The 54,895-nt window shown below is 62.0% G+C and carries 57 protein-coding genes and 3 pseudogenes (1 of these 60 only partly in view); 25 read left to right on the top strand and 35 right to left on the bottom strand.

Annotated features, from left to right (window positions below):
* Both NR164_RS21625 and NR164_RS21620 read left to right on the top strand, forming a co-directional pair.
* Positions 1-129, top strand: partial view of a MoxR family ATPase gene (locus NR164_RS21625; protein ID WP_017848759.1) — the final stretch only. It extends 717 nt beyond the left edge of the window; only the last 129 of its 846 coding nucleotides appear in the window; the start codon falls outside the window, past its left edge; the stop codon is at positions 127-129.
* A gap of 11 nt (positions 130-140) precedes the next feature.
* Complete coding sequence (locus NR164_RS21620; protein WP_046384330.1) at positions 141-1,319, top strand: VWA domain-containing protein; 1,179 nt, start codon at positions 141-143, stop codon at positions 1,317-1,319.
* Positions 1,320-1,344: 25 nt separating this feature from the next.
* On the opposite strand, the gene NR164_RS21615 is transcribed toward NR164_RS21620, so the two are convergent.
* The 4 genes from NR164_RS21615 to NR164_RS21600 form a co-directional block, all read right to left on the bottom strand.
* Positions 1,345-2,085, bottom strand: coding sequence for a 5-oxoprolinase subunit PxpA (locus tag NR164_RS21615; protein ID WP_079443071.1), 741 nt, complete (start codon positions 2,083-2,085; stop codon positions 1,345-1,347).
* A 216-nt stretch (positions 2,086-2,301) separates the two neighbouring features.
* A complete protein-coding gene (locus NR164_RS21610) occupies positions 2,302-2,844 on the bottom strand; it encodes a DUF2937 family protein (RefSeq protein ID WP_017848756.1) in 543 nt (180 codons plus the stop codon).
* A gap of 11 nt (positions 2,845-2,855) precedes the next feature.
* Positions 2,856-3,632 carry a class II glutamine amidotransferase gene (locus tag NR164_RS21605; protein ID WP_169865089.1) on the bottom strand — a complete coding sequence of 259 codons (777 nt, stop codon included), beginning with the start codon at positions 3,630-3,632 and terminating at the stop codon, positions 2,856-2,858.
* Positions 3,633-3,662: 30 nt separating this feature from the next.
* A complete protein-coding gene (locus NR164_RS21600) occupies positions 3,663-4,196 on the bottom strand; it encodes a hypothetical protein (protein ID WP_017848754.1) in 534 nt (177 codons plus the stop codon).
* 21 nt (positions 4,197-4,217) lie between these two features.
* On the opposite strand from NR164_RS21600, the gene NR164_RS21595 reads away from it, so the two are divergent.
* A complete protein-coding gene (locus NR164_RS21595) occupies positions 4,218-6,272 on the top strand; it encodes a S9 family peptidase (RefSeq protein ID WP_057004996.1) in 2,055 nt (684 codons plus the stop codon).
* A 34-nt stretch (positions 6,273-6,306) separates the two neighbouring features.
* On the opposite strand, the gene NR164_RS21590 is transcribed toward NR164_RS21595, so the two are convergent.
* Positions 6,307-6,585, bottom strand: a complete 279-nt coding sequence (locus NR164_RS21590) for a hypothetical protein (protein WP_017848752.1) — start codon at positions 6,583-6,585, stop codon at positions 6,307-6,309.
* 78 nt (positions 6,586-6,663) lie between these two features.
* On the opposite strand from NR164_RS21590, the gene NR164_RS21585 reads away from it, so the two are divergent.
* From NR164_RS21585 to NR164_RS21570, 4 genes are all read left to right on the top strand, one after another.
* Complete coding sequence (locus tag NR164_RS21585; RefSeq protein WP_017848751.1) at positions 6,664-7,350, top strand: spermidine synthase; 687 nt, start codon at positions 6,664-6,666, stop codon at positions 7,348-7,350.
* A gap of 60 nt (positions 7,351-7,410) precedes the next feature.
* Positions 7,411-7,785 carry a YajD family HNH nuclease gene (locus NR164_RS21580; protein WP_003210675.1) on the top strand — a complete coding sequence of 125 codons (375 nt, stop codon included), beginning with the start codon at positions 7,411-7,413 and terminating at the stop codon, positions 7,783-7,785.
* Between the two features lie 199 nt (positions 7,786-7,984).
* Positions 7,985-8,452, top strand: coding sequence for an RNA methyltransferase (locus tag NR164_RS21575; protein WP_017848750.1), 468 nt, complete (start codon positions 7,985-7,987; stop codon positions 8,450-8,452).
* A gap of 68 nt (positions 8,453-8,520) precedes the next feature.
* Positions 8,521-8,871: a DUF2892 domain-containing protein gene (locus NR164_RS21570; RefSeq protein WP_046490402.1), complete on the top strand. Its 351-nt coding sequence runs from the start codon at positions 8,521-8,523 to the stop codon at positions 8,869-8,871.
* A 65-nt stretch (positions 8,872-8,936) separates the two neighbouring features.
* Here NR164_RS21570 and NR164_RS21565 read toward each other — a convergent pair whose 3' ends face one another.
* Positions 8,937-10,157 (bottom strand): hypothetical protein, encoded by a 1,221-nt coding sequence (locus NR164_RS21565; protein WP_256823244.1) that lies wholly within the window; start codon positions 10,155-10,157, stop codon positions 8,937-8,939.
* A gap of 13 nt (positions 10,158-10,170) precedes the next feature.
* Positions 10,171-10,620, bottom strand: a complete 450-nt coding sequence (locus NR164_RS21560) for a YcgN family cysteine cluster protein (RefSeq protein ID WP_017848747.1) — start codon at positions 10,618-10,620, stop codon at positions 10,171-10,173.
* A gap of 153 nt (positions 10,621-10,773) precedes the next feature.
* On the opposite strand from NR164_RS21560, the gene NR164_RS21555 reads away from it, so the two are divergent.
* Positions 10,774-11,367, top strand: a complete 594-nt coding sequence (locus NR164_RS21555) for a nitroreductase family protein (protein ID WP_232566396.1) — start codon at positions 10,774-10,776, stop codon at positions 11,365-11,367.
* A gap of 51 nt (positions 11,368-11,418) precedes the next feature.
* On the opposite strand, the gene NR164_RS21550 is transcribed toward NR164_RS21555, so the two are convergent.
* The 5 genes from NR164_RS21550 to NR164_RS21530 form a co-directional block, all read right to left on the bottom strand.
* Entirely contained in the window at positions 11,419-12,351 is a 933-nt protein-coding gene (locus NR164_RS21550) for a D-2-hydroxyacid dehydrogenase (protein ID WP_017848745.1), read from the bottom strand.
* Between the two features lie 109 nt (positions 12,352-12,460).
* Positions 12,461-12,754, bottom strand: coding sequence for a YcgL domain-containing protein (locus tag NR164_RS21545; RefSeq protein WP_017848744.1), 294 nt, complete (start codon positions 12,752-12,754; stop codon positions 12,461-12,463).
* The gene (gene rnd, locus NR164_RS21540; RefSeq protein ID WP_046384335.1) at positions 12,751-13,884 is read right to left on the bottom strand and encodes a ribonuclease D; all 1,134 of its coding nucleotides are present in this window, start codon (positions 13,882-13,884) and stop codon (positions 12,751-12,753) included. Before rnd ends, NR164_RS21545 begins: the two co-directional genes overlap by 4 nt.
* A gap of 122 nt (positions 13,885-14,006) precedes the next feature.
* A complete protein-coding gene (locus NR164_RS21535) occupies positions 14,007-14,606 on the bottom strand; it encodes a class I SAM-dependent methyltransferase (protein ID WP_079443069.1) in 600 nt (199 codons plus the stop codon).
* Between the two features lie 101 nt (positions 14,607-14,707).
* Positions 14,708-16,078 (bottom strand): glutamine synthetase family protein, encoded by a 1,371-nt coding sequence (locus tag NR164_RS21530; RefSeq protein WP_046384337.1) that lies wholly within the window; start codon positions 16,076-16,078, stop codon positions 14,708-14,710.
* Positions 16,079-16,488: 410 nt separating this feature from the next.
* On the opposite strand from NR164_RS21530, the gene NR164_RS21525 reads away from it, so the two are divergent.
* Positions 16,489-17,262, top strand: a complete 774-nt coding sequence (locus NR164_RS21525; protein ID WP_256823243.1) for a transporter substrate-binding domain-containing protein — start codon at positions 16,489-16,491, stop codon at positions 17,260-17,262.
* A 50-nt stretch (positions 17,263-17,312) separates the two neighbouring features.
* The gene (locus NR164_RS21520) at positions 17,313-18,152 is read left to right on the top strand and encodes a cache domain-containing protein (protein WP_046384339.1); all 840 of its coding nucleotides are present in this window, start codon (positions 17,313-17,315) and stop codon (positions 18,150-18,152) included.
* 69 nt (positions 18,153-18,221) lie between these two features.
* Here NR164_RS21520 and NR164_RS21515 read toward each other — a convergent pair whose 3' ends face one another.
* Both NR164_RS21515 and pobA read right to left on the bottom strand, forming a co-directional pair.
* A complete protein-coding gene (locus NR164_RS21515; RefSeq protein WP_256823242.1) occupies positions 18,222-19,739 on the bottom strand; it encodes an MDR family MFS transporter in 1,518 nt (505 codons plus the stop codon).
* A gap of 65 nt (positions 19,740-19,804) precedes the next feature.
* Positions 19,805-20,989 (bottom strand): 4-hydroxybenzoate 3-monooxygenase, encoded by a 1,185-nt coding sequence (gene pobA, locus NR164_RS21510; protein ID WP_256823248.1) that lies wholly within the window; start codon positions 20,987-20,989, stop codon positions 19,805-19,807.
* A gap of 189 nt (positions 20,990-21,178) precedes the next feature.
* Between pobA and NR164_RS21505 the strand changes: the two genes are divergently transcribed.
* Positions 21,179-22,066 (top strand): helix-turn-helix domain-containing protein, encoded by an 888-nt coding sequence (locus NR164_RS21505; RefSeq protein WP_046384341.1) that lies wholly within the window; start codon positions 21,179-21,181, stop codon positions 22,064-22,066.
* Positions 22,067-22,091: 25 nt separating this feature from the next.
* Here the strand turns inward: NR164_RS21505 and NR164_RS21500 are convergent, their stop codons facing one another.
* Together NR164_RS21500 and NR164_RS21495 are read right to left on the bottom strand one after the other, a co-directional pair.
* Complete coding sequence (locus tag NR164_RS21500) at positions 22,092-22,268, bottom strand: hypothetical protein (RefSeq protein ID WP_164887019.1); 177 nt, start codon at positions 22,266-22,268, stop codon at positions 22,092-22,094.
* A 99-nt stretch (positions 22,269-22,367) separates the two neighbouring features.
* The gene (locus tag NR164_RS21495) at positions 22,368-23,273 is read right to left on the bottom strand and encodes a LysR family transcriptional regulator (protein ID WP_032804836.1); all 906 of its coding nucleotides are present in this window, start codon (positions 23,271-23,273) and stop codon (positions 22,368-22,370) included.
* Positions 23,274-23,378: 105 nt separating this feature from the next.
* On the opposite strand from NR164_RS21495, the gene NR164_RS21490 reads away from it, so the two are divergent.
* Both NR164_RS21490 and NR164_RS21485 read left to right on the top strand, forming a co-directional pair.
* Positions 23,379-24,245 (top strand): MBL fold metallo-hydrolase, encoded by an 867-nt coding sequence (locus tag NR164_RS21490; RefSeq protein ID WP_256823241.1) that lies wholly within the window; start codon positions 23,379-23,381, stop codon positions 24,243-24,245.
* A 34-nt stretch (positions 24,246-24,279) separates the two neighbouring features.
* The gene (locus NR164_RS21485; protein ID WP_017848732.1) at positions 24,280-24,894 is read left to right on the top strand and encodes an NAD(P)-dependent oxidoreductase; all 615 of its coding nucleotides are present in this window, start codon (positions 24,280-24,282) and stop codon (positions 24,892-24,894) included.
* A 59-nt stretch (positions 24,895-24,953) separates the two neighbouring features.
* On the opposite strand, the gene NR164_RS21480 is transcribed toward NR164_RS21485, so the two are convergent.
* Positions 24,954-25,826, bottom strand: a complete 873-nt coding sequence (locus NR164_RS21480; protein ID WP_256823240.1) for a LysR substrate-binding domain-containing protein — start codon at positions 25,824-25,826, stop codon at positions 24,954-24,956.
* Between the two features lie 111 nt (positions 25,827-25,937).
* Between NR164_RS21480 and NR164_RS21475 the strand changes: the two genes are divergently transcribed.
* From NR164_RS21475 to NR164_RS21460, 4 genes and pseudogenes are all read left to right on the top strand, one after another.
* Positions 25,938-27,563: a 5-guanidino-2-oxopentanoate decarboxylase gene (locus NR164_RS21475; RefSeq protein ID WP_017848730.1), complete on the top strand. Its 1,626-nt coding sequence runs from the start codon at positions 25,938-25,940 to the stop codon at positions 27,561-27,563.
* Positions 27,560-29,002, top strand: a pseudogene (locus NR164_RS21470) (aldehyde dehydrogenase family protein). The gene NR164_RS21475 and the pseudogene NR164_RS21470 overlap by 4 nt, the downstream one beginning before the upstream one ends.
* Before the next feature lie 141 nt (positions 29,003-29,143).
* Positions 29,144-30,331 (top strand): cyanate transporter, encoded by a 1,188-nt coding sequence (locus NR164_RS21465; RefSeq protein ID WP_046384346.1) that lies wholly within the window; start codon positions 29,144-29,146, stop codon positions 30,329-30,331.
* A 137-nt stretch (positions 30,332-30,468) separates the two neighbouring features.
* Positions 30,469-31,404: a LysR family transcriptional regulator gene (locus NR164_RS21460; RefSeq protein ID WP_032804835.1), complete on the top strand. Its 936-nt coding sequence runs from the start codon at positions 30,469-30,471 to the stop codon at positions 31,402-31,404.
* A 35-nt stretch (positions 31,405-31,439) separates the two neighbouring features.
* Here NR164_RS21460 and NR164_RS21455 read toward each other — a convergent pair whose 3' ends face one another.
* The gene (locus NR164_RS21455) at positions 31,440-31,802 is read right to left on the bottom strand and encodes a 5-carboxymethyl-2-hydroxymuconate Delta-isomerase (RefSeq protein WP_017848726.1); all 363 of its coding nucleotides are present in this window, start codon (positions 31,800-31,802) and stop codon (positions 31,440-31,442) included.
* A gap of 55 nt (positions 31,803-31,857) precedes the next feature.
* On the bottom strand, positions 31,858-32,781 hold the full coding sequence (locus NR164_RS21450) for a LysR substrate-binding domain-containing protein (protein WP_046384347.1): 924 nt from the start codon (positions 32,779-32,781) through the stop codon (positions 31,858-31,860).
* 129 nt (positions 32,782-32,910) lie between these two features.
* Between NR164_RS21450 and NR164_RS30625 the strand changes: the two genes are divergently transcribed.
* The gene (locus tag NR164_RS30625; RefSeq protein WP_017848724.1) at positions 32,911-33,090 is read left to right on the top strand and encodes a hypothetical protein; all 180 of its coding nucleotides are present in this window, start codon (positions 32,911-32,913) and stop codon (positions 33,088-33,090) included.
* Here the strand turns inward: NR164_RS30625 and NR164_RS21440 are convergent.
* The 7 genes from NR164_RS21440 to NR164_RS21410 form a co-directional block, all read right to left on the bottom strand.
* Positions 33,068-34,387: an MFS transporter gene (locus tag NR164_RS21440; RefSeq protein ID WP_017848723.1), complete on the bottom strand. Its 1,320-nt coding sequence runs from the start codon at positions 34,385-34,387 to the stop codon at positions 33,068-33,070. The genes NR164_RS30625 and NR164_RS21440 overlap by 23 nt on opposite strands.
* A 56-nt stretch (positions 34,388-34,443) precedes the next feature.
* Positions 34,444-35,766 (bottom strand): MFS transporter, encoded by a 1,323-nt coding sequence (locus NR164_RS21435; protein ID WP_256823239.1) that lies wholly within the window; start codon positions 35,764-35,766, stop codon positions 34,444-34,446.
* A 73-nt stretch (positions 35,767-35,839) separates the two neighbouring features.
* Positions 35,840-36,718, bottom strand: a complete 879-nt coding sequence (locus NR164_RS21430; protein WP_256823238.1) for an SMP-30/gluconolactonase/LRE family protein — start codon at positions 36,716-36,718, stop codon at positions 35,840-35,842.
* A 65-nt stretch (positions 36,719-36,783) separates the two neighbouring features.
* Complete coding sequence (locus tag NR164_RS21425; RefSeq protein WP_017848720.1) at positions 36,784-37,716, bottom strand: 3-keto-5-aminohexanoate cleavage protein; 933 nt, start codon at positions 37,714-37,716, stop codon at positions 36,784-36,786.
* Between the two features lie 80 nt (positions 37,717-37,796).
* The gene (locus NR164_RS21420) at positions 37,797-38,585 is read right to left on the bottom strand and encodes an SDR family oxidoreductase (RefSeq protein WP_026140238.1); all 789 of its coding nucleotides are present in this window, start codon (positions 38,583-38,585) and stop codon (positions 37,797-37,799) included.
* Positions 38,582-39,304: a GntR family transcriptional regulator gene (locus NR164_RS21415; RefSeq protein WP_046384352.1), complete on the bottom strand. Its 723-nt coding sequence runs from the start codon at positions 39,302-39,304 to the stop codon at positions 38,582-38,584. The genes NR164_RS21420 and NR164_RS21415 overlap by 4 nt, the downstream gene beginning before the upstream one ends.
* 135 nt (positions 39,305-39,439) lie before the next feature.
* A complete protein-coding gene (locus tag NR164_RS21410; protein WP_017848717.1) occupies positions 39,440-39,586 on the bottom strand; it encodes a hypothetical protein in 147 nt (48 codons plus the stop codon).
* A gap of 198 nt (positions 39,587-39,784) precedes the next feature.
* Between NR164_RS21410 and NR164_RS21405 the strand changes: the two genes are divergently transcribed.
* Both NR164_RS21405 and NR164_RS21400 read left to right on the top strand, forming a co-directional pair.
* Positions 39,785-41,092, top strand: coding sequence for an MFS transporter (locus tag NR164_RS21405; RefSeq protein ID WP_134939598.1), 1,308 nt, complete (start codon positions 39,785-39,787; stop codon positions 41,090-41,092).
* A complete protein-coding gene (locus tag NR164_RS21400; protein ID WP_193041003.1) occupies positions 41,089-41,847 on the top strand; it encodes a substrate-binding domain-containing protein in 759 nt (252 codons plus the stop codon). Before NR164_RS21405 ends, NR164_RS21400 begins: the two co-directional genes overlap by 4 nt.
* On the opposite strand, the gene NR164_RS21395 is transcribed toward NR164_RS21400, so the two are convergent.
* Complete coding sequence (locus NR164_RS21395) at positions 41,839-42,741, bottom strand: LysR family transcriptional regulator (RefSeq protein WP_017848714.1); 903 nt, start codon at positions 42,739-42,741, stop codon at positions 41,839-41,841. The genes NR164_RS21400 and NR164_RS21395 overlap by 9 nt on opposite strands.
* Positions 42,742-43,010: 269 nt before the next feature.
* On the opposite strand from NR164_RS21395, the gene NR164_RS21390 reads away from it, so the two are divergent.
* Both NR164_RS21390 and NR164_RS21385 read left to right on the top strand, forming a co-directional pair.
* Positions 43,011-43,223, top strand: coding sequence for a cold-shock protein (locus tag NR164_RS21390; protein WP_017848713.1), 213 nt, complete (start codon positions 43,011-43,013; stop codon positions 43,221-43,223).
* A gap of 70 nt (positions 43,224-43,293) precedes the next feature.
* Positions 43,294-43,503, top strand: coding sequence for a cold-shock protein (locus NR164_RS21385; protein ID WP_017848712.1), 210 nt, complete (start codon positions 43,294-43,296; stop codon positions 43,501-43,503).
* 36 nt (positions 43,504-43,539) lie between these two features.
* Here the strand turns inward: NR164_RS21385 and NR164_RS30620 are convergent, their stop codons facing one another.
* The 5 genes and pseudogenes from NR164_RS30620 to NR164_RS21365 all read right to left on the bottom strand — a co-directional run bounded on the left by NR164_RS30620 (position 43,540) and on the right by NR164_RS21365 (position 49,355).
* A complete protein-coding gene (locus NR164_RS30620; protein ID WP_370737569.1) occupies positions 43,540-44,403 on the bottom strand; it encodes a methyl-accepting chemotaxis protein in 864 nt (287 codons plus the stop codon).
* Positions 44,398-45,165, bottom strand: a pseudogene (locus tag NR164_RS30615) (MCP four helix bundle domain-containing protein); the annotation flags it as partial. The pseudogene NR164_RS30615 and the gene NR164_RS30620, both read right to left, overlap by 6 nt.
* Before the next feature lie 514 nt (positions 45,166-45,679).
* Positions 45,680-46,705, bottom strand: coding sequence for a histone deacetylase family protein (locus NR164_RS21375; protein ID WP_017848710.1), 1,026 nt, complete (start codon positions 46,703-46,705; stop codon positions 45,680-45,682).
* An 87-nt stretch (positions 46,706-46,792) separates the two neighbouring features.
* Positions 46,793-48,022 (bottom strand): Zn-dependent hydrolase, encoded by a 1,230-nt coding sequence (locus NR164_RS21370; protein ID WP_256823237.1) that lies wholly within the window; start codon positions 48,020-48,022, stop codon positions 46,793-46,795.
* A gap of 13 nt (positions 48,023-48,035) precedes the next feature.
* Positions 48,036-49,355, bottom strand: a complete 1,320-nt coding sequence (locus NR164_RS21365; RefSeq protein WP_046384359.1) for an MFS transporter — start codon at positions 49,353-49,355, stop codon at positions 48,036-48,038.
* Positions 49,356-49,513: 158 nt separating this feature from the next.
* On the opposite strand from NR164_RS21365, the gene NR164_RS21360 reads away from it, so the two are divergent.
* Positions 49,514-50,452, top strand: coding sequence for a LysR family transcriptional regulator (locus tag NR164_RS21360; RefSeq protein WP_017848707.1), 939 nt, complete (start codon positions 49,514-49,516; stop codon positions 50,450-50,452).
* Between the two features lie 369 nt (positions 50,453-50,821).
* On the opposite strand, the gene NR164_RS30610 is transcribed toward NR164_RS21360, so the two are convergent.
* Positions 50,822-51,163, bottom strand: a complete 342-nt coding sequence (locus NR164_RS30610) for a helix-turn-helix domain-containing protein (protein WP_017848706.1) — start codon at positions 51,161-51,163, stop codon at positions 50,822-50,824.
* Between the two features lie 297 nt (positions 51,164-51,460).
* Here NR164_RS30610 and NR164_RS21355 point away from each other — a divergent pair.
* A pseudogene (locus NR164_RS21355) lies at positions 51,461-52,255 on the top strand (EAL domain-containing protein); the annotation flags it as partial.
* A 445-nt stretch (positions 52,256-52,700) separates the two neighbouring features.
* Positions 52,701-53,561 carry a DUF6216 family protein gene (locus NR164_RS21350; protein ID WP_256823236.1) on the top strand — a complete coding sequence of 287 codons (861 nt, stop codon included), beginning with the start codon at positions 52,701-52,703 and terminating at the stop codon, positions 53,559-53,561.
* Positions 53,562-54,029: 468 nt separating this feature from the next.
* Here the strand turns inward: NR164_RS21350 and NR164_RS21345 are convergent, their stop codons facing one another.
* Entirely contained in the window at positions 54,030-54,401 is a 372-nt protein-coding gene (locus NR164_RS21345; protein WP_017848700.1) for a type II toxin-antitoxin system HigA family antitoxin, read from the bottom strand.
* A 3-nt stretch (positions 54,402-54,404) separates the two neighbouring features.
* A complete protein-coding gene (locus NR164_RS21340) occupies positions 54,405-54,707 on the bottom strand; it encodes a type II toxin-antitoxin system HigB family toxin (protein ID WP_046384363.1) in 303 nt (100 codons plus the stop codon).
* Positions 54,708-54,895: the final 188 nt, after the last annotated feature.

Raw genomic sequence — 54,895 nt, 5'->3', positions numbered from 1 at the left:
GAAGCGGTACTGCGCGAACGCGACCCGACCAAGGCCATCCCGCCCCTGGCCGGTGCGCTGGTGAAGAACGAGCAGGACGTGCAATTGCTCGAACGCCTGGCGTTCATGAGCCGTCGCGGTAACCGATAAGGGCGCCTGCCATGTTGCTCAACCTGTTCAATGAAATGCGTGCAGCCAAGGTGCCGGTGTCGGTGCGCGAGCTGCTCGACCTGATCAACGCCCTGAAACAGCGGGTGATCTTCGCCGACATGGACGAGTTCTACTACTTGGCCCGGGCGATCCTGGTCAAGGACGAACGCCATTTCGACAAGTTCGACCGCGCCTTCAGCGCCTATTTCAACGGTCTGGAAAAGCTCGACGACCACCTGCAGGCGCTGATCCCCGAAGACTGGCTGCGCAAGGAGTTCGAACGCTCGCTGAGCGACGAAGAACGCGCGCAGATCCAGTCCCTCGGCGGCCTGGACAAGTTGATCGAAGAGTTCAAGAAGCGCCTGGAAGAACAGAAAGAGCGTCACGCCGGCGGCAACAAGTGGATCGGCACCGGCGGCACCAGCCCGTTCGGCTCCGGCGGCTACAACCCGGAAGGCATCCGCGTCGGCGATGCGGGCAAGCGCCAGGGCAAGGCGGTGAAAGTCTGGGACCAGCGCGAGTACAAGAACCTCGACGATCAGGTGGAACTGGGCACGCGCAACATCAAGATCGCCCTGCGCCGCCTGCGCAAGTTCGCGCGCCAGGGTGCGGCGGAAGAGCTGGACATCGACGGCACCATCGACCACACCGCCCGCGATGCCGGCTTGCTGAATATCCAGATGCGCCCGGAACGGCGCAACACCATCAAGCTGCTGTTGCTGTTCGACATCGGCGGCTCGATGGACGCCCATGTGAAGATCTGCGAAGAGCTGTTCTCCGCGTGCAAGACCGAGTTCAAGCACCTGGAGTACTTCTACTTCCACAACTTCGTGTACGAGTCGGTGTGGAAGAACAACCAGCGCCGCACGTCGGAGCGCACCTCCACCCAGGACTTGCTGCACAAATATGGCGCCGATTACAAAGTGATCTTTATCGGCGATGCCTCGATGGCGCCGTATGAAATCACCCAGGCCGGCGGCAGCGTCGAGCATTGGAACGAGGAGCCGGGGTATGTGTGGATGCAGCGCTTCATGGCCAAGTACAAGAAGCTGATCTGGATAAACCCGTATCCGAAGGACACCTGGGGCTATACGGCGTCGACCGGGATCGTGCGGGAGTTGGTCGAAGACCAGATGTATCCGCTGACCTTGCGCGGGCTGGAAGAAGGCATGCGGTTCCTTTCCAAGTAACCCGATATCTCCCATAGGCGTGGCGTCACTGGCACTTCAACGCTTCGCGAATGCGCTGCACGGAGGCCACCGAACTGGCGTTATCGCCATGCACACACAAGGTATTGGCCCGCAGGACCAAAGGGCTGCCATCGCTGGCGGTCAAGGGTTCGCCACGGGAAATGGTCAGGGATTGCTGGATGATGGCTTCGGTATCGTGGTGTACCGCGCCGGGCAATTGGCGGGAAACCAGGTGCCCCTTGTTGTCGTAGGCACGGTCGGCGAACGCCTCGAACCACAGGATCACACCGTATTCGTCGCCCAGCGCCTGGGCCGCGCAGTTGTCGCGGGTGGCCAGCAGCATCAGCGGCAGTTCGCCGTAAGCGGCAACGGCCTGGATCACCGCACGCAACTGCGCGGGGTTGGCCATCATGTCGTTGTACATCGCGCCATGGGGTTTGACGTAGCTGACCCGTCCGCCCTGGGCGCGGCAAATGCCGTCGAGCGCGCCGATCTGGTAGTGCAACAGGTCTTGGATTTCTTCGGGCGTGTAGGCCATGGAACGGCGGCCGAAACCTTGCAGGTCCTGATACGCCGGGTGCGCCCCGACCAGCACGCCATGCTTGAGCGCCAGGCCGACGGTCTTGCGCATGACGCTCGGGTCGCCGGCATGGAAGCCGCAGGCCACGTTGGCGCAATCAATGAACGGCATGACCTCAGCGTCCAGACCCAGGTTCCAGTTGCCATAGCTTTCGCCGATGTCGCAATTCAATAGCAGACGGCTCACGCTGAGTGCTCCTGTAGGCTTTGTTTTTTTGTAGTGTGGGATCTTTTACACAAGACTCGCAACTTATCCCACCCTCCCAGCGACACTTATCGTGAAACGGCGCGATTTTTGGCGTGTGTCCGGGACGGTGTCCACCCCATAAAGGTCGACCCCAGAAGTTGAAGGAACGCGATTAAAACGGTGGGAGCAAGCCCCCTCCCACCATTACAGGCCTTTCTACAGCCCTTTCAAATCACGCTCTTCGATCGGCCGGCTCTGGCGCAGGCGCTTGCCGCCCAGCACCACCCAGTCGATCAAGCGGAACAGGCACTCCAGGCCGAACGACAACAACATCGCCCCGCCCAGGCCCCAGCCCATGGCTTCGGGGGTCAGCAGGATCTGGTAGCTGTAGCCGTTCCAGGTTTCCAGGCGGATCGCCGGGTCGGCCGCGACCGCTACCTGCAATGCGCGAATGTACCAGGGGCCCTGCATGGCCTGGAATTGCTTGTCCAGCGCCAACTGACGATCCAACAGCGTGCCGAGGCTGTTGGCATCGCTGCGAAACACCGGGTCGTCGCTGGCGCGGTAGTGGGCGACCAGGGCCTGCAAGTCGCCGTTGAAGAACTGTTGCGCGGTGGATTCAAAGCCGCGCAGGCCGGTCTGGGCCTCGATCAGGTGGGCTTCGACGCGCTTGGCGTAGTCATTGATGAACCCCGGCACTTGCACACCGACCAACAAGCCAATGGCAAACAACACCAACCGCAGATAGCTGAGCAACATAGTCGACTTCCTTACTCGGTAATGCCCTGGCTGACGCATTCACCGCGCCGCCACAGGCTCCACTGGCCCGGTTCGTAGCGGGTCCAGTTTTCGTTGTCGGTCAGGGGTTCGGTGGCGATCACCGTTACCACATCGTTGGGCGTGGTTTCGGCCTGGAAATCGACGATCACGTCGACATCTTTCAAGCGTGCCGGGCCGAACGGAGCGCGCCGGGTGATCTGGGCCAATTTGGTCGTGCAGTAGCAGAACAACCAATCGCCGTCGCTGAGCAGGCAGTTGAACACGCCTTTGCTGCGGTATTCGGTGCAGGCGGCGATCAGGTCCGGCAGCATCCGCTCGATCTCCACCGGCTCCGGGAACGCCTCGCGGACGCGGTTGAGCAGGTCGCAGAACGCCGCTTCGCTGTCGGTGTCGCCCACCGGCCGGTAAAACGTGGCGCGCGGTTTGAAGTCGGCCAATTGGCCGTTGTGCGCAAAGCACCAGTTACGCCCCCACAGCTCGCGCACGAACGGGTGGGTATTGGACAGGCACACCTTGCCCACGTTGGCCTGGCGGATATGGCCAATCACCACTTCACTTTTGATGGGATAACGCTGCACCAGCCGCGCAACTTCCGATTCGCTGCTCGCGGCCGGGTCCTGGAACAGGCGCAGGCCACGGCCTTCATAGAACGCGATGCCCCAACCGTCGCGGTGGGGGCCGGTACGCCCACCGCGCTGCATCAGCCCGGTAAAGCTGAACACGATATCGGTGGGGACGTTGGCACTCATGCCCAATAATTCACACATGCCAGGGCTCTCGCTGCAGGGCAGACAACGTTAAAGGCGCGGTTCGACCCGCATACCGCCCACAGGCGCCGGGCGACGGAACGGCTCGTCATCGTCTTCGGGCTCGGCGGCCAAGGCGGCATCAGCGGCGGCCTTGCGCTCACGGCGGGCATTGGCGGCGCGCTCGATGGGCCAGCGGATCAACACAAACACGAGGTACACGCCAAAGGCGATCATCGTGTACATGAACAAGTCGGAGACGGCCCGCCAGGCGTTATTGCCGACCTTGAGCACCAGGTCCAGCGCAGTAATCGCCACGGCCGGCGCGAACTGGGTCTTGACCGGGTCGACGATGGTCGGGCTCAACAGCAGCACGGCCATCAGCAATTGCAGTGGCTCGCGCAACCAGCGCCAGATCCAGCGGGTCATGCGCCACCACACCAACAGGCAGCCCAAAGCAGCGAAGGCGTAAAGGCCCCAAGCGGTCAGATAATCGTTCTCGGTCATGGTGTCCATGGCAAGGTAGGCAAACAGGCCGCTATGATAACGGCTTTTGCGTGTCGCGGCTGCAATGCCTGCCACCATCCGCCAGACAGAGAGTGATCCATGCCGCCATCGACCCCCATCACTGCCGCCCCGATTGCCCGCAAGGCCCCAGGCCAGGACCCTTACGCCTGGCTGCAAGTGCGTGACAGCGCAGAAGTGATGGATTACCTGAAAGCCGAAAACGCCTGGCAGGAAGCCCAACTCGCCGGGCAACAGGCGCTGCGTGAAACCCTGTTCGAAGAGATCAAGGGCCGTATCCTCGAAACCGACCTGTCGCTGCCCTCCCCCTGGGGCCCGTACCTGTATTACACGCGCACCACCGCCGGCGACGAATACGCCCGCCACTACCGCTGCCGGCGCCCGGCCGACGACAGCAACCAGGTGGATGACAGCAGCGAGGAGCTGTTGCTCGACCCCAACGTGCTGGCCAACGGCGGCTTTTTCTCCCTCGGTGCGTTCAGCATCAGCCCCGACCATCAGCGCCTGGCCTACAGCCTCGATACCAATGGCGAAGAGATCTACACCCTGTACGTGAAGGAATTGGCCACCGACAAAGTCAGCGAACTGGCGTTCGATAACTGCGACGGCAGCATGACCTGGGCCAATGACAGCCTGACCCTGTTTTTCGGCGAACTGGACGACACCCATCGTCCGCACAAACTCTACCGCTATCGCCTGGACGGCACCGCCGCGCAGGAAGTGTTCCACGAGACCGACGGGCGTTTCTTCCTGCACTGCTACCGCTCCAGCTCCGAGCGCCAGTTGCTGGTGGCCCTGGGCAGCAAGACCACCAGTGAAATCTGGGCGCTGGACGCCGACCAGCCGCACCTGGACTTCACCTGCCTGGCGCCACGGGTCGAAGACCACGAGTACGACGTCGACCACGGCCAGCTCGACGGCGCGTGGACCTGGTTCATCCGCAGCAACCGCGACGGCATCAACTACGCCCTGTTCGTCGCCGCCGACACCGGCCGCGTGCCGACCCAGGCCGACTGGAAAAACCTGATCCCCCATAGCGATGAGGTGATGCTCGACGGCGTGAGCCTGAATGCCGGCGCCATGACCTTGAGCCTGCGCATCGGCGGCCTGCCGGTCATCGAAGTGCATCCCCAGGGTCTACCGACCTATCGTGTGGAATTGCCTGACGCTGCCTACAGCCTCTACGTACAAAACAGCCTGGAATTCCCCAGCGACAAGATCCGCCTGCGCTACGAAGCCCTGAACCGTCCGGCCCAGGTGCGCCAGCTGGAACTGGCCAGCGGCGCGCAACAGGTGCTCAAGGAAACCCCGGTACTCGGCGTCTTCAACGCCGACGATTACGTCAGCCAGCGTTTGTGGGCAACCTCCGCCGATGGCACCCAGGTGCCGATCAGCCTGGTGGTCAAGCGCGACCAGCTTGGCAAACCGACGCCGCTGTACCTCTACGGCTATGGCGCCTACGGCCAGAGCCTCGATCCGTGGTTCTCCCATGCGCGCCTGAGCCTGCTGGACCGTGGCGTCGCGTTTGCCATTGCGCATGTGCGCGGCGGCGGCGAGCTGGGCGAAGCCTGGTATCGCAATGGCAAACAAGAACACAAGCAGAACACGTTCAACGACTTTATCGCCTGTGCCGAACACCTGATCGCACAGGGTTTGACCTGCGCCAAACAGCTGGTGATCAGCGGCGGCAGTGCCGGTGGCCTGTTGATCGGCGCGGTGCTCAACCAGCGTCCGGAGCTGTTCCAGGCGGCGATTGCCGAAGTGCCGTTCGTCGACGTGCTCAACACCATGCTCGACCCGGACCTGCCGCTGACCGTCACCGAGTACGACGAGTGGGGCAACCCGCAGGAGCCCGAGGTCTATGCGCGCATCAAGGCGTATGCGCCGTATGAGAACGTGCGCGCCCAGGCCTACCCGGCCCTGCTGGTGATCGCCGGCTACAACGACAGCCGCGTGCAGTACTGGGAAGCGGCCAAGTGGGTGGCCAAGCTGCGCGACACCAAGACGGACGACAACCTGCTGCTGCTCAAGACCGAACTGGGGGCCGGCCATGGCGGCATGAGCGGGCGTTACCAGGGATTACGTGACGTAGCGCTCGAATATGCATTTGTGTTCAAGGCGCTGGGGCTGGTTTAGCGGTCCTGTCTGAACGCCGGAGCGCTCGACGCGGTTAACCGCCGGGCGTCTTCGGCTTGCTGTCGTTCGGCGGCACGCCGGGGACCGTCTGGTCCTTCGGTGGCGCAGGTAACACGATAGGCACCAGCGGCGGCGAGCCGTTCGTCTTGGGCACCGCCGGCGGGGTGACTTGCGGATACAGCGTCGGGGTGGGGGTGCCCGGCGCGCCTGGGGTTGGCGCCGGCGCAACCGGTACGGTTTGCAACTCCTGAGCCTGCGCCACACCCAATGTGAGCGCGCCCAACACAATGACCGTTAGAATGCTGCACTTCATCGATGGCTCCATGGCCTGACCGGAATGTCGTAAGGCTACTCCCAACCGCGCAAGAATGCCCTTCCCAATGAGATCTCCATGAAACGTTTCGTTCTGCTGGACACCACCCCGATCCCCGACAACGGCGGTGCCTTGTGCCTGTTCGAATACGGCGAGGACTTTGTCATCAAGATCCAGGGCGGCGACGGCGGCCAGTTGATGAACACGCGCATGCACGGCTCCGAAGACGCGCTGGCAGAAATCCCTTGTCGCAAAGTCGCCGGCCGCCCCGGTTCGCGGGTATTGATCGGCGGGCTGGGCATGGGTTTCACCCTCGCGTCGGCCCTCAAGCACCTGGGCAAGACCGCCGAAGTGGTGGTGGCAGAACTGGTGCCCGGTGTCGTGGAATGGAACCGTGGCCCCTTGGGCGAAAAGGCCGGGCGCCCGCTGCTTGACCCGCGCACCGTGGTCCGCATGGAAGACGTGGCCAAGGTGCTGCAAGCCGAGCCCCAGGGCTTTGATGCGATCATGCTCGACGTGGACAACGGCCCCGAAGGCCTTACGCAAAAAGCCAACAGTTGGCTCTACTCCGCCGGTGGCCTGGCCGCCTGCGCCAAGGCCCTGCGCCCCAAGGGCGTACTTGCGGTGTGGTCGGCCAGCGCCGACAAGCTGTTCAGCGACAAGCTGCGCAAGGCCGGTTTCAAGGCCGAGGAAGTGCAAGTGTTCGCCCATGGCAACAAGGGCACGCGGCACACCATCTGGATTGCGGAAAAGCTCAAGGGCTAATTGCGCCGCGATTGGCTAGAATCAACCCTATCCGTGACCCACCCGAAGACAGGAGCCATGATGAGCTCGACCAACCCGCCCTCCCACACCGCCAAGCTCGACCGCATCCTCGCCGATGCCCAGCGCGACCGGGAAATGGGCTACCGCGACAAAGCCCTGAAAATGTACCCCCACGTGTGCGGCCGCTGCGCCCGTGAGTTCGCCGGCAAGCGCCTGAGCGAACTGACCGTACACCACCGCAACCACAACCATGACGACAATCCCCAGGATGGGTCCAACTGGGAGTTGCTGTGCCTGTACTGCCACGACAACGAGCACTCGCGCTACACCGACCAGCAGTACTTCGGCGAAGGCTCCACCAGCAGCCCGACGATCGCCAAGGCCACGCACAACCCGTTCGCAGCGTTGGCAGGGTTGATGAAGAAAGACGACTGAAGTTGCGCGCGGGCTGCCCCGCCCTCTTCGCGGGCAAGCCCGCTCCTACCCTTGACCGCATTCCAGAGCATGGACACGGACCAATGTGGGAGCGGGCTTGCTCGCGAAGGCAGCAGTGCCAGCAGCGCAGCGCTCGATAGCGACCACAGCCCGACCAATCCCCGTATAATCGCCGCTTTTCTCCAAGGCACCCTTCCCCGTGGGCAATAAACGCTACAGCTGCATCGGTCTGTATAACCCCAAATCCCCCGAAAACGTCGGTTCGGTGATGCGCGCCGCCGGTTGCTACGGCGTGGCCTCGGTGTTCTACACCGGCAAACGCTACGAGCGCGCCCGGGATTTCATCACCGACACCAAGAAGGTCCACCACGACATTCCGCTGATCGGCATCGATGACCTGAGAAAAATCCTGCCGCTGGGCTGCATCCCGGTCGCCGTCGAACTGGTGGACGGCGCCCGCCCGCTGCCCGAATACACCCACCCCGACCGCGCGCTGTACATCTTCGGCCCCGAGGACGGCTCCCTCGACAAAGAGATTCGCGACTGGTGTGAAGACGTGGTGTACATCCCGACCACCGGCTGCATGAACCTCGCCGCCACCGTCAACGTGGTGCTCTACGACCGTCTGGCCAAGGGCAATAACACCCGCTCGGGGCCCAAATACTGAGTTGCCGGGAACATCCGGCGCCTGCACACAGTCAGTTGCGTATCACTAGCCCTTGTTGGAGACCGATCATGAGCGACAGCAAAACCCTGCGACCTGTCATTGAATCCACCCCACGCCAGGCCCGCCCCACGCAGAACGTACACGGTTGGGAGCGCATCGGCTCGGTGGCCGGCGGCGTGATCATGGTCGGCAAAGGCCTGCGCCGTGGCGGGATTTTCGGGCTGCTCCAGGTGGCGATTGGCGGCGTGGCGCTGACGCGTGGGTTTACCGGGCACAGTTCGCTCAAGGACAAGCTGGAACAAGGTCGCCAGGAAATGAACAGCCTGCGCACGAAAATCGAGCGGGCCGGTGACGAGTTGAAAAACCTGAAGACCAAGGCGCAAGCGGGGGCCGAAAAGGCCACAAAAACTACCGGCTGAGCCAAGTCTTCTGCCTGTTGCTGATCCAGATGTGGGAGGCAGCTTGCTCCCACCTTTATTCTGGGTCAGCGCAACAGCTTGGAGTCCAGCACCACCGACGACTCGCCGATAATGCTCTGGGCCAGTCGCACAAACTCTGGGGTGCTGACGCTGTTCGCCCGCATCACCACTTGCGCAAGATCATCCAGCGAGCGCTTGTTGTGGGTTTTCACGCGGATCTCGCGATCCAGCTCCTGCATCACCACCACTGCCCGCGCCACGGTTGCGCCGCTGACGTGCTCGCCACGCAGGCTGGTGACGTCCTTGCCTTCGCGGGTCAACCGCGCCTGTATCGCCGCATAGCGCTCATCGGTGATCCCGCCGCCACGGCGCAGCAGTTCGATCGCGTAATACTCCGCCAGGCCTTCGCTGATCCAGTCGCTGGCATCATGGTCACTGAAGCGGCCGATGGCATGCACCACTTCGCGGATCAACGGGCTGCTGCCGTTTTCACTGACCAGCGGCGTGCGGCTGTTGAGGTAGACCGAGTCGCGCGCCGAGAAGGCGCCACGGCGCATCGGGTCGCTGGCGCCGACAATCAATAGCTTGGCGGGGTGACGCGGGAACGCGGCTTCCACCTGCGGCCAGACGAAAGTCAGCAACGTCAGCACATCCATACGGCGCATGGCCTGGCCCTTGGGCGAGGCCACGGTGACGTCGGTTTCGCCCAGGCGCACACGGCGGCTGCCGAGGTTACCGGCGAGCATCCAGCCGGTGGGCCGGTCGAACAGGCGCGAGACGTTGTTGATCCGGAAGGTGTGCTTGCCGATACGCGGCCAGGCGGTTTCGACGCTTTTCCAGCCCGTCGGCAGCTCGAACACCAGGCGCGAGACCAGCTCGACGCCGTCCTGCTGGTCGAGGTGCGCGGTCGGCACCAGGTCTTCCCCGCGAAACAGCGCCCAACCCGGCGTCATGCGCGTTTCATAGATACCCGGCTTGCGCGCATGGCTGAGGCGTACACGGTAGGTCAGGCTGGCCTTGTCGGCGCTGGGTTGCCAAAGGCCGCGATGGCCACTGACTTTCCATTGGCCATCGGCCTTGAAATCGCTGTAGTCACCGTCGCGCCCCAGCTCGAAATCCAGGCTGCGCACCGCCGAACCCTGGGACAGGCTCACGCGCACCTCAGCCTGATCGCTCTGGGGCAGCAGTTTGACGTGATAGTCCAGGTCGACTTTCTTCGCGCACCACGCCGGTGTGCTCAGCGCCAGCAACACCAGGCTTGCCGCCAGCCGGGTCAGCCCCCTCATACTCGCTCCTTGTTCAGCCAGCGCGGAAAATCAGGTAATCCTCCCAGTCTTCTTCGGGCACGCTGCCTTCGCGGAGCATGCGTCCGGACTGGGAAATGCGTTCGTGATGCACGGCGTCACGGTCGCCGCAGACCAGGTGATGCCACAGCGGCAAGTCCTTGCGCTCGCTGACCAGGCGGTAACCGCAGGTGGGCGGCAACCACTTGAACTGGTCGGCCTGGCCCGGGGTGAGCTGGATGCAGTCGGGCACCGACGCGCGGCGGTTGGGGTAATCGGTGCACTGGCAGGTTTTCAGGTCGAGCAGTTTGCAGGCGATGCGCGTGTAATAGACGCTGTTGTCGTCTTCATCCTCGAGCTTTTGCAGGCAGCACAGGCCACAGCCGTCGCACAACGACTCCCACTCCTCCTGATCGAGGTGTTCAAGGGTTTTGCGTATCCAGAAAGGTTCGACTTTGGCGGCCATGGCTCTACATCGGTATCGGTGGGTGAAAAGGCCGCCAGTCTAGTGCCCAAGGCCACTGGGGCCAAGCGCTTACGACTGGCGGTGTTGCAAGACTTGTCAGTCTAGCGGGAGCGCAGTAGCTTTGAGCGCCGAATTGACGATCAGGAACTGCCCATGAGCACCAACCCCCGCGCTGCCGATTACCCGATCAACCCCCAGTTCACTGACCGCTGGTCGCCCCGCGCCTTTACCGGCGAGAGCATCCCGCAGGAAACCCTGCTGAGTTTTTTCGAAGCCGCGCGCTGGGCGCCATCGGCCTACAACTCGCAGCCCTGGCGTTTTCTCTATGCGCGCCGTGACACGCCGGACTGGGAACGTTTCCTCGGCCTGTTGAACGAATTCAACCGCAACTGGGCGCAGCATGCGTCGGCCCTGGTGATCATCGCCTCGAAAACCGACTTCATCGCCCCCGGCGCCAGCGAAGAAACCCCGGCGCTGTGGCACACCTTCGACACCGGTTCGGCCTGGGGCTACCTCGCGCTGCAGGCCAGCCTCAGCGGCTGGCACAGCCATGGCATGGCCGGCTTCGATCAGGCGCTGACGCGCAAGGAGCTGAAGATTCCCGAGGGTTACGCGCTGCATGCGGCGGTCGCGATTGGCAAGCTGGGCGACAAGTCGAGCTTGCCCGAGTACCTGCAAGGCCGTGAGACCCCAAGCCCGCGCAAGCCGTTGAGCGAGCTGGTTTCGCAAGGCGATTTCAGTCTCTAGGACTGACGTGGGAGCTGGCTCGCCAGCCCCCACCTGTGGTTCGACGCGGTGTCAGTAGCCGCGCTCGAAATCCACTTCACCGCGCAACACTTGCTTGGCCTGGTAGGCGCGCACGTTTTCCAGAAACAGTTGCACCATCATCGACGGCGAGGTCGGCGCCGAGCTGTGCCCGGTCAGCAGCAAGCCCCAGGCGGTCCAGAACGGGTGGCGCTGCGGCAACGGTTCCTGGCGGCACACGTCGATCACCGCGCCAGCCAGGTGCCCTTCTTTCAACGCTTCGACCAGATCCGCATCAACCACCGCGACGCCGCGGCCGACGTTGATAAACAACCCGCTCGGCTTGAATTGCTTGAACAGCGCCGCGTCGTACAGGTCGTGGGTGTTCGGCGTGTTGGGCAACAGGTTGATCACGTAGTCCGCTTCGCCCACCAGCCGGCCGAGTTGATCGAGCGCAGCCACTTCGACAAACGGCGCCTGCTCACGCGCCTGGCTGGCGATGCCGTACAGCTTGACGCCAAACGGCACGAGGAACTGCGCCACGCGCTGGCCGATATCACCGCAGCCGACGATCAGCACCGTGCGCCCCGCCAGGCTCTGGCCCATGCGGTTGTCCCACTTGCGCTCGACCTGGCTGACCAGGCGCGCCAAGACTTCGCGTTCATGGCCGAGCATGTAGGTGAGGATAAATTCCGCCATGACCTGGCCAAAAATCCCCACCGCACGGGTCAAGCGATAGTCGCGGGGCAGGCCGTCGGCCAGCAGCGGCGTGATGCCGGCCCAGGTCGATTGCAGCCACTGCGGCTGGTGCCCCTGGCGCAACAGGGTGGCGAGCAGGTCCGGCTGGCCGAGCCACACCGGGCAATCGGCAGCCAGGCGCGAGAGTTCGGCCGAGTCGCCGCTGGTCAACACCTCGAGGTCCGGGGCCGCTTCGCTCAGCAACCGGGCGTAGAGCGGGTGATCCTGTTCAGCAATCAGAACACGCATGGTTCAAACCTTTCAAAAACAATGCGGACGGCCGCCCGCATCCTTACGGCCACCATCCATTAATACGATTCCATGGAAAAGAATGCGCCCCGGGCAGGGCGCGCCACGATCACATCGGGTCGTTGCGGCGCAGCAGCTCTTCGGGCAAGTGTTCGATGTACTCGTCCTCGGCCGGTGGCATTTGCAAGTGGTAGCCCTGCTTTTCGAGGTTTTCCAGGACCACTGCGATGTCCTCGCGCGACAGCTTGCGCTCGGGCGTCAGCACCATGTCGAAGGCGTGATGGGCCTTGCCGAAGGCTTCCATCAAGGGTTCCGGCACGCGCTCCAGGGCATCGCTTTTCAGCACGTAGAGATACATTTCGTTGCGTTTCAAGCTGCGATAGATGGAGCAAATACGTTTCAAGGCTGTTCTCCGGCAGTGGCCAGGCTGTCGAGCAGCGCCTGGCCCATCAACTCGCGGCGCCAGCCACGCAGCGAGTCTGGCAATTGGTAAGGCCCGTCGGGGTAGCCACTTTTGACCAGGGCTTCGAGGGTTTTCTTGCGCAGCATCAGTTCCGGCGCCATCTCCAGGCGTTCGGCTTGCGCCTGGCCCAAGGCGCGCAGGTGCTTGATCAGCGCAGCGGCATCCACCGGCAGCGGTTCAGCCACGGCGGGCGGCCATTGGTCCATGGACACGCTGCCGGCGCGCTTGATCAGGTCCAGCAGAAACTGGCCATCCTGACGCACGGTGCGCGGGTGCATGTCTTCGATTTTGCCCAGGGCGGCGAGGTTATCCGGCTGGGATTTGGCCAGGGGCCACAGCGAGTGTTCACGAATGATGCGATTGCGCGGCAGGTCACGGGCACGCGCTTGCTGCTCGCGCCAGGCGCACAGTTCACGCAGCACGGCGAGTTGGGCACGGGACAGTTTCCACGCCAGCTTGGCCTCGCGGTACACCTCGTAAGGGTCGACTTCGCGGCGCAGGTTGGCCACCAGTTCGGCACCGTCTTCCAGGACCCAGGCGTATTTGTCGTCCGACAGCCGCGGGCGCAGGCGAATGAAGACCTCGGCCAAGTGGACCGCATCTTCGGCGGCGTAGCTCACCTGGGTCTCGGACAACGGGCGCTGCAGCCAGTCCGAGCGGGTTTCGCCCTTGGGCAAGTCGATATCGAGCACGGCTTGCACCAGGCGCGAATAGCCCATGGAGAAGCCGAGGTTCAGGTAAGCCGCGGCCAGTTGGGTGTCGAACAACGGCACTGGCAGGCTGCCGGTCAGGCGCAGCAACACTTCCAGGTCTTCACTGCAGGCGTGGACCACTTTGATCACGGCAGGGTTTTCCAGCAACGCCGCCAGTGGTTGCCAGTTGTCGATGGTCAGGGGGTCGATCAGGTAAGCGCGAACGCCATCACCGATCTGGATCAGCCCGGCAATGGGATAAAAGGTGTCGACCCGCATGAATTCGGTGTCGAGGGCGACGAATGGCAACTGCTGCCATTCGGCGCAATGCTGGCCGAGGCTATCGTTGTCGCAGATCCAGTGAATATCGATGGCCACACGGCTCTCCCTTGAAGAATGGCGCGCAGTATATATCGCGGAAGGGACTTGCGAGCATCCGCAGTGCACACGCAATCATGAAAACTCCGACAGCGTGTAAAGAATAGTCCGACAGATTGGAGTTATCCCATCTTACGTAGAACGTAGACACGCCATACGCTGGAGCCAGGAATGAACTCCTGGTGATTCAGGACCTGGAACCCTGCCTGGCAGAACTCCTCCTCCACTGGCGTCCGGGAGGCGACCGACACGATCACGGTGTCGCGGCTGACCCGATGAAACTCCTGCAGCAGCGCTTGGCGCCCTTCGCTGCTGGGCACGTGGCGAAACAATTCCAGACAGAAAATGCAATCTACCGCGTTCGCCGACAAGCCGATGGAAAACGCCGAGCCCTGAAAGGTCTTGACCCGCTTGAGCAGCGCCGCCGGGTGATGGGTGCGGGCGTGGTCGAGCATGTCCTGGGAGTTATCCGAGGCGAGGATGACCCGGTTGACGTGTTCGGCCAACACCGGCCAGAACCGCCCCGAACCGCAGGCCAGGTCGAGGATCAGACCGGGCTCGCCGGCCACCTTGAGGGCATTGCGCACCAGCCGCCCGTCACGCCACGCCGCCAGACGCTGACGCAGCCCAGGCGGGCGCGTATCGCCGCAGACCCTGGCGTGCTCACGGTCACAGCGTTCGGCGTATTCAATCTCGATGGACGAAAGTGGTGGTGACAACATCACGGGCTCATGTGAGTGGAACGGTAGTGAATGACCTTGATTCGCAGCTTAACCAGTGCAACGTGAAAAAAAGGTCGAAAAAACCACCACCGTCAATCCGTTCACGCCGAGTGCAGATACCAGCGCCAGTCCTGCTCGCCCACCTCGCCCATGAACTGCCGATATTCAGCCCGTTTCACCGCCAGGTACACGCCGAGAAACTCACTGCCGAACGCCTCCCGTGCCCAGCTGGAGTCTTCCAGGGCGCGCAGGGTGGTGAGCCAATCGGTGGGCAGCAACGCGTTGGCCTGGGCGTAGCCGTTGCCTTCCACCGGAGCGCCGGGGTCAAGTCGTTCGCGGATGCCGCGGTGGATACCGGCGAGGATCGCCGCCGCCGCCAGATAAGGGTTGGCGTCGGCGCCGCAGAGGCGGTGTTCGATGTGCCGCGACGGCGCCGGACCACCCGGCACACGCAGGCTGACAGTGCGGTTGTCGACGCCCCAGGTGGCGGCCAGCGGCGCGTAGCTGTTGGTCTGGAAGCGGCGATAGGAGTTGGCGTTGGGGCAGAACATCAGCAGCGAATCGAGCAAGGTGCTGAGCATGCCGCCCACCGCCTGGCGCAGCAGCGGCGTACCGTCGGCGGCCTCGCTGGCGAACAGGTTATGGCCCTCGGCGTCCGCCAGGCTGACGTGCATGTGCATGCCGGTGCCGGCCAGGTCGTCGAACGGTTTGGCCATGAAGCACGCCGTCATCCCGTGCTTGTGCGCCACGCCTTTGACCAGGCGTTTGTAGCGCACCGCTTCGTCCATCGCTTGCAGGGCATCGGTGCGGTGTTCGAGGGTGATTTCGACCTGGCCCGGCGCGTATTCGGAAATTGCCGTGCGCGCCGGGATGCCTTGCAGTTTGCAGGCGCTGTAAAGGTCGGCGAGAAACGGCTCGATCTGCTCCAGCTCGCGCAGGCCATAGACCTGGGTCGCACGCGGGCGGCCGCCGTCCATGTCGCGCGCCGGTTGCGGGCGGCCGTTGTGGTCGGGTTTCTGGTCGAGCAGGTAGAACTCCAGTTCCGCCGCCATCACCGGGTAATAACCATCGGCCTTGAGCCCGTCGATCACCCTGGCCAGCACGTGCCGGGGGTCGGCCACGGTGGCGGGCAAACCTTCGGTGGGGTGCATGCTGACTTGCACCGCCGCCGTCGGAATCAGCCGCCATGGCATGCGCTGCAAACTGCCGCTGATCGGGTACGCACGACAGTCGATATCGCCCACCTCCCACACCAGCCCGGAGTTTTCCACGTCATCGCCATGGATGGTCAGGCCAAGGATCGTGCTGGGCAGCGGGCGGCCACTTTCATACACCGCCAGCAGTTCGTCGCGATGCAGCAACTTGCCGCGCGGCACGCCATTGTTGTCGAGGATGAACAGCTCGAACATCTCGATGTCCGGGTTCTGCTCAAGGAAAGAGCGGGCTTCGTGCAGGCTGGCAAAAACACTCATGGCAATTCTCATACGTTTGCGTCAGGCAGGCGCACAGGCGCCGCCGGGCGGATGCGCGCAGGTGCGCGTCATCCATCGGGTAGATCAACGTAGGAGAGAGGTATCTGGTGGGCGCGCATGTCGACAGTGGAACAGGGCCCAGAAAGCCAGCGCGGAGGGCAACGCCTCGACATCCGCCGGACCGCTCGGCGCGACGACGCCAGGCAGTGTCTCGGGGTAAGTGTCGGGGTAACCGTCCATGGGCGAATCACCGTGAGGGAGATGCCCGGCAGCGTCACACGCCGGGTCAGGGGCGTCAATTCAGGGTTGACGGAGTTTGGTTGCACGTTGGCTAAACATTCGCCGTCCTTGCCACCCCGCCATCTTGCTGGAAATAATGGCCGCCCGATCATGCCCAAGGACTCGACCGCATGAAAGCTCCTTTAGCCCTGTGTGTATTGGTGAGTCTGGCGACACCCGCCTTCGCGGACACGCCCCCCTCGCGCCTGGACAACGTGCTCGACAGCGGCACGCTCACCGTCTGCACCACCGGCGACTACAAGCCCTACACCTTCCTGCGTGCCGATGGCCGCTACGAAGGCATCGATATCGCCATGGCCGAGTCCCTGGCCAAGAGCCTCAACGCCAAGATCGCCTGGGTGCCCACCACCTGGAAAAGCCTGATGCCGGACTTCCTCGCGCACCGCTGCGACATCGCCGTGGGCGGTATTTCGGTGTCGCTGGAACGCCAGAAAAAGGCGTTCTTCAGCCAGTCCCTCGGGGTCGACGGCAAGATCCCGCTGGTGCGCTGCGCCGATGTGCAGCGTTACCAGAGCGTCGAGCAGATCAACCAGCCGCAGGTGCGGGTGATCGAACCGGCGGGTGGCACCAACGAAGTGTTCGCCCGGGCGCACCTGGGCCAGGCGCAACTGCGCCTGCACGACAACGTGACCATCTTCGACGAACTGCTGGCGGGCAAGGCCGATGTGATGATCACCGACGCCAGCGAGGCGCGCTTCCAGCAGAAACTCAAGCCGGGGCTGTGCGCGGTCAACCCGCAGCGGCAGATGCAATACAGCGAGAAAGCCTTCCTGCTGCCCCGCGACGATGTGGCCTGGAAAAGTTACGTCGACCAGTGGTTGCACCTGAGCGTGGCCACCGGGGTGTACGACGGCATCGTCAATCAATGGCTGGCGGCGCCCTGAGCTGCAGCCGTCTAAGCTGTGCTCACATCCATAAGAACGAGGCACGGATAATGAAGCGACTGCTCCGATTCAGCTGGCTGCTGCTGTTGGGTTTCAGCCAGGTACACGCCGCCACCTTGCCGGAGGAGGACGCCCAGGCGGCCAAGGCTCTGCTGGGGAAAGCCTTGGCCTACTACCAGAGCAATGGCGACAAGGCCTTCGCCGCCTTCAGCCGCCAGGGCGAGTTCGTCGACCATGACCGCTATGTGTTCGTGGTCGACACCCAGGGCGTGTTGCTGGCCAGCGGCGGGCCCTCCTCCGCCTTGATCGGCCGCGATGTGTCCGAAGTACTCGGGGCGGATTTGCGCCAGTCGTTCAAGGACGCGCTCAAGGCACCGGAAGGCCAGGGCATCCAGCAGGCCGACTACCGCTGGCAGAACTGGAACGACGGCAAGATCGAACACAAGCATGTGTTTTATCAGCGTGTCGGCGAACGCATTCTGGCGGTGGGCTATTACCTGCCACGGGCCACGCCGGAACAGGCGCGAGCGCTGCGGGACCAGGCCGTCAAGGCGCTGGTCAAGGATGAAGCCGGCACGCTGAAGGCGATCAACTCATTGCAGGGCGGTTTCCTGCAGGACGATCTCTACGTGTTCGTGGTCGACCTCGATACCCGGCGCTATGTCGCCCATGGCACCAACCTGCGGCTGATCAACACCGACTTCAGCAAGATCAAGGACCCCGACGGCAAGCCGGTGGGCGCACCGATCCTCAAGTTGATGGCGGAGCAGGATCAGGGTGAGTACACGTACCGTTGGAAAAACCCGGTGACCGGCAAGGTCGAGAACAAGCACGCGTATTTGCGCAAAACCGGGCATTTCATGGTGGCGGTCGGTTATTACAGCCCTTGAATTGCACAGGCGGTCAAACCGCTGGGAGCGGGCCAGCCCGCTCGCACATTTGGATGTCCAGCCGGCCCGTCAGCGGGCCTTGTCTTCACGGCCGCGCAGCATGCGATCGGGCATCGCAATCGCCGCCGCCAACCCCAGCAACGACACCGCCGCACTGACCATCAGCAAATGCCGGAACGTCACCGCCAGTTCCCCGCGCAGGGCATCCTGCGCCGGGCCTGGGGCGGCGTTCAGGCCGTCGAGCAGGACGCTGCCGGAACCGCCCTCGACCACCAGCGCGCCGCTGGCCAGGTGGGCAAAGCTGGAGTCCTGCAACAGCGCCAGCAACAACGCCGACATGCACGCCACGCCGACCGCCCCGCCCAGGGAACGGAACAGGTTAGTGGTGCTGGTGGCGACGCCGATATCGTGCTGGTCCACCGAGTTCTGCGTGCCCACCAGCGAGGTCGGGAACTGCATGCCGGCAGCGATGCCGCACAACAGCATGAACATCGCCGTCAACCCCATCGCCTGCGGCGCACTGTAGGCCATGCCGAGAATCGCCAAGGGGCTCAACACGGCGCCGCTGAGGATCAGTGGTTTATAGCGCCCGGTCACCGAGGTCATGCGCCCGGCAAAGTAGGCGCCCATCGGCAAGCCCATCGCCAGTGGCAGCAGGTGCAGCGCGGCACTGTCGGCGCCGGAACCGGTCACGGTCTGAAAGCGCAAAGGCATCAGCACCGTCAGGGAAATCGCCTGGAAACTGGTGAAAAACATCGTACACCAGCACAGCACCGCGCTGCGGTTGGCGAACAGGTGCATCGGCAACAACGGTTCCCGCGCACGCCGCTCATGCCAGACAAATATGCTCAGCGCCACCAGCGCGCAGGCCAGCAACGCTAGCACCGAGTCATTGCGCCAATCATGGCCCTGGCCGATCTCGGTGATGCCCAGCAGCAAGGCGCTCAAGCCGATGATCAGCAGCACGGTACCGAGGTAATCGATGATCGGCTTGCGTTGCGGCAACGGCAGCCCGACCAGGCTGCGATGGGCCACGTACCAGGCGCCGGCGCCCAACGGCAGGTTGATCAAAAACACCCAGCGCCAGGACAGGTACTCGGTCATATAACCGCCCAGCACCGGCCCGGCCACGCTGGCCACCGCGTACATGCCGCTGAAATAGCCCTGGTAACGCCCGCGCTCGCGCGGCGGGATGATGTCGCCGATGAACGCCTGGCTCACCGAAATCATCCCGCCGGCGCCGATGCCCTGGAGCACCCGCGCCAGCACCAGTTGCTCCATGCTTTGCGCCATGCCACAGAACAGCGACGCCAGGGTGAACAGGCCCATGCCGATCAGCATCATCGGCCGCCGCCCGTACAGGTCGCCGAGCTTGCCGTAGATCGGCACCGCCACTGTCATCGCCACCATATAGCCGGAGATCACCCAGGCCAGCAGGTTGACGTCGTGGAACCGCGCGGAAATGGCCGGCATGGACACGGCGACAATGGTCTGGTCCAAGGCACCGAGGAAGATCGCCATCATCAACGAGACGAGGATGCTGCGCACGGCAGGTACGGCTGGAGTAGGCTGATTGAGCTGAGTCACGGTAAACCTTCGAGCAAGGCCCGCAGGAAAAGGCGACCTGCGGGCATGCTCGATACGATAGCAGGCTATTCGATAGCTTCGTAAGGAAGCCCGACGTAATTTTCCGCGATGGTGGTGCGACCGGCGTGCGAGTGGATGAAGTACGCCAGTTCGCTCTCGGCAATGCGCTGGCTGAACCCGTCCGCTTCGGGAAACTGATGCAGCATCGACGTCATCCACCAGGAAAACCGCTCAGCCTTCCACACGCGTCGCAGGCAGATTTCCGAATACTTCTCCAGCAACTCCACGCGCCCCTCACGGTAGACCTTGAGCAAGATGCGAAACAGCGTGCTCACGTCGCTCGCCGCCAGGTTCAAGCCCTTGGCCCCGGTGGGTGGGACGATGTGCGCCGCATCCCCCAGCAGAAACAAACGCCCGTACTGCATCGGCTCGACCACGAAGCTGCGCAGCGGCGCGATGCTTTTTTCGATCGACGGCCCGGTCACCAACTGCTCGGCCAACTGGCTTGGCAGGCGCGTTTTCAGTTCAGTCCAGAAACGCTGGTCCGACCACTCATCGACCGACTCCTCAACGGGTACTTGCAGGTAGTAACGGCTGCGCGTCGGCGAACGCATGCTGCACAAGGCAAACCCGCGCGCATGCTTGGCGTACACCAGTTCAGGATGGACCGGCGGCGTGTCGGCCAGGATGCCCAGCCAGCCGAAGGGATACACCCGCTCGAAGACCTTCAGCGACTCGGCCGGGATCGATTGCCGGGCGACACCGTGAAAACCGTCGCAACCGGCCACGTAATCACACTCCAGGCGATAGGCTTCGCCTTCATGTTCGAACGTCAGCCAGGGTTGATCAGTTTTGAGCCCGTGGGGTTGCACCTCACGCGCGTTATACAAGGTGACGCCACCGGTGGCGGCGCGTGCGGCCATCAGGTCGCGGGTCACTTCGGTCTGGCCGTAGACCATCACCGATTGACCGCCGGTGAGCGCCTTGAGGTCGATGTGAGTCAGTTGGCCATTAAGCGCCAGTTCGAAGCCATCATGGACCAGGCCTTCCGCGTCCATGCGCTGGCTGACGCCGGCCTCGCGCAACAGGTCGACCATGCCTTGCTCCAACACCCCGGCACGGATGCGCCCCAGCACGTAATCGGCGCTCTGGCGCTCTAGAATCAGGGTTTGGATACCGGCCTGCTGCAACAGTTGGCCGAGCAACAGTCCCGAAGGACCGGCGCCGATGATGGCGACTTGAGTTTTCAGCGTTTTCATTATTTTTATGGCCCGAAAAATTCACCCGAACGGATAAGGTGAAAGAGTTGTCATTGGTCTTGTTGCTGACATTTTTCACTTGAGTGGGCGCTATAAGAAGGTGAAAACTGCGCCAAAGCCTGCGCTTTTTGCCAATCGGGGCGATTACCGAACCACTTGCCTGAGTATCGGATTGAAACTATGACCAAAACTGCCAGTTCCGCGATTCCGGTGTTCAAGCTGTACGGGGAAAACCAGCAATGGCCGACGCCGGATTTGTTGCACTGCGAAACGATTTCCCGACGCAGCCGGGACTACCAGTGGGAAATCCAGCCCCACCGGCACGCGGATCTGTGCCAGCTGTTGTACGTCCACCAAGGCCAGGCACAACTGGAAATCGAAGGCCAGCGCACCACCCTCAACGAAGCGACCTTGCAGGTGCTGCCGCCGCTGTGTGTGCACGGATTCCGGTTTGCGGAAGATGTCGAAGGCTACGTGCTGACCCTGGCGGCACCGCTGGTCAGCCACCTGCAAGCGCAGCTGGGCGCAACGGTGGACGGCCTGCAGGTGCTGGGCAGTTACCCGGCAGGCAAGGACAGCGACTATCTCAACAACCTGTTCGCCCGCCTGCAGGACGAATACGCCGATGAGCAGCCGGCCCGGGACATGCTGATGCACGCCCTGGTCAGCGTGCTGCTGGTGTGGATCAGCCGCCAGGCCATCCAGCGCCGCCACCCGCGGGCACCGCGTGGGCGCGAGTATTTCCGGCGCTTTACCCAATTGGTCGAACAGCAGTATCGCGAACACCCGAAGATTGAAGACCTGGCCCACAAGCTGGGTATCTCGGTCTCACACCTGAACGGCACATGTCGGGAATTGGGTGGGCAACCCGCGCTACAGATCATGCACGACCGCCAATTGCTGGAAGCCAAGCGCCTGCTGACCTACACCAGCATGACCATCAATGAAATGTCGGAGGTATTGGGCTTTTCCGACCCGACCAACTTCTCGCGGCTATTTCGCCGCCGGGTCGGGTTTTCGCCCAAGGCATTTCGCGAACGACTCAAGGCCGAAACACCCGAGGATTAAACGCGGGATCGTCCTTGGTTGGCCATTAGCGCAACGCGCTGAAACTGCCGGTGCGCGGAATGCATTGATCCTGATGGCAGCTGATCGCAAAGCTCGGCTGCATGCGGGTCTGCTCGACACGATAGGCGGCGGTGCCGTACAGCGCGCTGACCAAGGCGCAAAGGATGAAAATTTTCAGGTACTTTCTGGTTTTGACGGTCATGGCACAGACCTCTGAAGGACCTACTCGGTGCTGTTTAAAGCATAGGTCAGCCAGGGCGAGTTGCCATTATTGGACGCCATTCAACATCTGTATGTCGGGTCACAGGCCCCGGTCCCACTCCGGCGTTTCCGGAAACCTCAGCACCAGGAAATCCAGGAGGCTACGCAGCGCCGACGGCATGTGTTTGCGCGACGCGTACACCGCGTAGATGTTCATCTGCCGCGGTTCGGCCGCGGGCAACAGGCGCACCAGTTCGCCACGGCGGATGTGCTCGCCGGCCTGATAACTGGGCAACATCGCCACCCCCGCCCCGGCGAGCGTCACGCGTAACAGCGTGCTGGCTTCGTTGGCGGTGATATTGCCGTGGACCGGCACCGAAACATGTTCGCCGCCTTCCTCGAAATGCCACAGGCTTTTGCCGAAGTACGAGTGGGTCAGGCAGTTGTGCCGCGCCAGGTCTTCGACCTTTTGCGGCGCCGGATGCTCAAGCAGGTAGGCCGGGGTCGCGCACACCACCGAGCGACAGACCGTCAGGCGCCGCGCGATCAGGTTGGGGTCCAGGTCGTTGCTGGTGCGGATGGCCAGGTCGATGCGCTCATCCACCAGGTTGACCGTGCGATCGAGCATCTGCAGGTCGACCGTCACCAAGGGGTAGCGCCTGACGTATTCTGCGATGGCCTCGGCCAACTGCGCCTGGCCGAACGAGGTGCTGACACTCAGGCGCAGCAGGCCACGGGGCGCGTCATCCGGTTCGCTGACGGCGGCCTGCATGTCGCCGCACAGTTCCAGCAATTGCCGGCAACGTGGCAGGGTTTCCCCGCCGGCAGCCGTCAGGCTGAGTTTGCGCGTGGTGCGATGCAGCAAGCGCGCGCCGACCCAGTCTTCCAGCTCGGCCAGGTAGCGTGAGACCACCGGGCGCGACAGGTCCAGATGGTCGGCGGCGGCGGACTGGCTGCCCAGATCCACCACCGTCACAAACACGCGCATTGCTTGAAGACGATCCATGATCTGCCCGATTTTAGAAACAAACTATGTCCCAGCATCGCATTTTTTGTTGTGTTTGGTGCAACTAAGCTCTGTGCATCCTTTACCGATTGCCGGAGTTGCCCGATGTTGTCCACCCTCAAGCGCCTGACCCTGGCGACCGCCGCCCTGGCCTTCGCCGCCCAGGCGGCCGCCGCCGAGCTGACCCTCGACGTGTACAACCCCGGCGAGGCCGCGATCTTCCCGGTCAGTTCGGTACTGGTCAGCGGCGCGAAAGACGCGATCCTGGTCGACGCGCAGTTCGGCAAAAGCCAGGCCGAACACCTGGTGCAGAAGATCCGCGCCAGCGGCAAACACCTGACGACCATCTACATCAGCCACGGCGACCCGGACTACTACTTCGGCCTCGACACCCTGACCGCCGCATTCCCCGACGCCAAGGTGCTGGCCCCGCAAGCGGTGGTCGACCACATCAACGCCACCGTCGCCGGCAAACTGGCGTTCTGGGGCCCGAAAATGGGCGCCGACAAGCCAGGCAAAACCATCGTGCCGCAGGTGCTCGACGGCCACCGCCTGACGCTTGAAGGGCAATCGCTGGAAGTGATCGGCCTCGACGGCCCGCAGCCGGATCGCAGCTTTGTATGGGTACCGTCGATCAAGGCCGTGGTCGGCGGTGTGGTCGTCGCCGACAACATCCACCTGTGGATGGCCGATACTCAGAGCGCGCAGTCCCATAAAGACTGGCTGGCCACCCTACAACGCATCGCCGAACTGCAGCCGCGCACGGTGGTTCCGGGGCATTTCCTCGGCAGCCCGTCGCTGCAATCCGTGGCCTTTACCGCCGACTACATCCAGGCCTTTGACGAAGAAGCCGCCAAGGCCAAGGACTCCGCCGCCCTGATCGCGGCGATGAAAAAGCGTTACCCGACCCTCGCCGACGAAAGTTCGCTGGAACTGAGCGCCAAAGTCGCCAAGGGCGAAATGAAGTGGTGAAGCGTTTCAAACCTTAACCGTACTGGAGAATGTCATGAGCAAGATCGCAATCATTGGGGCCACCGGCCGCGCCGGTAGCCAACTGCTGGAAGAAGCGCTGCGACGCGGGCACAGCGTCACCGCCATCGCGCGCAACACTGACAAGCTCGCCGTGCGTCCTGGCGTCAGCGTCAAACAGGTCGACGCGCTGGATGCCGAGGCCTTGCAACAGGCCATCAGCGGCAGCGATGTGGTGATCAGCGCGGCGCATTTCGCCACCCTGCCCGCCAGCGCGGTGATCGGCCCGGTGAAAAAAGCCGGGGTCAAACGCCTGCTGGTGGTGGGCGGCGCGGGTTCGTTGCTGCTGCCGGGCGGCACTCGGGTGATCGACAGCGAGGGTTTCCCAGAGGCGTACAAGGCTGAAGCCAGTGCCGGCGCGACGTTCCTCGAGGCGTTGCGTCAGGAGCAGGAACTGGATTGGACCTTCCTGTCGCCATCGGCCGAATTCGTTGAAACCGAGCGCACCGGCACCTTCCGCCTGGGCCAGGATGATTTGCTGGTGAGCCGCGAAGGCCGCAGCTGGATCAGCTTCGCCGACTTCGCCATCGCGATGATCGATGAAGTGGAAACACCGAAGCATTCGCGCCAGCGTTTCACCGTCGGTTACTGAGCCGACACGATCCACCTGTGGGAGCTGGCTTGCCGGTTCCCACAGGTGGATCTTCAGCGTTACGCCTGTTGCGCCTGGTTGACCAACCACTCCATCAACGCTTCAAGCCCGGCGGACGGCTTTGTCCCCGGCGGATACACCAGGTAATAGCCCATCCCCGTCGGCACCCGCAATTCAAACGGCATCACCAAGCGCCCCGCGCTCACATCCTCGCCAATCAGCGCGCTGTCGCCAATCGCCACGCCTGAACCCTGGGACGCCACTGTCATGGCCAGATCCAGCGTCTCGAAATGATGGCCCTGGCTCACATTGCTCAAGCGCGTCTTCGCCGCGTTCAGCCATAACGCCCAGTCCCGCTCGTCCCGCGTGGGGTGCAGCAGCACCTGTTGCTGCAGGTCCGCTGGCGTATTCAACGCGCCCAGCAAGGCCGGCGCGCACACCGGGGTGAGGTGTTCGTCGAACAGATGCCGAGCCTCGGCCGACTGTTCGGCGCTGGGCGCATAGATCACCGCGGCATCGAATTGCTCGCGACGAAAGTCCACGGTGTAGGCCACGGTCGTGGTCAGCTCCACCGGCACATCCGGGCGCTCCCGCTGCCATTGCATCAAGCGCGGCAGCAGCCAGCGCATCACGCAGGTGGAAGCCTTGAGCTGCAAGGTGTCGCGGCGGCGGCCGATCTGCTCCAGCGCGTCACCGATCAGGCCGAAGACCTGCTGCACCCGCAGCGACCACTCGCGGCCTTCTTCGGTCAGGCTCAGGCCCCGCGCCTGGCGCTGGAACAAGGCATAGCCCAAATGGCTTTCCAGCCCGGCGATCTGCCGGCTCACCGCGCCTTGGGTGATGTGCAACTGCGCGGCAGCGTGGGTGAAGTTGCAGCACTGGGCGGTGACCCAAAACGTGTGCAGCGCGGGCAGCGGCGGGAGGCGTTTCATAGGGCAAGCAGCCATGACGTGAGGACATGGCTAGTATGACTTTTTATCGATTGTTGCCGCTACCGGCCAGCCGGTCCAATACCGCCTCACCTCAACCTGAGAGCGACATGTATGGCGACCTGCGGCGAAGTATTGGTCAAGCTCCTGGAAAGCTACGGCGTGGACCAGGTGTTTGGTATTCCTGGCGTCCACACCGTGGAGTTGTATCGCGGCCTGGCGCGCTCGAACATCCGCCACGTCACCCCGCGCCACGAACAGGGCGCGGGTTTTATGGCCGATGGCTATGCGCGCACCAGCGGCAAGCCCGGCGTGTGTTTGATCATCACCGGCCCCGGCATGACCAACATCACCACGGCCATGGGCCAGGCCTATGCCGACTCGATCCCGATGCTGGTGATCTCCAGCGTGCAGGCGCGCAGCCAGCTGGGCGGCGGGCGCGGCAAGTTGCATGAGCTGCCGAACCAAAGCGCGCTGGTCGCCGGCGTGGCGGCGTTCTCCCACACCGTGATGTCGGCAGCAGAATTGCCCGGCGTGCTGGCGCGGGCGTTTGCGCTGTTCCAGGCAGGACGCCCGCGCCCGGTACACATCGAAATCCCGCTGGATGTGCTGGTGGAAAACGCCGATGCGTTGCTCGGCACCTCCCCCATCAGCGTGGCGCGTGCCGGTGCGGCGCCAGTGGCGGTCGCACAGATGAGCCAACGGCTCGCCGCCGCCCAACGCCCGCTGATCCTGGCCGGCGGCGGCGCCATCGAGGCCGCCGCGGCGTTGACCCGCCTGGCCGAAACCCTCGGCGCCCCCGTGGCGCTGACCATCAACGCCAAAGGCCTGCTGCCCGCGGCCCACCCGCTGCTGATCGGCTCGACCCAGTCCCTGCTCGCCACCCGCGCCCTGGTCGCCGAAGCCGATGTGGTGCTGGCGATCGGCACGGAGCTGGCGGAGACCGACTACGACGTGACCTTCGCCGGCGGTTTCGAGATTCCCGGCGCACTGCTGCGCATCGATATCGACCCCGACCAGACCGTGCGCAATTACCCGCCCGAGCTGGCCTTGGTGGCCGACGCGCAGATCGCCGCCGACGCCTTGCTCGCCGAACTCCAGCGCCAGCCGCTGGCGCCTCGCCACAGTGCCTGGGGCGCCCAGCGCGTCGCCCGCCTGTGGGCCGAATTGACGCCGACCTGGGACGCCGCCACCCGCGCGCAAACCCGCATGCTCCACACCGTGCTGGAGGAACTGCCCGGCGCGGTGCTGGTGGGCGACTCCACACAGCCGGTGTACAGCGGCAACCTGACCCTGAACCTTGACCACCCGCGCCGCTGGTTCAACGCGTCCACCGGCTACGGCACCCTGGGTTATGCCCTGCCCGCGGCCATCGGTGCCTGGTTGGGGCGTGGCGATGGCCAGCCGGTGGTGTGCCTGATCGGCGACGGCGGGCTGCAATTCACCCTGCCGGAACTGGCCAGCGCCGTGGAGGCGCGCACGCCGATCATCGTGCTGCTGTGGAATAACCAGGGCTACGAGGAGATCAAGAAGTACATGGTCAACCGGGCCATCGAACCGGTCGGCGTCGACATTTACACGCCGGACTTCATCGGCGTGGCCACGGCCCTCGGTTGCGCCGCCGAACGCATCCAGGGCCTGGACGCACTGCGCGTGGCCTTGCGTGCCGCCGCGGATCGCCAGGGGCCGACGCTGATTGAAATCGACCAGGAACGTTGGATGCAGGAGGTAGCGGTATGAGTGCGGTCGTAAACGGTGTGTATATCAACGGTGCGTGGCGTGCGGGCCATGACGTGTTGGACGTGATCAACCCGGCCACCGAGGAAATACTCGCCCAGGTCAGCGTCGGCGATGCCCGCGCCGTGACCCAGGCGGTCGACGCCGCCAGTGCGGCGTGTGTCGGCTGGTCGCAGAGCACCGGCCGCGAGCGCGGCGCCCTGCTGCGCAAAGTGGCTCAAGGCGTGAGCGAGCAGCGTGAGCCGTTGATGCGTGTACAGTCGCGCAACAGCGGCAAACCGTTGTTCGAAGCGGGAATCGATGTGGACGACGTCATCGCCACCTTCGAGTAGTACGCCGGTCTCGCCGAGGCGCTGGACGCCGAGCAAGACCGCGCGGTGGCGCTGCCCACTGATGCCTTCAGCGCCCGCCTGCGCCGCGAACCCTGCGGCGTGGTGGGGCTGATCGTGCCGTGGAATTTCCCCATGGTCACCACCGCCTGGAAACTCGCCCCGGCGCTGGCCGCCGGCTGTTGCGTGGTGCTCAAACCGTCGGAAGTGACGCCGCTGGCGGAGTTGCAACTGGCGCAGATCATCACCGCGGCCGGCTTCCCGGCGGGGGTGTTCAACCTGGTCTGCGGCACCGGCTTGGCCGTGGGCGCCCCGCTGGCGGCGGACCCTCGCGTGGCGAAGATTTCCTTCACCGGCAGCAATGCGGTGGGCGTGCAGGTGATGCAACGCGCCGCCGAAACCGTCAAGGGCGTGAGCCTGGAACTGGGGGGCAAATCCTCGCTGCTGGTGCTGGAAGATGCCGACCTCGACCTGGCGCTTGAGCTGGCCTGTGGAGGTGGCTTTTTCAACGCCGGGCAGATGTGTTCAGCGACCAGTCGTGTGCTGGTGGCGGACAGTCTCGCGGATGAATTCCTACAGCGTTTAACTGCGCGGGCTGAAGGGATTCGCGTCGCCGACCCATTTGCCGACGACGTGGAAATGGGCGCGTTGATCAACCGCGCCCAGTACCAACGGGTGTTGGCGCATATCCAGCGCGGCGTGCAGGACGGTGCCCGCTTGCTGTGCGGCGGTGAGCGCCCGGCGCACTTGGCGAAGGGTTATTTCATTCGCCCCACGCTGTTCACCGACGTGCCGCTGGACAGCGCGTTGTGGCGGCAAGAAATCTTCGGCCCGGTGCTGTGTGTACGACGCTTTACCACGGAGGCCGAGGCCATCGCCCTGGCCAACGACAGCGATTTCGGCCTGGTGGCCAGCGTGGTCAGCCGCAACGACGAAACCGCCGCACGCGTGGCCAATGCCTTGCAGGCCGGCATAGTGTGGATCAACGCGCCGCAGGTGATCTTCCCGCAAACGGCGTGGGGCGGTTACAAGCAGAGCAGCATCGGCCGCGAACTGGGCCCTTGGGGGCTGGCGGCGTTTCAGGAGATCAAGCATGTAATCCGGTCTAACTGACGACGCAGCCTCCCGATAGAATGTGGACCAATGTGCGGTATTTCAGTTAACTGCGTTTTTTAGATAGCCCCTGCGACTTTCTCATTTGCCCCACTCCCCCGCCCGTGGCCTGATTCGCCCTTGTTCACTCAAGGCAGGCCCATGGAAAACGTTCACGCAAAACCCACCACCGCCGTATGGCTGATGATCAGCGTCGTGCTGGTCGCGCTTAACCTGCGCCCGTCGATGGCGGCCGTAGGGCCGTTGTTAGCGTCGATTCGCGGCGAGGTGCCGTTGAGTTTCAGCAGCGCGGCGCTGCTGACCATGTTGCCGGTCATGGCCATGGGCCTGGCGATGTTTTTCGGCATGGGCCTGGCCAAGCGCTTCGGCGAACATCGCAGCATTGCGGTGTCGCTGCTGGTGATCGGCGTGGCGACGCTGTCGCGGTTGTTCCTCGATTCGGCGCTGGAGTTGATCGTCAGCGCCATCGCTGCGGGGGTCGGCATCGCGATGATCCAGGCGGTGATGCCGGCGCTGATCAAGTCGCGCTTCAGCGCTGACGTTTCATTGTTCATGGGCTTGTACGTCACGGCGATCATGGGCGGCGCGGCGCTGGCGGCGTCGTTCTCCCCGTTCGTGCTGGTGCAGACCGGTAGCTGGCGCATCGGCCTGGCGATCTGGGCGGGGCTGGCCGTGCTCGCCCTGGTGTGCTGGTCCGCCCAGCGTGCGGCGCTGCCGGTTCTGCCCCAGGCAGGTTCTGACAAGCAGGAAGGATTTTTCGGCAACGGCCGCGCCTGGTTGCTAGCGATCTTTTTTGGCCTCGGTACAGCCTCCTACACCTGCGTACTGGCGTGGCTGGCGCCGTACTACGTAGAACAAGGCTGGAGCGAACAGCATGCCGGTTTGCTCCTGGGTTTCCTCACCGCGATGGAAGTCATCTCGGGCCTGGTCACCCCCGCCCTCGCCAACCGCCGCCGGGATAAACGCGGAGTGTTGGCCGTGTTGCTGGTGCTGATCATCCTCGGGTTCTGCGGCCTGATCCTCGCGCCCCAACACCTGAGCCTGCTGTGGCCCTGCCTGCTCGGCCTGGGCATCGGCGGCCTGTTCCCGATGAGTTTGATCCTGTCCCTCGACCACCTCGACCACCCGCGCCGCGCCGGTAGCCTGACGGCGTTCGTGCAAGGCATCGGTTACCTGATTGCCGGCCTGTCGCCACTGATCGCCGGGATGATCCGCGATCAGTTGGGCAGTTTCGAATGGGCATGGTGGTCGCTGGCGGCGGTGATCGGGGTGATGCTGCTGATCGTCACGCGCTTCAATCCGAAGCATTACGCAGACCACATCCGCTGACGTCGTGTTGCAAACACTTTTTGTCCCACGCACAACACTGAAATACCCTACAGAGCTTTCTATTGGCACTCCCGTTCCGTTAAGCTTTTGCCCTTGTCGCGCGCTGCCACAGTGCCAAGGCTTACCGGATGGAATGGATGCTAAACAGTAACTTGCTCAGAAAGCTCGATATGCAGGATTTGATGGTGTTTATCGCCGTCTACGACCAGAGCAGCGTTACCGAGGTGTCAGAAACGCTGTTCGTCAGCCAGTCGACCGTGAGCTACAGCTTGAAGAAGCTGCGCACCAGCTTCGAGGATGAGCTGTTCATCAACACGCGGGCGGGTATGCGTCCGACGTACAAGGCCAGCACCATGTACGGCCATGTGCAGAAAATCCTCGAAAGCATCAACCTGTGCCACGCCGGTGGCCAAGCTTTTGACCCCACCCAGAAAGCCGTGACCTTCAACGTGTGCGCCCCGGAGTATTTCGAGCAACTGATCCTGCCGCGCCTGTTGAAACACTTCGACCGCGCGAACCTGCCGGTGATCGTCAATGTGCGCAAGCTGGAAACCGAGATCCCTGCCGACGACCTGCGCGAAGGCCGCCTCGACCTGGTGATTTGCTTTGGCCCGCACTTTCACCGCGCGCATAAAGACTTCAAGACCCAGATGTTGCTGGAAGATGATCTGGTGTGTGTCTTCGACAAGCGTGCGGCGCCCCGCGAGGCGGCGTTCAGCCTGCAGTCGTTCGTCGAGCGGCGCCACGTGTTTCCCACGCCGTGGACCTCCGACACCAACATGGTCGACGGCTGGCTGGCGCGTCAGGCCCACAAGCGCCAGGTGGTCGCACGGGCCAACAGCTATGGCGCGGCGTTGAAGATGATCACCGGCACCGACTTCATCGTGACCCTGCCCCGCCGCGTCCACAAACTGCTGGCCCCGGCGTCGGTGTTCGGCCACTGCGAGGCGCCCCACGGGTTGCCGGGGTTCACCCTGGATATGCAGTGGAACGAAACCAGTGAACAGGACAGCGCCAATACCTGGTTCAGGGAGCAGGTGGTCAAAGTCTGCGCTGAACAGGGATTACTCTGACCTTACGCATCGACGGTTGTGGTGGAAGGAAGCGCTTAGCCGATCGCGACCTTACTGTAGGAATCGCGATCGATATCCAGCAATTCGACACTCAGTTGCACCTGCACACCTTCCGGCCATGGCCCAAGTTCCTGCACCACGGCCAGCAGGCTTTCTGACAGCTGCTTCTTGACCTGCGCCGAGCGTCCACTGAGCAACGCCAGGCGCACGGCGACAAAACCCCGCGGGTTCATGCCGGTACCCACGCGAAAACTCTCGACCTTGAGTGAACGGCTCTTGATATCCAGCTCGGCGCCAAACTGACCGGAGGCCACCAATGCATGGTTCAGACGCAACAGGGCCTTGTCGGTGTCCAGTTGCGTCAGGTTGGCGGTGTATTCCAGGTGCAGGTGTGGCATGGGAGTCTCCGAAGTATCGATAGGAAGATTCCTAGATATACCACGGATAAAAGCATCAGACCTTTTTCGCCAGCCCACGGTCGCTCATGAACGCCTCCAGCCGCGAACGCACCCAGCGCTCGGCCGGATCGGTGTCCACATGGCTGAGCCAGACCATGGACAGATCCAGGGTCGGCGTCTCGAATGGGTAGGGCTCACAAAACAGATTGCCCGACAGCGTCATGGCTTCGGCGGTGTAGTCCGGCAGGCTGGCGATCAGGTCGGTGCCGGCCAGCAGCGCCGGCAGCGCGCTGTATTGCGGCACCGACAGCACCACATGGCGCTTGCGCCCGATTTCCGCCAGCCACTCATCGGCAAACCCGGATACGTTGGCGGTGTGGGACACCAGCACATGGGGCCGCGCACAATATTCATCGAGGGTCAGCGGCCGGTCGGACGCGTCGGCGCGCAGCAAGCGCGGGTGGATATGGCGCAGCAACTTGCGCTTGGCATTCGCCGGCAGGCCACGGGTCTGGGTGATGCCGACGGTGATATCACCGGATGCCAGCAGATCGGGAATCCGCCAGTAATCCACATGCTGCACCACGAACACCACCATCGGCGCTTCCTGGCGCAAGGCGCGCAACAACGGCGGCAACAGGCCGAACTCGACGTCATCGGACAGGCCGATCCGGAAGGTCATGGTGCTGACGGACGGGTCGAAATCGTGGGTCAGGCTCAGGGCCGATGAAAGAGAGTCCAGGGCCGGCGACAGGTGCCGGATGATTTCCTCGGCCCGCGCGGTAGGTTCCATGCGGTGGCCGACGCGAATGAACAGCGGATCATTGAACAAGGTGCGTAACCGGTTGAGCGCCGAACTGATGGTCGGCTGGCCGAGAAACAACTTCTCCGCCACCCGCGTCACATTGCGCTCGAGCATCAGTGCCTCGAAGACCACCATCAGGTTGATGTCGGCCTTGCGTAATTCATTGCGATTCATCGGCACCTGCCCTTTCCCCACGACAAGCCGCAGTTTAGAAAGCCCGAGGGGCTGCGTCTATGCGCGCACTGTTCATTGGGCGGCTTTACGACTATATATTCAGCTCTTCACGGTCGCAGGAACACTATCGTGCTGGTTATTCTCGCCGCGGCCTTCCTCCTGGCCGGGTTCTGCATCTGGGTCATCCAGTTTATCGCGCACCCCACCGCCCGCACGTTGTTGCGGGTATTCGTCGGCTTGTGCCTGGCGGCGGTGGTGGCGTACCTGGTATTGGCGTCGGGTTATCCTATTTCGTTGCTGGTCTCATAACGACCCGAGGGGCCGGCGCCTGTTCCTGGCCCTGGCGCAAACGCAGCGCGGCCAACGCCGCGACCACCAGCACCACGGCAATCACCTTCAGGCCATTCATCGCGTTGCCGGTACTCATCTCAATCATGCCCATCACCGACGGCCCGACAAACCCGCCCAACAGCCCGCAGGCATTGACGAAACCCAGCCCGCCCGCCAAGGCGACGCCCTTGAGACGCGAGGCCGGGTAGAGGAACACAATCGACTGCACCACAAAAAACATCACTGCCGACAGACAAAAGCCCAGCAGGCTGAACACCGGCCCCGACACCGACGCGATGCCCAACCCCAGCGCCATGGTCAGCAACCCGCTGATCAACAGGCGCCGCGCGCGGGTGGGTGTGGTCGCAAAACGCGGCAGCCACACTGCGCCCAAGGCGGCGGCGATCCAGGGCAGCGAGGTCAGCAACCCCACGCTCATGGTGCTCAATTCACCGTATTTGCTGATGATGCTCGGCAGGAAAAAGATCACCGTGTAGACCGTGATCTGATGGCAAAAATACACAAAGATCGCCAGCAGGATCTGCGGGGTCAGCCAGTTTTTCAACGCGTGGCCGCCCTCCCCGGCGCCTTCCTCGGTTTCCTGGGCAATGCGCTGTTCGATACCCTGCGCTTCCGCCGCCGTCAGCCACGGCGCCTGGCTCGGGCGGTCCGGCAACTTGCGCCACACCACCCAGGCGAACGCCACCGCCGGCAAGCCTTCGAGCAGGAACATCCACTGCCAGCCATGCCAGCCGAGCAGCCCGTCCAGGCGCATCAACGCTGCGCCCACCGGGCCACCGATGATGTTGGCAAAGCACACGCCGAGCAGGAAATAGCCGGTGGCCCGTGCGCGTTGTTCGCGGTTGAACCAGTAGGTCAGATAGAGCATGACCCCGGGAAACAGGCCCGCTTCGGCGATGCCCAGCAGCAGGCGCAATACGTAGAACGAGGTCTCGCCCTGCACAAACGCCATGGCCGCCGAGATCAGGCCCCAGGTCACCATGATCCGCGCGATCCAGAAGCGCGCGCCGACTTTGTGCATGATCAGGTTGCTGGGGATTTCCGACAGTGCATACGTGAGGAAGAACAAGCCCGCGCCCAGCCCGTAGGCCGCGGCGGAGATGCCCAGGTCGACGTCCAGGTGGTGCTTGGCCAGGGCGATGTTGGTGCGGTCCAGAAAGCTCAGGATGTAGGCGATGATCAACAAGGGCATCAACTTGGCGAACATCAATTTGTTCAGCACCTGCGGTTCGCGGGCCTGGGTGGCGGTAGTCATCGGGCAGTTCCTCCTGGCGCCCCGCCAGCGCGGCTGGGGGGCGCATCAATGTTGTTCTAGGGTTCGAGTTGCACAACCAACGCCTGCGGGCGATGGGAAAACACTTGCAGCAGCGCGCCGCCCAGGGCGCAGCCGGCCATCACGAAAAAGCACACGGTGTAGCCATGCAGCGTGGTCCAGCCGCCGCCCATCGCGATCAGGCTGCCCATCAACACCGGCGCCAGGCCGCCGCCGATGAACATCGCGGTGGTGATGATGCCGTTGGCCGTGGAGGTGGCCGACGGCTCGGCCGAGTCGCAGGCCACCGCGTAGTAGATCGGCCAGACCGCATTGGCGACCAGGCCGAACAGCAACTGCACGACGATGATCAGGGTCAGGGTGCTGGCGAAGTAGAACGCGCCGACACTGGCGGCCATCCACAGCCCGCAGATGATCAGGGTGGTACGGCGGCCGATGATGTCCGACAACGACGGCCACACCAGTTGCCCGAGAATCCCGGTCAGGGTGAACACCACGCTCATCCCCGCCGACTGCGCCAGCGACAGCCCGACGATGTTGTAGAGGTAGGCCGGCAACACGATATTCACGCCCATGTACACCACCTGCGTGAGCAGGGTGTTCCCCGCCGTCAGCGCGATATTGCGGTTGCGCAGGGTGGCGACAAAGGTGCGCCAGGCGTCGCCCTTGATCTGGCTGGCCGGGGCATTGTCCGGTGGCGTCATGCCTTTGGCGGCGATGTCGACGTACAGCGCGGTGATGCGTTCGGCCGTGGAATACCGCGCCCAGAAGATCATCAGCGGCAAGGCCATCACGAAGGCGAAGAAGAACACGTAGCGCCAGTTGTCCTCGCCGAAGGTGCTGATCACAAAGCTGGCGACGATGCCGCTGAGCATCGCGCCGATCGGGTAACCGGTGTGGTGCGCGCCAAGGGCAAAACCGCGGCGTTCCACCGGCCACCATTCGGCGGTGTTGCTCACGCCCACCGGTTCGCCCCAGCCCGCGCCGAGGTTGACCCCAACACGCAGGGCGATAAACGTCGCGAGGTTACCGCTCAACGCCTTGAACCCGGACAGAAACGAGATCGCCGTGTAGCCCAGCACCAACGGCACCTGGAACCGCGCGCGCTTCCAGCCACCGCCGTAGCGGTCGCTCCACATCGAACCCGGGATATCCAACAGGGCCAGGGCGAGCATGATCACCGTGGCCACGGTGCCCCACTGATCGGCGGACAAATCGAAATGCTTGGAGATGGTCGGCCCCAGGCGCAATACGATCTCACGGTCGTAGGCGTTGAGAATCCAGATCATCCAGCAAACCAGCAGCGACACCCAGGAATGCCGGTGAATGCTGCGCAGCGACGCTTTTTTTAAAGTTGCCATGGGCCTCTCCAGGCGCGCGAGGGCGCGCACTGACACAAGGTTGCGAAGGAATGTTGCTGATCGAACACACGCGCTAGCTGGCGAACCGTCGCTCGGCTATTCCTTGCACGCCCAACCCGGTAATGGCGAACAGCGCGCCGCGCTGCTGGCCGTCGTGCGGAAAACGCGGCAGCGGCGGCTTGGCCATGGAGGTCACAAACAGGGTGTCGAGGTTCGGCCCGCCGAAGGTCAGGCTGGTGACCTTCTTCACCGGCATTTGGATGATCCGGTCGACGTGGCCATCGGGGGTGTAGCGCACCAGCTTCCCGGCATAGACCAGGGCCTGCCACAGGCAACCTTCGGCGTCCACGGTGCAACCGTCCGCGGCGCCGCCACCCGAGGTGTCGACCTTGGCGAAGGTGCGCCGGTTGCTGACATTGCCGCTGGCGAGGTCGTAGTCATAGGCCCAGATCTCGCCCGACCAGGTGTCGCAAAAGTACAAGGTGTCCCCGGACGGGCTCCAGCACGGGCCATTGGAGACGATGATGCCTTCGTCCAGGGTGTGCAGGCGCAGGTCCGGGTCCAGGCGGTAGAGTCTGGCGCTGGCGCGGTCTTCCTGGGTGTCCATGGAACCGAAGACAAAGCGGCCCTGGCGGTCGACCTTGCCGTCGTTGAGACGGTTGTTCGGCAGGTGCGGTTCAGGGTCTTCGATCAGCGCCAGTTCGCCATTGGCCAGGTCCAGAGTGTGTACGCCATTCTGCAGGGCGACGATGGCCGCCGCGCCGTTGTGGCGCAGGGCCATGGAGCCGATTTTCTGGCCCACGTCCCAGGCACGCAGTTCGCGGCCGTCGTCGGTGCAACGCAGGATGCGGCCGTCGGCGCTGTCGATCCAATACAGCCGCTGTTGTTCGACGTCCCACACCGGGCCTTCGCCCAGGGTGGTCTTGACGTCCACAAGCACTTCGATACGCATGGTGTGATCCCCTTATTGTTGTTGTGCGGGATTCGGGCCGCGCCAGCACGCGGCCGTGTCGTCGGTTAGAAATTGACCTGGTCGCGCCCCTTGAGCCCGAGGATGTCCCGCGCTTCATCCGGCGTGGCGACGCGATGGCCGAGGGCTTCGATCACGCTGCGAATGCGCCGTACCTGATCGGCGTTCGAAGCGGCCAATTTGCCCGGCCCGTCCCACAACGAATCTTCCAGGCCGACCCGGGCATGGCTGCCCATGGACAGGCCCATGGTCGCCAGCGGAATTTGCCCACGCCCGGCACCGAGGATCGACCACACATAATCGTCGCCAAACAGGCGATCGGCGGTACGACGCATGTGTGCCAGGTCTTCCGGGTGCCCGCCGATGCCGCCGCGCAGGCCGAACACCGATTGGATGAACAGCGGCGGCTTGAGCAGGCCACGTTCCAGGAAGTGCGCGGCGGTGTAGAGGTGGCCGATGTCGTAGCACTCGATCTCAAAACGGGTGCGGTTCTCGGCGCAGGAATTGAGGATGTGGGCAATGTCGCGGAAGGTGTTGCGAAAGATCCGGTCGTCACTCTCTTCCAGGTATGGACGCTCCCAGTCGTGCTTGAACTCGGTAAAGCGGTTGAGCATTTCGTACAGGCCGAAGTTCATCGAGCCCATGTTCAGCGAGGCCAATTCCGGCTTGAACTGCATCACCGGCTGTAGGCGTTCTTCCACGCCCATGGTCGGCGCGCCGCCGGTGGTGATGTTGATCACCACGTCGCTGGCGGCCTTGATCTGCGGCAGGAATTCAGCAAACAACGCCGGGTCCTGGCTGGGGCGGCCGTCGTTGGGGTCACGGGCATGCAGGTGAACAATCGCCGCGCCGGCTTCGGCGGCGCCGATGGCGGCGGCGGCAATTTCCTCGGCAGTGATGGGCAAATGCGGCGACATCGACGGCGTATGGATGGCACCGGTCACGGCACAGGTAATGATCACAGGACGTTTTTTGGACATGACGATTCTCCGACTTTTATTCTTATGAAAAAAATCCTGGGTACAACTCGAGGTTCTTCCTTGGCGACTGGCGCCGCGTCCTACAGGTACTCGACGTTACCGTCGACACTGATCGCCTGGCCGGTCACGTTGCGGGCGGCGGGCGAACAGAGGAACAGCGCCATGGCCGCGACGTCTTCGGCGGTGACCATGCGCTTGAGGGAAATTTTGTTGAGGTATTCCTGGCGCATCTCGGGTTCGGGTACGCCGACCTGCTCGGCACGGGCGCGAATCACCGCGTCCATGCGCGGGCCTTCGACGATGCCGGGCAGCAAGGCATTGACGCGGATGTCACTCTCGCCCAACTCCGAGGCCAGGGATTTCATCAGGCCGACAATCGCCCACTTCGTCGCCGCATACGGCGTGCGCCACGCGTAGCCCAGACGCCCGGCCACCGAGGCGATATGCAACAGATGGCCGTGGGACGATTGCTTGAGCATCGGCACCGCATGGTGGGCAAAACGGTATTGCGCAGTCAGGTTGATGTTGATGGTGGCTTGCCATTCGGCGTCGCTGATCGCGTCGATACCGCCAGTGGGGCCGGCGATGCCAGCGTTGTTGACCAGCACGTCGAGGCCGCCGAAATGCTCGCGCTGCACCTCGAACACCGCCGCGATCTGCGCGGCATCACTGACATCGGCGCGGGTGGCGACGCTGCCTGGGTATTTGTCGCGAAACGCCGCCAGGGCCGGTTCGCTGACATCACACACATGCACCTGGGCACCGGCTTCAAGGTACGCCGCAGCCAACACTTCACCGATGCCGGCAGCCCCGCCGGAAATCAATACACGTAACCCAGGATAGGGCTGTAGCCGCTGTAGGACACTCATGCACGTTTACCTCCTGAAGCAGACGACCGCGAACGGTCGTTCTTGACGAGCAGGCGCGCCAGGGAATCGGCGGCCTGCATGATGTCATCGGTCACCGCCGCCCGTGCGCCAGCGCCGTCGCGGGCGGCCAGGGCTTCGACGATGCGCGTATGCGCCTCCATCGAGCGTTGCAGGTGAGCTTTATCGGGGGCGACCAGGGCAAAGCACGGCCCCATGTGCAGCCAGAAATTCTCCACGGCGGCCATGGTCAGTTCGGCCTGGGCCACTGCGTAAATCCGGCGGTGGAAGGCGAAGTTGGTCCACAGGTAGCGCGACACATCGACTTCGTCGGCGGCGTGCTGCATTTGCTGGCACAGGTCGGTGATTTCGTCGAGGTCGGTTTTTTTCAGGAGCAATACCGCCTTCTCGGCCAGCAAGCCTTCCAGAGCAACCCGCGCATCGCGGATTTCGCGCAGGCGCTCGACCGTCATCATGCGGACCCGCAGACGCGAGGTTTCGGTGACTTCAAAGGCGTTTTCGGCGCTGAGGCGTTGCAGGGCTTCGCGCACCGGCATCGGGCTGGAGCCGAGCGCTTCGGCCAGGCCACGGATGGTGAGTTTCTGGCCAGGCTGGAAACGGCCACTCATCAACGCTTCGCGGATCTGGCGGTAGACCTGGTCTTGCAAGGTATCGCGGGACACCTGGCGCAGGGTGGGCAGGAGGAGCGGACCATCTGTCATGAGGCAAACCTGTGTTGTGGTTCTTATGCCTCCAATATGTGATCACAAATCAAATATGTCAAATAGTTTGCCTATTCCCGAGAAACGCCCGTTGCACATGTGGGAGCGGGCATGCCCGCCCCCACCGATCACGCATCAGGGTTTCAGCGGAATTTCCCGATCCCGCTCCGAAAGCTCCGTGCCGTCGTCGGGATGCTTCCAGGTCTGCGGCTTTTCTTCCTCCAATTGCCGCCTGCGTCTCTCCTGCTCCCGTTCGTCCCGCTGTTTCTGTTCGTCAGTCATAGGCACCCCCGACCGTAAGAATTGGTTACGCCTGCAAGCATAGAACAAGGACGCCACCGTGGGCCTGCACTGACCACTGATAATCAAAACGCATCAATAGATCAAAAATATTCACTTATCATTTCTAAATGTGTCAGCCACTATCCTTGGCCTTAAGCGAAACAAGCACTTTAAAAAGAACGCTGGAGACACAAAAGCATGACTAGCCCTACCCGCCCCGACTCTGCCCGTTCGAAAATTGGTGCGGTTTTCCGCGTTACTTCGGGCAACTTCCTCGAACAGTTCGACTTCTTCCTGTTCGGCTTCTACGCCACCTACATCGCTGCCGCATTCTTCCCCGCCGCTAATGAGTTTGCGTCATTAATGATGACCTTTGCCGTGTTCGGCGCGGGCTTCCTGATGCGTCCGTTGGGTGCGGTCATCCTGGGTGCCTACATCGACGATGTGGGGCGGCGCAAAGGGTTGATCGTGACGCTGTCGATCATGGCCAGCGGTACGCTGCTGATCGTGCTGGTGCCGGGTTATCACACCATTGGCCTGTGGGCTCCGGCGCTGGTGTTGCTCGGCCGTCTGCTACAAGGCTTCTCGGCCGGTGCGGAACTGGGCGGGGTGTCGGTGTACCTCGCTGAAATGGCCACCCCCGGCCGCAAAGGTTTCTACACCAGCTGGCAGTCGGGCAGCCAACAGATCTCCATCGTGGTCGCCGCTGCGCTGGGCTATGGCCTGAACGTGTGGATGCAGCCGTCGGTCGTGGCCGACTGGGGCTGGCGCATTCCGTTCGCCGTCGGTTGCGTGATCATTCCGTTCATCTTTGTGCTGCGGCGCAACCTTGAGGAAACCGAAGAGTTCGCCAACCGCAAACATCGCCCGAGCATGCGTGAAGTGCTGGCGACCCTGGCGAAAAACTGGTCCGTGGTCATCGGCGGCATGTTGATGGTGGCCATGACCACCACCGCGTTCTACCTGATCACCGTGTATGCGCCGACCTTCGGCAAGACCGTGCTGCAACTGACCACGTCCGATGCGTTGCTGGTGACCCTGTTGGTGGCGATCTCGAACTTTGTCTGGCTGCCCATCGGCGGCAGCCTGAGCGACCGCTTCGGGCGCAAACCGGTGCTGGTCGCGATGACCGCGCTGACGGTGCTCACGGCTTATCCGGCGCTGTCCTACGTGGTAAACGCTGCGAGCTTTGCGCATATGCTGGAAACCCTGCTGTGGTTCTCCTTCCTGTACGGCATGTACAACGGCGCGATGATCCCGGCGCTGACCGAAATCATGCCGGTGGAAGTGCGCGTGGCGGGCTTCTCCCTGGCCTATAGCCTGGCGACTGCGGTCTTCGGCGGTTTCACTCCGGCGATCTCCACCTGGTTCATTCACATCACCGACGACAAAGCCTCGCCGGCCTACTGGTTGATGTTCGCCGCCCTGTGCGCCCTGTGCTCGACCCTCGCGCTGTATCACCGCGCCAATACCCGCGGGCAGGTCATGCAAGAGGCGGCGCAATGAAAGCGCTGTCGCAAACCCTGACGGCCCTGGCCCTCGGTGCCCTGGCACTGACGGCCCAGGCCGAACAACTCAAGGTGATGACCTCCGGTGGCTTCACCGCTGCCTACAAGCTGCTGGGCCCGCAATATGCCCAGCGCAGCGGCGACACCCTCGACACCGTCCTCGGCCCGTCCATGGGCAAGGCGCCGGAAGCGATTCCCAACCGCCTGGCCCGTGGCGAACACGCGGATGTGGTGATCATGGTCGGCTACGCCCTGGATGAGCTGATCAAACAGGGCAAGGTCGACAAAGCGTCCCGCGTGGAACTGGCGGATTCGCGGATCGGCCTGGTGGTGAAAGCCGGCGCGGCCAAACCGGCCATCGGCACCGATGCCGAACTCAAAGCGGTGTTGCTCAAGGCCAAGTCCGTGGCGTATTCGGACAGCGCCAGCGGCGTGTATGTCGAGAAGGAACTGTTCAAGAAACTCGGCATGCCGGCCAAGGGCACCATGATCGAACGCATCCCCGTGGCCGAACAGGTCGCCAAGGGTGACTACGAGGTGGGCTTGCAGCAGGTGGCGGAACTGTTACCGGTGCCGGGGGTGACTTACGTCGGCAAGATCCCTGAAGACGTGCAATCGGTGACGCGCTTCGCCGCGGGTATTCCGGTCAACGCCGAACACCCGGCGCAGGCCAGGGCGCTGCTGCACTACCTGGCCTCGCCCGAGGCGCAACCAGTGGTGCAATCCACCGGCCTGGACTCGGTGTCACGCTGACCGAAACGGCAGCTCCCGCACCAACCGCTCCAACTCCAGCGCCGCCGGCGGCAACGTCCGCCCGCGGCGCTTGATCAAGCCCACATTGCGCATCACCTGCGGTTCCACCAGCGGCACACTCAGCAGGATCGGGTGTTCAGTGCCCGGCATGGCAATCGACGGCACCATCGCCACACCCAGCCCCGCCTCGACCAAGCCGATCATGGTGGTCACGTGGTGCGTCTCGCAGATACTCGGCTTTTTCACCCGCACGCCGCGCAGGGCCTGGTCCAGCAGAAAACGGTTGCCCGAGGTTTTGTCCACCGTGATGTAGTCATGCTCGTAGGCCTCGGCCCAGCTCACGCTGGCGCGCTCGGCCAGCGGGTGATCGCGGCGGCAGGCCAGCACATAACGCTCCTGAAACAGCAACTCGAACTCCACCTCATCGGCCAGGCTGCCGCTGAAACTCACGCCGAAATCCGCCTCGCCGCTTTCCACCGCATTGCACACCTCGCCGGCACTGGCATCCAGCACCCGCAGGCGAATCTTGGGGTAGAGCTTGTGGAATGCCGAGATCACGTGAGGCATGAAGTAATACGCGGTGGACGGCACACACGCGATGGTCACATCGCCCATCCGCGTGGAGGCGACGTTGCTGATGCCCATCAGCGCGATGTCGAGGTCGTCGAGGATACGCTCGACCTGCGGCAGGAAGGCGCGCCCGACCATGGTCAGGCTGACGCGGCGCGTGGTGCGCTCGAACAGCTTCACGTCGAGGGCGGTTTCGAGCTTTTCGATGCGCCGGCTGAGCGCCGGCTGCGAGATCCGGATGGCATCGGCGGCGCCGCGAAAACTACCTTTGTCTACTACGGCGCGAAAGGCTTGGAGGTCGTTGAGGTCGAAGTTGATGATCACGGTAGGAAGCCAGTGGGAATCGGGATGGAGGGCATTATCGTATGGCAGGTGACGGGGCGCCATGTGCGTAAGGACCGGCGCCCGGATACGCCAGGTTGTCAGCATGAAACTGCGCAGTATGGCGCGTTTCGACGGCCTGCGAACCTGTCAGGAATGACAGTACCGCTGGTCTAGCGCAGTGTTGACGACGGGCTGGCGCGGGGCTTTTATTAAGCATGTCGCACTGCGTCGGTGCGCAGTAGGACATCAGGGTTTAGAGGATACGAACAATGAGCGACAGACAGAACGGCACGGTGAAGTGGTTCAACGATGAAAAAGGCTATGGGTTCATCACTCCGGATAGCGGGGCTGACCTGTTCGTACACTTCAGGGCGATTGAGGGCACTGGATTCAAATCATTGAAAGAAGGGCAGAAAGTCAGCTTCGAAACGGTAAAAGGGGAAAAAGGCATGCAGGCGGACAAAGTCCAATTGATCAGCTGATAAGCCTGCGACTCACCGCGTCACCCCGCCCACCCTGGGCCATGTATTGCACTGAAAATGGAGAACGGCCATGTCCAGAAAGACTCCACAGACTGCAATCTTCATCAGCAGCGAAACTGCCGCCCACGATGCACAGGACGTTTTCTTTCGCAGCAGCACCGCCCAGGGTGGTCGGGTGCTGCGCGAAGGGCAAACCGTCACCTACGAATTGGAACGGGGGCCGGGGGGCGAGTGGCAAGCGGTCAATATCAGGATCGTGGAAGAACCGACGCTGAATTAGCGCCATCCTGCGCGCCGCCACTCGCGGCGCACTTCACTACAGCTGAAAGCGTGCCACCGCCTCGTTCAGTGCGACCGCCAGTTGCGCCAGTTCCCGGCTCGCGCCGTTGATCTGCCCGGCGCCGGAAGACGATTGCGCCGACAAGTCGCGAATGTTGACGATGTTGCGATCGACTTCCTTGGCGACCTGGGCCTGCTCCTCGGCGGCGCTGGCGATGACCAGGTTGCGCTGGTGAATCTGATCGATGGAATCGGTGATCTGACTCAAGGCACCGCCGGCGCCTTCCGCCAACGCCAGGGTGTCGGTGGCGCGTGCGGTGCTCGACTGCATCGAGGTCAGTGCGTGGTCGGAACCCGCGCGCATGGCGCTGACCATCTGGTCGATTTCCAGGGTCGATTGCTGGGTGCGGTGCGCCAGGGCGCGCACTTCGTCGGCCACGACCGCAAAACCGCGTCCGGACTCCCCGGCCCGCGCCGCTTCGATGGCGGCATTGAGCGCCAGCAGGTTGGTCTGCTCGGCGATGGAGCGAATCACGTCGAGTACCTTGCCGATATCCCGCGATTGCTCGGCGAGGTGTTGCACCAGGGTCGAGGTCTCGCCGATGTTGCTGCTCAGGGCTTGAATCGCGCTGACCGTTTCGCCCACGCGATGCTGGCCTTCGCGCGCCGTTTCATTGGACACCCGCGTGGACTCGGAGGTGGACACCGCGTTGCGCGCCACCTCGTCAGCTGCGGAAGTCATCTCATTGACGGCAGTGGCGGCCAGCTCGATTTCCGCGGTCTGCTTTTGCAGGCTGCGGCTGCTTTGATCGGTGATGCCGTTCAGGTCGGTAGCGGACGACGCCAACTGCCCGGCCGACTGGCGAATCAGTTGCAAGGTGCCGCGCAGGCTGGCTTGCATACTCTGCAGCGCCACGAGCAGGCGGGTCACTTCGTCGTCGCCGGTCACTGCCACCGTTTCGGTCAGGTCGCCACGGGCGACGTTTTCCGCGGCCCGCACCGCATGGCTCAGCGGGCCGACGATGCTGCGTGTCAGCAGCCAGGCCAGCGCCACGGTACTCAAGGCGGCCAGGAGCACAAAGCCGAAGACCATCGTGCGCGAACGGCCATACTGCGCCTCGGCCGCCTGCCCCTGTTGGTTGATCTGCGCGTTGTAGTAGTCGGCCAATGCGTTGAGCTGGGCACCGGAGCCATCGACCACGGTTTTCATATCCACCAACAGCAACTTGTTGAGCTCAGCCCCCTGTTGCTGGTCGGCCAGCGCAAACGAGCGGGTCAGCCCTTGCTGGTATTGGCGCAACGAGACCTGGAACTGCTCATACAACGCGCGCACTTCGGCGCTGTCGATCACGGCCTCGAGGTCGGCCAGCTTTTTACTCAGGTCCTGGCTGCGCGTGTCCATCTGGCTGCGGTATTGCGGGATGCTTGCCGGGTTCGGGTCCAGCGCCATGCGCAAAGAGATGGTCCGAATGCGCAACATAATCTCGCGGATATCCGAGACCAGACGCATTTTAGGCACCAGCCCACGCTCGACCTGGACCGCACTTTCACGAATGCTGGCCATGTTCGAGAGCGCAAAAAAACCGAGTACGGCCACCAGCAAAGCAATCAGGGCAAAACCCAGACCCGCGCGACGGGCGATGGACAGGCTACGTAAGGACATTTTTCGAGGCTCTTTTATTAGTGATCAGATGTCATACAAGAGCATTTCGGCCGCCAGGATCAGGACTTTAGAGACGTCATCCATTTCCCCGCGTGCGCCTGCGACCAGTCATGCAGGATTACAGGGAGATTTGCGTATGCGGAAAAATCCCTGCACGGGAAAGAACCTGATCTCTCCATCTGAAACGAAAAAGCCTGCAGAACGCTCGGTTCAGCAGGCTTTTCGCTGCGGGCATCGGTTAACCGCCCTCAAGCGCACCCGCACGGGGTTGACGCTCGAACCGCGACTTCACACGCCTTGTCGATCCATCGACTACTGACAAGTCCCACCTTTGTGGTGCGACCCCGTGCCCCCGACCGGATGTGTCCCCTTCGGACACGCCGCGGCAAAAAACGGGCTACACGCCAACACCACCAAAACCCCGACCAATAACAGCTTCTTCATACCATCCTCCGTGATCGTCACGACATATGATGGCATAAAGATATCACACCTCCACAAAACCGATACTCGGTTACTTCGCCCAAGCCTGCGGGCCACTGAAGAACGCCTGCGCATTGCTGTCCAACGTCTCCAGGTGATACCCGCCCTCCTGCACGATCACACAGGGCAACCCCAGGCCGCGGATGCGCTCACCCAAGCGCGCAAACCCGTCCCGCGTCACCGCGACTTTGCTTTGCGGGTCCAGTTCATAGATATCGAAGCCCAGGGAGAGCACCAGCACATCCGCAGAAAAGTCCTTCAGCGCCTTGAGGGCCAGTTCGAGTTGTTCAAAGAACACCGCCTCGCTGGCACCGTGGGGCATCGGCAGGTTGAGGTTGAAACCTTCGCCGGCCGCGTTGCCGCGCTCGTCGGCAAAACCGGCGACAGCCGGGTAGAAGTTGGTCGGGTCGCCGTGGATCGACACGTAGAGCACGTCGTCGCGGTCGTAGAAAATCTCCTGAATGCCTTGGCCGTGATGCATATCGGTATCCAGCACCGCGACGCGCTGGAAGCCTTCGCGCAACACCTGCGCCGCCACCGCGGCATTGTTGATGTAGCAGAAGCCGCCCGCCGCATCGAAGCGTGCGTGATGACCGGGGGGGCGACACAGCGCGTAGGCGGCGGGCGCGCCATCGAGGACGGCCTTGGCGGCAGCGACGGCGCTTTGGGCCGACCAATAGGCCGAGCGCCAGGTCCGTTCGCCGACCGGGCAACTGCCATCCGCCAGGTAGCGTGCGGCTTGGGCGAGGATGCCGCGCAGGGCGTTGGGTTCACGCACGAAGATGTTGGACATGACTTCGTCGCCCCACTCTTCAGGGATTTCCTTCCAGCGCGGGTAAGCCTCCTGAAGGAAGGTCAGGTAGGGCGCAGCGTGTACCGCCAGCAGCGGCTCAAGGCCGTGGTCCTCGGGTGACACAATCTCAAACCCCAGGGTTTGCGCGGCCCGCAGCAGGTTGCGGGCGCGCTCGGGGACTTCCTGCGGCGTTCGCATCTGGCCACGGGAGTAGTAGCTGCGCGGATGATGCAGGAGTTGTTCGGGGTGGAAGAACGTTTGCATGGGAATCTCCTGAGTGAACACGCTGTCGGTGGGCGCTGGCTTGCCTGCGGCCCGGCAGGTCGTCTTCAGTCGTCCTGAATGAGGCGGTCAGTTGGCTTGGCCGGCACGTTTCAACACGGCGTTGAGTAAAACATCGGCGCCCTGGCGCACGTCCTCGGGCAGTACGTCTTCGGCTTCGTTGTGGCTGAGGCCGCCGACGCAGGGGATGAAGATCATCGCCGTCGGGCAATAGCGTGCGAGGTGGATGGCGTCGTGACCGGCGCCGCTGACGATGGGCTGCTGGCTGTAACCCAGGGCGTCCACCGCGGCTTGCACGCAGGCCACGCATTCGGCGTCGAACGGCGTCGCTGGGCTGACCCAGTGAGGGCTGATGGTGACGCTCAGGCCGCGCTTCTGCGCGATGGCCTGCAAGCGCGCCCTGACCTGCTGCTCCATCGCCTCAATGTCGGCGTCGCGGTGATGGCGCAGGTCGACGGTGAAGGTCAGCAAACCGGGAATGGTGTTGCGCGAAGACTTGGCAATGCTCAACTCGCCGACGGTGGTGAGGCCCTGGGGGGCGAAATCCATGGCGAGGCATTCCAGGGCCTGGATCATTTTCGCGGCGCCATACAGCGCGTCCTTGCGCAGCGGCATCGGTGTGGTGCCAGCATGCGCGGCCAGCCCTTCGACCCGCACATCGAGCCAGCGAATCGCCTGGCCGCCGCTGACCACGCCGATGCTCTTGGCGTGGTCCTCAAGGATCGGGCCTTGCTCGATATGGGCTTCGAAATACGCATCCACCGCCCCGCCCAGGGCACGCTCGCCGTGGCAGCCGATTGTGCGCAAGGCGTCGGCCACGCTGATGCCGTCGGCATCGGTGGTGGCCAGGGCTTGGTCCAGCGCCAAGGTACCGGTGAACACGGCGGAGCCGAGCATGGCGGGGGTGAAACGGGCGCCCTCCTCGTTCGTCCATACCGCGATTTCCAGCGGCTTGCAGGTCTGGATGCCATGGTCGTCGAGGCTGCGCATCACCTCCAGGCCGGCCAGCACGCCGTAGACACCGTCAAAGCGGCCGCCTTCCGGCTGGGTGTCGAGGTGACTGCCGATCATCACCGGCGCGGCGTCCTTATCCGTACCGGCACGCCGGGCGAACAGGTTGCCGATGGCGTCCATGCTCAAGGTCAGCCCGGCGGCCTTGCACCAGTGGCTGAACAGCTCGCGACCGGCGTGGTCTTCGGCGCTCAACGCCAGGCGGCAACTGCCGCCGCGCGCGGTCGCGCCGACTTCGGCCATGGCCATCAGGCTGGCCCATAAACGCTCACCCTTAATCTTCAACATTGCACCCGCTCCATTAAACACCAGGGGCCATTTCCAGACGGTGGGCAGTGGCGTGGCGGCGCGACAAGGCCAATACGCTCACCAGCGAGACCGCCGCGATCAGGCTGTAAAACACTGCCATCGGCCACCATTGGCCTTGGTATTCGTGGGCCAGCCAGGTGCCGATCAACGGCGTCAGGCCACCGGCCAGCGCACCGCACACCTGATAGGCCAGGGAAATCGCGGTGTAGCGCACGCGGGTTTCAAACAGGCCACTGACAAAGCCCGCGATCACCGCATAAAACGAGGCCATGCAGACCACCGCCAGGGCGATGCCGAGGATGATCAACGGCGCCTCACCGCTGCTGACCAGCACGAACATCGGGTAAGGCGACGCCATCGCCAGCACTGTCATCGCGCAGAGGAAACGCGTGGCGCCGACCTTCTCCGCGACCCAGGCCGCCAGGGGCTGTACGCAGAACTGGATGATGGCGACGACGAACAGGCACTCCAAAATCAACGAGCGCGGTAGGCCCAGTTGCTGAGTGCTGTAGGCAATCATAAAAGTGTTGGTGAAATACACGCCGGCGATACCCAGGGTGTTGGCACCGATGCACAGCAGCAGCGGGCGCCAGGCGGTCTTCAGCACCTCGATCACCGGGGCCTGGTCCGGCTTGAGCGCCCGTGCCTTTTCGGCCAAGGCTTTGTCTTCGAGGAACTCAGGCGACTCGTTCACCCCCAGGCGAATCGCCAGGCCAACGATCAACAGCAAGGCGCTGGCCAGGAACGGCAGACGCCAGCCCCAACTGAGCAGGTCTTCTTCGGGCAAACGGGTCACCGCGCTGAACGCCAGCAGCGACAGAATCAGCCCCGCCGGGCTGCCCAACTGAGCAAAGGAGGCAAAGAAATTGCGGCGGCCCTTTGGCGCATGCTCGCCGGCCATCAACACCGCCCCGCCCCACTCGCCACCGACGGCGATGCCCTGCACGATGCGCAACAGCACCAGCAGGACCGGCGCCGCGACGCCGATCTGTGCGTAGCTCGGCAACAACCCGATGCACACCGTGACCACGCCCATCATGACCAGAGTGATCACCAGCGACTTCTTGCGGCCGATGCGATCGCCGATATGCCCGAACACAATGCCGCCCAACGGCCGCGCGAAAAAGCCTACGGCAAAGGTGCCGAACGCGGCCATGGTGCTGAACAATTTATCTTCGGAAGGGAAAAACAGCTGACCGAACACCAACGCGGCGGCGGTGGCGTAGATATAAAAATCGTACCACTCGATCATGGTGCCGATGAAAGCGGCGGCCGCAGCACGGCGAGGCTGGGGCGAAGCGGAAGGCTTCATGGGGCGGGCTCCTTTGGTTATTTTTTTGGCAGGAGAAAGGTCGAACGCATGCGCTCTGATGGCGCTTGTTGAGGGTGATTTATCGTCGCGGGGCTATGATTAGTCAATTTTCTATTTATTATTCCAATTATAAATCCTGCTTATTATTGAGCCGCGCCATGCCCGAAACCCGTCGCGATATTCACCCGCTGCTCAACGACCGCCTGGACTGGAACCTGCTGCGCACCTTCCGCGTCATTGGCCAGGAACTGAGCATCAGCCGCGCCGCCGCACGCCTGCACCTGACTCAGCCGGCCATCAGCCAGGCCCTCAAACGCCTGGAAGAACAACTCGACTGCCAACTCATCGCCCGCCGTGGCCCGCGCTTCGTACTGACCGAGGCCGGCGAACAGATCTTCGCCATCGCTGGCGAGATGTACGGCCAGGTCTCGCAGATGAGCAACGCCCTGCAAAAACCCGGCGATGAAGTGATCGGCAAAGTGCGCCTGCTGATGATCAGCCGCATCAACTCCAACACCTTCGATGAGTTCCTGGCCGAGTTTCACCGCGAACACCCGCGGGTCGACCTGGAGGTCGAGGTAATGCGCAGCTCCGACATCGTCGCCGCTCTGCTGGAGAAAACCGCCACCCTGGGCCTGAGCCTCAACCGCCGGCCACAGCCGCGCCTGGAACAACATCTGTTCCTGCACCAGCGCTATGGTTTTTTCTGCGGCAAACACCACCCACTGTTCGGCCGCAGCGGCTTGGCCGAAGGGGACTTGCAGTCGGAAAACTTCGTCAGTTTTACCAGCGACCAGATCGGCGGGATGCTCTCGCCGTTGACCATATTCCGCGATCAGCAGGGGTTCAGCGGGCGGATCGTGGCGTCGTCATCCAGCCTGGAAGAAGTGCGCCGCCTGGTCATCGCCGGGTTTGGCCTGGGCTGCCTGCCGATTCATGTGGTGGCGGAGGATGTGCAGAACGGACTGCTCTGGCGATTACCGCCGGATGAGGGGATTGCGGATGTGGATATCCATGTGTTGTGGCATCGGGAGCAGAAGATGAGTCGCGCAGAAACGGTGTTTATCGACAGTCTGTTGGCTCGTCTGGCGCGGTAGCCGAATGTATTCAGCGATTTATCAGACGGTTCTCTCAGGCGAACTCAATAGGGCCTTGGCTTGTTCATCCTGGACTTCGGCGAACTTTGTAAACTCTTTCCTCGTCAACTAAAGTTCAGCTCGTTGAAAACATTGTTTTTGCTTCGCCAATTAATGACACCTGTCACACCGGCCAGGCCGAACTTTAAAAAAGTTCATCAATACCAACGAACACATCCCTGATGCGTTCATCTAGCAGCAGGAACAGGAATAACATCATACGTTCCTATACTTAATGAAGCGTAAACAACCACATTCAAAAACAATAAACCGCCCCTGGCTCTACTCAGTATTTTGCGCCACCTATCAGGTGAATTGAACCGAGCACTGCTATTGCTCTCGATTCTTCAAGATCCTTTTTGCGGCGCCAATAATTTCTTTCAGCGACATTTCATCTGCTTGATAGGCAATGTCGCATAGGCAGTGGCGAAGGCTCGCGGCGGTTGGTTCAGCGTGATCCCGGCTCGTGAAAAAAGCATCCAGTCCCACGCCCAGGACGTCAGCGATTCGCTCCAACATCTCGATGCTAGGGGCGTATTCGCCTCTCTCGTAACGACTCACTGTCATCGACTCACACCCCAGTGCTTCGGCAAGGGCGGCCTGTGTCCATTTATTGTCTAGTCGTAAGTGCTTGATTCGCTTGCCTATACGTATAGTGGCACTTTGCTTCATCTGAAATATCACTTAAAATCAAATGCTTACACCTATTCACCTCCCCAGGAAGATCATAAAAAGGCTAGATTGCTATTATTTTCTAGCCAATTTCAGTATAGTCATTTTTTGACTATCTGAACGATGTTGAATTGCTAAGGAATTTTCCCATGGACGCCGAAAATTATGCCTGCCGGAAAATGCGATTGATTTTTGGTGCCTGCAGGTACCCGCGTTTGAGAAGCACCCAGCAGTTATTTGTCGTTACAGGTCAAAAAACACCGCTCCTATTGCCTATGGTTGGGTAACTGGGGGTAAACGTTCATGCTCACACCTTCCCACCTTCAACAACTGACACGACAAGGCATGATCGAACAGGCGTTACGCCAGGTCGATATCGAGCACGAATTCAGCCTGGTTTTTCAGCCGGTGATTGATTTGCGCAGCTGGCGCACCGTAGCGTTCGAGGCATTGGCACGCTGGAACAGCCCAGAGCTAGGTGACGTGCCTCCCGGCCAGTTCATTCCGATTGCCGAGCGGATCGGCCTGATAAATCGCCTGACCACTCACCTGCTCGGCAAGGCATTGCTGATTGCCTCTGACTGGCCCCGCCACATTTGCCTTTCTTTTAACTTGTCCGCGCACGACTGCGCTTCAGACGAAATCGCCGGACAAATAATCGAAATCATCAAGGCCAGCCATTTCGACGCCAGGCGACTGGACCTGGAAATAACCGAAACAGCGATCATGCAGGATGTTGTTAAAGTGCAACATACTATTGACAGGTTCTGTCGGCTAGGTTGCGGAGTGGCCCTTGACGATTTCGGCACTGGATACTCCAGTCTTAGCCAACTACTTTCGCTGGCGCTCACTAAAATAAAAATAGATCGAACCTTTATTACTGGCATTGATGAAAACCCAACCCGCTACAAAATTGTAAAGTCTCTAGTTGCTTTGAGCAGTGACATGCAACTGGAATGTATAGCCGAGGGCGTGGAAACTCGCGAGGAATTGGAAGCCTTGATTAGCCTGGGTTGTTTTTTTGTCCAAGGTTATTACTTTTCGCAGCCCATGCATCATTCGCACATAGATAATTGGCTCAAAGACAATTGAATGGTTCGTGGCATGCCAAAAATTCAATGTCGAGCGCTGACTGAAGTGCAGACCTTCGCAAGGTTTCTCTAATATCCAACCCGGTGCGAAGTGGCGAAACCTGGAAGCGTCCTTGCATTTTCTGGCCAACTGCAGCCCAGAGATCCAGGCAACGGATTCCTCAGGCACGGAGGCCTTGGTTTGCTCGGATAAACCGCCAGCCTTGCGCGCTTCGCTCATGGTCTCCTCGGCTTGTTTACTGAAGGCGCCGGAGGCACACTCCAGCCCGGAGAAAACCTGTTTGAACTGGTCACGGGTGGTGTCGGACATGGGTTATCCTCCCTGTAGGGCATAGAGCGCTATCGTCGCAGACACAAATAACTTAAGGACGAGTTAAAAATGCCTATTGCTTAATGGCTAAACAGCCAATAAAACCTTCCATCAGAACTAAATCAAGGATGACTCTGTGTCACAGCAAAACTTCAACGACAACATCGTAAACTGGACATTTGAAAACTATGCAACACTGGCAAGCTTAGGTAGCGGTATCGCCATCTGCTTGTTAGCTTTGTACATTTATTCACGTTCAGGCTCACTGATATTCCTACGCGACTTAATGTGGCGCTTTTTCGGCGGCTCCACAAAATTTGAAACCGAAGATTATGAAAACGTAAGAAAAAACCTCAGGGAAGTTGAATACTACCGATTCGAGTTCAACATACCCGCACAGAACTTGGCTGACACCAAACTCGCCGAGGAATGGATCAAGAAAAATGGCTTCTGCCATAGAGATGTTGCACGAGCAAGAAAATATATAGACTGGAAAAACTTTAACAGCCTAAAATTTAAAGAGACCCTGTTTTCGAAAAAAGCTCAATGTGCGTTTTTTGCGCTACTCTTCTTTTTCTTCGTAATTATCAGCATTTCAGTACCACTTACGAACGCAAAATACCTGATGGTTTCATTGAAAGACGCTCCGGAAGCTCCGTCATTTTACCTATCCGAGGGCGATGCTAAATTCAGATTTTTCAAATCCAACCCAACGCTAACAGAGAAAGAGTGCCAGTCACCGGAATCACTTAAAAAATTTATCAATCACGAGTTCTCAGAAAAAAACATCAACATCATCTGCTCGCTCTTTGGCGAGGACAAATACCGTGAGCATGTAAACAATGGGCTCAAGGGGCAACGAGGGCTTCTTCTGGCAATCGTCGCAATTTCGATTTTCTCCGTGTTCTGTATATTGGTGCGAATATCCAGATCAGATGTTGCAAAAAAACTCCACGAAAAAATTCATCCGCCCAAAAAACAAATTTTCAAAAAATAACCCATCCAGCTGAATAGCTTTGCGACTCTTACATTACACCGTTAGAGTCGCCTCGCTTGATTGATCACACCCCGAAACCTATCTAATGCCTTTTCTAGACTACGAGCAGGCTCATAGTACGTTTGGCGAAGACCTTCGCTGCGGCCTCTTCCGCTGACAGCGAAGCTCCGAAGATGCTGTCCAGCCGCATGGCGGAATCGACCGACACGGCTTTGCCATGCTGGAGGTGCTGAACCACTCTTGCCAGAAGGCCCTTTCAGCCAAGCCAATGGGCACGCCGAGCCACTGCTGCAAGGCGGCGCGCAGCCGTCCGGGTTTCCAGCGTTTCACGGTCAGACGCCCGCCATGATCGGGTTGTTGAAGAAGCCCTTGCGGCCACCGATGTCGGTCAGCCATGAACGGCAGGCAAAAAAATCCGGCACTCTTATCAGAAGCCCGGATTTTTCAGCAAATCAAACTAGCTCAGTACTACAGAGCTTTTACCGGCTTAATCAAACTCTCCGCCGGAATCCCAAACATCTCATGCAGTTTCCAAATCATCGGCAGCGTAAGAGCTCGCTTCCCGTTCAGAACCTCATAAACCCGATTCTTGCGCCCGATGGCAGGCACAAGGTCTGTCGCTGACAAACCGGACTGCTCCATCCTGAAACGTATGGCATCCACCGGGTTGGGCAGGTCAACCGGGAAGTGTTTCGCTTCATAAGCTTCGATCAGCGTAATCATTACCTCTAGGTAATCCCCTTCAGGAGTCCCTGGCTCTGGCTCATTATCGAACAGCGGCGAGACAGCCTTCAGCGCTTCTTGGTAATCCTGTTCGGTATGAATGGGTCGAATGTTCATGGGTTACTCCATTTCAACAGTATCTGCGTCAACGGCGTCGTACTGCTTATGTGTGCCGACAAATTTGATATAGAGAGCGCTGTAGCGGTAGGCCACAGCGACCACTAGCCGGTAGTCATTGCCCTTGATGTTGAACACGACCCGGCGACTCTTGAGAACGCTCGCATGGCGAAATTGGCCTTTGATGTCTGCGGGCGTCTGCCAGTTCGCTTTCTTGACCTCGTCAATCCAGGCAAGGAGGGATTGCTCTGAATCCGGATATTTCTGCCAAAAAGTCTTGAGCTGGCTGATCGCGATGATTCTCATAGAATGATCCTAGTCCCACGGTGGGACTCACACAAGTGCGTTTCATCTGTTTGCCGTGTCCTGATACTCCCCCACACTCAGAAACGCCAAACTGAAATCATAAAAAAATTTTGCAGTCAGACACCCGCCATGATCGGGTCGTTGGAGAAGCCGTCGCGGCCACAGAAGAGATGTACGTCGCCGTGGCG

The sequence above is a fragment of the Pseudomonas sp. Pse79 genome, from assembly GCF_024519615.1.
Classification (GTDB): Bacteria; Pseudomonadota; Gammaproteobacteria; order Pseudomonadales; family Pseudomonadaceae; genus Aquipseudomonas; species Aquipseudomonas veronii.
The sequence above is the reverse complement of the archived record's forward strand: the minus strand, read 5'-3'. Positions and strand labels throughout refer to the sequence as shown.

What these genes read in the sequence shown, in the direction of transcription:
- NR164_RS21620 (WP_046384330.1), top strand. Translation starts at nt 141, where the DNA reads ATGTTGCTCAACCTGTTCAATGAAATGCGTGCAGCCAAGGTGCCGGTG.
- NR164_RS21610 (WP_017848756.1), bottom strand. Translation starts at nt 2,844, where the DNA reads ATGTTGCTCAGCTATCTGCGGTTGGTGTTGTTTGCCATTGGCTTGTTG.
- NR164_RS21605 (WP_169865089.1), bottom strand. Translation starts at nt 3,632, where the DNA reads ATGTGTGAATTATTGGGCATGAGTGCCAACGTCCCCACCGATATCGTG.
- NR164_RS21600 (WP_017848754.1), bottom strand. Translation starts at nt 4,196, where the DNA reads ATGGTGGCAGGCATTGCAGCCGCGACACGCAAAAGCCGTTATCATAGC.
- NR164_RS21595 (WP_057004996.1), top strand. Translation starts at nt 4,218, where the DNA reads ATGCCGCCATCGACCCCCATCACTGCCGCCCCGATTGCCCGCAAGGCC.
- NR164_RS21590 (WP_017848752.1), bottom strand. Translation starts at nt 6,585, where the DNA reads ATGAAGTGCAGCATTCTAACGGTCATTGTGTTGGGCGCGCTCACATTG.
- NR164_RS21585 (WP_017848751.1), top strand. Translation starts at nt 6,664, where the DNA reads ATGAAACGTTTCGTTCTGCTGGACACCACCCCGATCCCCGACAACGGC.
- NR164_RS21580 (WP_003210675.1), top strand. Translation starts at nt 7,411, where the DNA reads ATGAGCTCGACCAACCCGCCCTCCCACACCGCCAAGCTCGACCGCATC.
- NR164_RS21570 (WP_046490402.1), top strand. Translation starts at nt 8,521, where the DNA reads ATGAGCGACAGCAAAACCCTGCGACCTGTCATTGAATCCACCCCACGC.
- NR164_RS21565 (WP_256823244.1), bottom strand. Translation starts at nt 10,157, where the DNA reads ATGAGGGGGCTGACCCGGCTGGCGGCAAGCCTGGTGTTGCTGGCGCTG.
- NR164_RS21560 (WP_017848747.1), bottom strand. Translation starts at nt 10,620, where the DNA reads ATGGCCGCCAAAGTCGAACCTTTCTGGATACGCAAAACCCTTGAACAC.
- NR164_RS21555 (WP_232566396.1), top strand. Translation starts at nt 10,774, where the DNA reads ATGAGCACCAACCCCCGCGCTGCCGATTACCCGATCAACCCCCAGTTC.
- NR164_RS21550 (WP_017848745.1), bottom strand. Translation starts at nt 12,351, where the DNA reads ATGCGTGTTCTGATTGCTGAACAGGATCACCCGCTCTACGCCCGGTTG.
- NR164_RS21535 (WP_079443069.1), bottom strand. Translation starts at nt 14,606, where the DNA reads ATGTTGTCACCACCACTTTCGTCCATCGAGATTGAATACGCCGAACGC.
- NR164_RS21530 (WP_046384337.1), bottom strand. Translation starts at nt 16,078, where the DNA reads ATGAGTGTTTTTGCCAGCCTGCACGAAGCCCGCTCTTTCCTTGAGCAG.
- NR164_RS21525 (WP_256823243.1), top strand. Translation starts at nt 16,489, where the DNA reads ATGAAAGCTCCTTTAGCCCTGTGTGTATTGGTGAGTCTGGCGACACCC.
- NR164_RS21520 (WP_046384339.1), top strand. Translation starts at nt 17,313, where the DNA reads ATGAAGCGACTGCTCCGATTCAGCTGGCTGCTGCTGTTGGGTTTCAGC.
- NR164_RS21505 (WP_046384341.1), top strand. Translation starts at nt 21,179, where the DNA reads ATGACCAAAACTGCCAGTTCCGCGATTCCGGTGTTCAAGCTGTACGGG.
- NR164_RS21500 (WP_164887019.1), bottom strand. Translation starts at nt 22,268, where the DNA reads ATGACCGTCAAAACCAGAAAGTACCTGAAAATTTTCATCCTTTGCGCC.
- NR164_RS21495 (WP_032804836.1), bottom strand. Translation starts at nt 23,273, where the DNA reads ATGGATCGTCTTCAAGCAATGCGCGTGTTTGTGACGGTGGTGGATCTG.
- NR164_RS21490 (WP_256823241.1), top strand. Translation starts at nt 23,379, where the DNA reads ATGTTGTCCACCCTCAAGCGCCTGACCCTGGCGACCGCCGCCCTGGCC.
- NR164_RS21485 (WP_017848732.1), top strand. Translation starts at nt 24,280, where the DNA reads ATGAGCAAGATCGCAATCATTGGGGCCACCGGCCGCGCCGGTAGCCAA.
- NR164_RS21480 (WP_256823240.1), bottom strand. Translation starts at nt 25,826, where the DNA reads ATGAAACGCCTCCCGCCGCTGCCCGCGCTGCACACGTTTTGGGTCACC.
- NR164_RS21475 (WP_017848730.1), top strand. Translation starts at nt 25,938, where the DNA reads ATGGCGACCTGCGGCGAAGTATTGGTCAAGCTCCTGGAAAGCTACGGC.
- NR164_RS21465 (WP_046384346.1), top strand. Translation starts at nt 29,144, where the DNA reads ATGGAAAACGTTCACGCAAAACCCACCACCGCCGTATGGCTGATGATC.
- NR164_RS21460 (WP_032804835.1), top strand. Translation starts at nt 30,469, where the DNA reads ATGCTAAACAGTAACTTGCTCAGAAAGCTCGATATGCAGGATTTGATG.
- NR164_RS21455 (WP_017848726.1), bottom strand. Translation starts at nt 31,802, where the DNA reads ATGCCACACCTGCACCTGGAATACACCGCCAACCTGACGCAACTGGAC.
- NR164_RS21450 (WP_046384347.1), bottom strand. Translation starts at nt 32,781, where the DNA reads ATGAATCGCAATGAATTACGCAAGGCCGACATCAACCTGATGGTGGTC.
- NR164_RS21440 (WP_017848723.1), bottom strand. Translation starts at nt 34,387, where the DNA reads ATGACTACCGCCACCCAGGCCCGCGAACCGCAGGTGCTGAACAAATTG.
- NR164_RS21435 (WP_256823239.1), bottom strand. Translation starts at nt 35,766, where the DNA reads ATGGCAACTTTAAAAAAAGCGTCGCTGCGCAGCATTCACCGGCATTCC.
- NR164_RS21430 (WP_256823238.1), bottom strand. Translation starts at nt 36,718, where the DNA reads ATGCGTATCGAAGTGCTTGTGGACGTCAAGACCACCCTGGGCGAAGGC.
- NR164_RS21425 (WP_017848720.1), bottom strand. Translation starts at nt 37,716, where the DNA reads ATGTCCAAAAAACGTCCTGTGATCATTACCTGTGCCGTGACCGGTGCC.
- NR164_RS21420 (WP_026140238.1), bottom strand. Translation starts at nt 38,585, where the DNA reads ATGAGTGTCCTACAGCGGCTACAGCCCTATCCTGGGTTACGTGTATTG.
- NR164_RS21415 (WP_046384352.1), bottom strand. Translation starts at nt 39,304, where the DNA reads ATGACAGATGGTCCGCTCCTCCTGCCCACCCTGCGCCAGGTGTCCCGC.
- NR164_RS21410 (WP_017848717.1), bottom strand. Translation starts at nt 39,586, where the DNA reads ATGACTGACGAACAGAAACAGCGGGACGAACGGGAGCAGGAGAGACGC.
- NR164_RS21405 (WP_134939598.1), top strand. Translation starts at nt 39,785, where the DNA reads ATGACTAGCCCTACCCGCCCCGACTCTGCCCGTTCGAAAATTGGTGCG.
- NR164_RS21400 (WP_193041003.1), top strand. Translation starts at nt 41,089, where the DNA reads ATGAAAGCGCTGTCGCAAACCCTGACGGCCCTGGCCCTCGGTGCCCTG.
- NR164_RS21390 (WP_017848713.1), top strand. Translation starts at nt 43,011, where the DNA reads ATGAGCGACAGACAGAACGGCACGGTGAAGTGGTTCAACGATGAAAAA.
- NR164_RS21385 (WP_017848712.1), top strand. Translation starts at nt 43,294, where the DNA reads ATGTCCAGAAAGACTCCACAGACTGCAATCTTCATCAGCAGCGAAACT.
- NR164_RS30620 (WP_370737569.1), bottom strand. Translation starts at nt 44,403, where the DNA reads ATGCAAGCCAGCCTGCGCGGCACCTTGCAACTGATTCGCCAGTCGGCC.
- NR164_RS21375 (WP_017848710.1), bottom strand. Translation starts at nt 46,705, where the DNA reads ATGCAAACGTTCTTCCACCCCGAACAACTCCTGCATCATCCGCGCAGC.
- NR164_RS21370 (WP_256823237.1), bottom strand. Translation starts at nt 48,022, where the DNA reads ATGTTGAAGATTAAGGGTGAGCGTTTATGGGCCAGCCTGATGGCCATG.
- NR164_RS21365 (WP_046384359.1), bottom strand. Translation starts at nt 49,355, where the DNA reads ATGAAGCCTTCCGCTTCGCCCCAGCCTCGCCGTGCTGCGGCCGCCGCT.
- NR164_RS21360 (WP_017848707.1), top strand. Translation starts at nt 49,514, where the DNA reads ATGCCCGAAACCCGTCGCGATATTCACCCGCTGCTCAACGACCGCCTG.
- NR164_RS30610 (WP_017848706.1), bottom strand. Translation starts at nt 51,163, where the DNA reads ATGAAGCAAAGTGCCACTATACGTATAGGCAAGCGAATCAAGCACTTA.
- NR164_RS21345 (WP_017848700.1), bottom strand. Translation starts at nt 54,401, where the DNA reads ATGAACATTCGACCCATTCATACCGAACAGGATTACCAAGAAGCGCTG.
- NR164_RS21340 (WP_046384363.1), bottom strand. Translation starts at nt 54,707, where the DNA reads ATGAGAATCATCGCGATCAGCCAGCTCAAGACTTTTTGGCAGAAATAT.